Below are 40,446 nucleotides of genomic sequence, written 5' to 3' on the forward strand. Positions count from 1 at the left end.
CCAACCGGTCAGATCCGCGGCAAAATACGAATGGCCGAAAATGGCTGTTAGCGTGTAGTCAGCTGGATTGATCGTGACGGCTTGGCGGTTTGTGACACCGCCGGGGGAAACTAGCAGAGCGTCGGTGGGGGACATGGAGCTGCCCGTGTAGTCAGGGTCGATGGTGTTGAGCCAGTAGGCACCTGCCGCCTGACGCTGGGCCGCAGTGGGGGCGGCACCGCCGGCGATCAGAGTGTTGCCGTATTCACGGGCCCGGCAGGTGTTTTCACGGCCGTCCCATTCTCCCCACGCCTTGGTGCTGAACTGGGTGTCGAGCTTGCAGTTGATGATCGCGACTGCGCCGTCCTGACGCCACGGACGCATGAAGGTGGTGGAGCCGGTGTTCACATCATAGGGATAGCCGTTAGTCGCCAAAGCGCGCGGGAAGCGGGAGTTGAGAAACACCTCGCCGTGAGGTTGGGCCGAAGGCGTGCTGGGCGCGCAGATGGGGCCTCCGGTGTTGCGGATTTCCACGATGTCGCACTGGTCGAAGACGGCGAGCGCGTCCCCATAAATGAAGTCCACGCTGCCCCAGATCTCGCATTTGTTGAAATAGGCGATGCCGCTGATGGTGTAGAGCGTGTCCTGGCCGCCCTTCATGAGGATGTTGTCGAACACCAGGCGCTTGCCGGTGGAGGCGACCGTATTGATCGGTCCGGCGAACACCGGCGCGGCGGGGGCGAAGGCTCCGGCCAGGTTGGGCTGTGCGACGTAAACGCCGTTGTCCACCGTCAGGTCGCAGACGTTCACATCGTTGCTGTCGATGCGCAGGCCGCCCAAGCCGCGCGCTCCATCGCCATAAACTTCCGCAGGGTAGAGGTGGATGAGTTGGACATCGTTGCGGCTGGCTCCAGTGCCGGCGATGGTGATGAAATTCCGCCCTGATCCCAGATAGACAACGTCCCGATAGATACCGGGTTTCACGTGGATATTGCGCCGCAGGGTGTTGTTCTGCGGGACCCAGTCGGCGGCGCCTTGGACGGTGGCGAAATCACCGGTGCCATCCATGCCGACGGTGATTTCGGTAGGCCCGGTGGACGTGGTGGGCGTCGCGGGGGCGGCCGATTTGGTGGAGAACCGCCACGCGGTGGTGCTGGTGATCGCGGGAACCGCGGCATTGCTGGAGTCCACGAACAGGCCGGCATCCATCGTGACGTAGTAGGTTTTCCCGTAGGAAAGACGCTGTGTGACGCCGAGCGTGACCCATGCCTCGTTGCCGTAGATTGCGATGGGCAGGTAATAGATCTGTTTGCCCTGCACCGTCTGTTTCATGGAGTTGATGATAGTGCCACCGAACAGGGTGTAGCCGACGAACTGGGAGCGGTCGATGGTGGCGACGACGGCATTGTTCGAAGCATCATGGATTCGCAGCGCGCCGGAGAGACCGAGCTTGGGGGTGGACGGGAAGGTGAGGCGGAGCTGTTGGTCGATTGCGATGTTCGTGGGGTTGTTCCCCGGAGCGAATGTGATCGGCTGGGTGCTGGCCACGCCGAAATAAATGACCGAGCTGGTGATCGATCCCACGGAGTTGGTCGCGGTGATTTGATAGAATCCCGAGTTCGCTACCGAGCCGGTGAGCGGCAAAGTCGGGGTATTTCCACCGGAGACATTCGTCCATGTCAGGCCGTCCGAACTCTTCTGCCACTGATAGACAGGGACCGGGAAACTCGCGCCGAAGACCGTTGAGAGGGACTGGAGCTGCCCGACGGCCACGGTCGCACTCACCGGCTGCGTGGTGATGGTCGGCACCTTGTTGACGGCAAGCGCCGCGCTGTTGCTGGTGGCCGTGTTCACCGTATTGCCGACCACGACCAGATAGGAACCCGCGTCGGCGAGCTGGGCATTGGCGATGGACAGGCTGGCGGTGTTCGCGCCGGAGATCACCGAGCCGTTTACTGAGGCGCCGTTGGTTAACACGGTGGTGCCTTTTTTCCAAACATAGGTGAGCGGTGCGCTGCCGTTGGCGACCACGTTGAAAACCGCCGTGCCGTTGGCAAGCACCGTGGTGTCCTGGGGATGGCTGGAGACCGAGGGGGCCTGCGGTGTGCTCGTCACCGTGAGGGCGGACGCATTGCTGTTGGTGGAGCCGCCGACATTCGTGACCATGAGGCGGTAGGCACCGGCATCGGCGTTCTGAAGGTTTTGGATCGTCAGCGTGTTAGTGGTGGCGCCCGCATAGGTGGAGCCGTTGCCGGTCGGACCGTTGGAGATGTTGACGTTATTTTTCTGCCAGCGATAGGTCAGCGTGCCGGGACCGGTGGCGCTGGCGGTGACGATATAGTCGCTGCCGAGCGTGGCACTGGGCGTCGGCGGCGGTTGGGCGGCAATGACGGGGACCGGGTAGGTGGTGAGCTGGAAACCGTTCAGGAAATTGCCCACTTGGAACTTGAAAGTGCCGGCGGCTCCGACGGTGCATCCGTCCACGAAAACGTAGGAAACGCCGTTGCCGCCGTTGATGATGTCACGTGCCAGAGCGTTGTCGGCCGTGGAACCGGTGGCTCCGCCATTGGTGGCGTCCACCGCGAGCGTGCCGGTCTGGTTGGAGACATCACCATGGCCGAAAAACCAGAACTGATAGGCACCCGCGCCGAGTCCGCTGACGGTGACGTTGTAAGTGCCGCTGAAGGTGTAGTCCCTCATTAGCAGGGCCGGGTTCGGAGTCGTGTTGCCGGTGGTGGAGTAGCGGCTGATGAAGCTCGTCCCATTGCTGCTGGCGATGTTAACCGAGACACCCGCAAGCGTGTTTCCCAGCGAATCCTTCACGTTGCCGGCAGGGATCGTCACGCTGGTCAGGTTCGAACCGATGGTCAGGGCGTTCCAGGTGGTTCCGGTGTCACCCGGCACGATGCCGAGTCCCGTGTAGTTTTCGGCGGCGCTGCTGTTGATATCCACGTTGATCGTGCCGCCGTGAAGGGCTGCGGCACTGGCTAAAGCACAGATGAGCGCCAAGGCGGATGAACGCAGGAGGGACTGCGCGGGGGCAGAAATGTTTCGTTTCATGATATGGAAAATCCCGGGCACGTGTCGGCCCCAATGGGGGAAATCGATTGATCCGCGGGTTGTGGGTTCGGAGCCCGGGTTTTGGCGGATCACAACCCTATCCCGGAATGTCGGGTCTGACACTCCGTGGATATGCATTTCGAGTTGAAAAATCAGCGGCCCGGAAACAGGCGCGCGTAATTGTTAGCGAATGCCGTTCTCCTCAAGCCGTGGCAGGAAACGGCCGATCCATTGCCCGCTGCATCGATGGTGAAGGCCCCGTGGCCGCCCGTCCGGAGAACCCACAGATGATGGGGGAGATTCACTGCCGGATAGGCGGCGTCGATGGATTTGGCGAACGACGATGACGCCGTGGTGTCGTCTTCCGCGGTGCCGATGAATGCGGGCGGCTGAAGTCCGGTCTATCAGCCAGGCTGCCCGCTCACGGGGTGCCAGGATTCCAACCGTCGGTTCCCCCGAGAATGTTTTTCGCGGTATAAGCAGGAACGTCTCCGTCACTGAGCTGATGGGCCCACGGGACGCGCGCCTCGGGCCGGGCACCCGGGCCTGTGGACCGATATTCTGAGTAGCGGGCGGACTTCTCGTTTTCCGGGTTACCCCAGTTATGCCAGCCTTCGGGAACGATCCTGTCCTGCATGTCGCAGCGGATGAAAGCCACCGCGGCATCGGGACGCCACGGGCGACCGAGGAAAACGCCGCGTTTAACCTCAGGTGCGGTCGTGATCTTGCAGTCGAGAAAGACGAATCCGTAAGGCGTGGAGGCCGGGGTGCTGGCAGCGGTGATGTATCCGTCGGCCCGGCAGTGGATGTGGCAGCGATCGAAGACAGCGGTGCCTGCGGAGTAGATGAAATCCACGTGGCCGGTGATCTCACAGTCGCGGAAGTAATGGCGGGCGATTCTCCCGTTAGGCGCGTCGGGACGCAGCGTGTCCTGCCAACCGATGAAGCGGCAGCCGTAATAGGCGGTGCGGTCGCCGGTGATGAAGCAGGCCAGTGCCTGCACGCGGCCCTCAAGGGTGGTGGTGTTCTCGAAGGTGAGATTACGCGCGGTGAAATCGGATGCGGTGATGAGAATGGTCGAGCTGTTTTCGGCGGAAAGCAGTTTTCCCGAATTCGCTGGATCGGGTGTTTTCACGTTGGTGGCCATGGAAATGACGGTGTTCGGCGCCTCGCCTGGCTCACCGAGCAGTTGAATGAATGGCTTGTTAGATGGAATGACAACATGCTCCTTGTAAACGCCGGACTTCACCAGAATACGGTGTGGCTTGGCAACCGTGGCATCCGTTGGGGCGGCATCGATGGCCGCTTGGATCGTGGTTTGTGTGCCGGAACCATCGAAGGCGACGACGGCGTCATAGGTTTTCTCACCAGCCACCGGGCTGGCGTTGCGGGGCTCGGAAAGGATCAGTGGAGAGAGATCCGGAACCGCCTTGCGCAGTTCCTCCGCCACGATGCGTCCGAAAAGGACATAGCCGTTTTCGTTGAGGTGGGTGCCGTCGTATTCTCCTTTTTCCTTGGTTGGGCTGAAAGCGAGACATCCCTCGCGTCCCAGCTTTTCGCAAAGCTCCTTGCTGCGGTCGTGGAGTTCAATCAATGGCACTTTCTTTTCCTTGGCGATCTCACGGACGACTTCCGCACGGACGTTGAGGCTGGAGTCGATCTTGTGGGGATCGTTCTTGTCCTTGAACTGGCGGCGGACCAGCGAAGTGACGAGAACGGGTGTGGCTTTCGCGGCACGGACATCGTCCACATACTGGTTCATGTAGCTCCGGTATTCTTCCATCGTGGTCGAGCGTCCCGGTTTTCCGGGTTCGTCATTATGACCGAACTGGATCAGATAGTAGTCGCCCTTCAGTGCGAGTGCCTTTTCCCAAGAGCCTTCTTTGATAAAACTCATGGAACTGCGGCCGCCGCGGGAGGTGTTGGTAAGTTTTACGCCGTCGGCGAGGAATTGCCTGAAGCCGAGGCCCCAGCCGGCATTGTCGGTGACGGTGGAGTCGCCCACGAGGACGATGTGGGGTTTTGCCGGAGTATCAGCATTTGAAGCAGACAGGAAGGCGAGGGATAGGAGGATGGCGAAAACTCGGATCATCGGATTTGTTTACGTGAAAATTCGGACAGAGGAAGCAAGAAGGTGGTCCCCGAAATGGGGGACCGCCGGTTTGTTAGTGAAATAATCGGGGACTCGTCATTGCCCGTTGGCTCGGAGGCGGACGAAGACCTTCGGCAATCCGGAGGGAAGTGTGTAGGAAATCGTGGCGGCCGGATCAGCTGCGGGCTGCGTAACCACGGTGCTCCATGGGTCGGAAATTCCGAGGTCATTGGATTTCTGGATGGTCCACGAAACATCACCGTTGGCAATGGCTTCCGTACCCTTGGTGAACGTGATCAAGTTACCATTGTAGGTTCCGGCGGGTGTGCTCGACACCTTGGGATCCTTGCCGAGGGCGTATTCCATCAGGTTGGTGAGGCCGTCATTGTCAAAGTCTCCAGAGGCTGGCTGCCCGGAAATGCCGTTGGCGGTGGCCCAGATGCTGTAGCCTCCCGATCCGGCGACGGCGAGCGAAAGCATTCCCGTCGCTTCGCTGAAGGTCCATGTTTTGCTGCCGTCCACCATCGTCCATACGTTCGATGTTTCGCTGAAATTCGCACCGCTGCCTCCGCCGATCGGAAGAATCTCGATGCCATTGATTTTCGCGTTATCGACGAGAGTCACGAACTGGATCGTGATCGTGCCGCCGGGAGTCGCGGTGACCGGGATCTCCTGAACCACCGCCTTGTTGATGCTGCCCGCCGCCGCGACGATGTCGTAATTGGGGAGCACTGTCGTGCCATTGATCAGCACGTTGAACACACGCTGCCCGACATTTCCCCAATAGACTTCGGCGAAATGCAGACGCACCGTGTAGGTGGCGCCGGCACCGAGTCCGGGGAAGGTGTAGGTGCTGTTGCCGTAGCGTTCGGTCTGGTAAACCCCGGTCGGCGCGGGATTCGTGACGCTGCTCAGGTCGATCGTGTTAGATGAATTGAAGTCGGAGCCTCCGGAAACAAAGCCATTGTCCTCTCCGAAGCCGCCGAAAGTTCCGGCTCCGGCATTTATCGTGTATGCGGTGGGGGGCACGTAGGCTGAGTTCACGAGCTGGAAGTTTGAACCGAAGGTCTCGTTGAGGTTTGTCACGTCAACGAGTGGCCACGAATTGCTGTTAGTGATATTGGCTCCGCTGAGATCGAGGATCAGCCTGCCGTCCAGCGTCGTCGTGCCGGATTGCGCGGTGGTCGCGGTAATCTTGTTGCTCACTCCGTTAGCACCGGGCTTGAGTTTCAACGAGCCGCCGGAGGCGAGGGTGAATGACTCGCTTGGCTGGAGGATGGTGGTGTCGCCCGTGTAGGTGTTGCTGCCACTGAACTGCACGGTGCGCCCGGTGGTGCCTTCGATACCGACTGCGGTCACATTGCCCCCGTCCTTGATCGTTCCGTTCCAAGTGTAGCCGTCGCCCAGCCCCAGCGCGTTCATGCGCAATGTCGTGGTGCCGCCGGCGAGGCCGTGATTGGTCACCACCCCGTTTCCTCGAATGACGCCGAGCTGCTCGCTGGCTCCGAGGTCGAGCGTGCCATTGATCAGGACATTGGCACTGGAGTGAAAGACATCGCCGCTTTCCGCTAACAGGGCGGCGCCCGCGGCGATATTCCCAGTGTATCCGGCCACTTGGCCGCCGGTATTGGGATTGAAAACTTGCATCGTGCCGGCATTCACGTTGAGCGCCCACGAGGTGGACTGGGTGCCGTTGAGAACGAGCTTTCCGGTTCCGGTTTTGGTGAGCGGTTTATTGAAACTGGCGGTCGTGCCGAGGGATCCACCGAGTACGACATCGCCTGCGGAAGTATCCACCGTAAAGCCAGCGGTGGCCCGGATGGGGACGTTGACCGTCTGGGTCGCCGCGGACTGGTTGAGGATCGTCTTGTTGTCGTAGTAGATTTCGTTTCCTCCGAGCGTGAAGGCACCAGCGCTGGCGTCGAACTTGAAGCTTTTAATCGTGACCGCTCCGGGGACCGAGTTCACCGTGTCCCAAGCGGTGGCGAGATTGTTGGTATTGCCAAGCCGCGTGCTGCCGGTGAATAACAGATCATCGCCGGAAAGAACTTCGACATTCCAGTTTGCAGCAGTGGACCAATTTGCGTCCGAGCCAGCACCGCTCCATATCGTGACGGGAGGCCGGCCGGCCGGCACCTGGAACCGCAGCACGCCGGTGGCTTCGGTGAAGGTCCAAGTATTATTCGACCCGTCGGTGTAAGTCCACACGCCGGTCGCGGTTTTTGAAAAGGGTGCCGCCACGCTGAAGGTGGCACTGTAAGTCTCGTTGAGCTTGGCAGCATCCACAAGCGTCCACTGGTTGTTATGAATCATCTCGGCGCCGCTCAGGTCGATATTGAAAATACCGTTGAAGGTGGTTGTGGCGGTGGTCTGCGCGGTGGTTGCGGTGATCCTTGTGCTCACTCCGTTAGCACCGATCTTGAATGCCAGCGAGCCGGTATTCGCAAGGATCAGCGAGTCCGTGGTGGAGGTGAAGGTGGTGTTGCCGGTGTAGGTATTGGCTCCGGCGAAGGTGACCGTGCGGCTCTTGTTTCCTTCTATCTGAACGGCGGTGGGTTCCGTCCCGTACTGGATCGTGCCGGACCAAGTGCGGGTGGTGCCGGTATCGATGCCGTTGTTGGAACCGTAGCGGGCCATCCTGAGCAGGGTGACGCCAACGCCATCTCCGTGGTTGGTCACGATGCCGGTGCCGTAGATGACGCCGAGTTGTTCCTCAGCCGCGCCGAGGTCCAGAAGGCCGTTGATCTGAACGCTGGATCCGCCGTGGAGGACATCACTGTTTTCGGTGGCCAGAGTGGCACCGGCGGCAATGCTCGCGCTGAAGCCCAGCACCTGGCCGGCGTTGTTGCCGTTGTAAACCTGCATCGTGCCGGCGTTCACGTTGAGCGCCCACGAGGTGTTCTGGGTGCCGTTAAAAATCAGTTTCCCGGCACCGTTCTTGTTGATGGCTTTGTTGAATCCGGTGGTCGTATTGATAGAGCCCGTCAAATAGACGTCCCTATCGACGGCGGAGGTATTTACCGTGAATCCGTTGTTGGCCTCGATCTTGGCCTCGATGGACTGCAGGATATCGGAGTTGTTCGTGACGGTTTTGCCGGAAAGGTTGAGGTTGTTTCCTGAAAGGCTGAACTGATCGGCTCCGGAGGCGAACGTGATGCTGTTGACCAGAAAGGTTCCGGCGGTGGCGGTATCCAGATTGTTAGCAGCCGATGTTCCCACGAATCCTGCGAAAACAAGGTCGTTCCCGGAGACCGGCGCGGAGTCGCCAGCCCAGTTCGCGGCTGTGCTCCAGTTGGCATCGGCACCGCCGCCGTCCCAGGTTGACGTGGCGGCGGTTGCTGCCGTGGAGAGTGCCAGAGATCCGAATAAGAGGAGACGGATGAGAGAGGAGGGACTGGAAACGAGATTGCAGCCGCAAAAACTGACGGATCTCAAGCAATGGGATTTCAATACCTTGGGTTTCATGGGATTTTTGTTAGGTTTCCGAGTTGGAGCCGGCAATGCCACAGGGCGAAGGAGCTCCAACAACGGAAATATGAATCCAATCAACTGCGGTGGGTTTGGGATACAGGTCGATTCTGCAAACCTGCTTGAAATTTAGGAACAGGGGGAAAATCGCCGGTAACTAACAATTTATCATGGGTCTTATCGGGGGCCGGGATCGGACTACGGCCCTTTCGGTCAGCACGCCGTGCGGACATTCACCCGATGACGCATGCTCATTATTCAATGCCGCTTGCAGAAAGGATGGGTTTACGTCGCCGGGGTGGTGGCTTACTTTTTCGCTATATCCTTAGGGATGCGCGGAGAAACCCCGCTTTGAAGATGGTGGCGCTTTCCCGATATGGGGATTTCTCCAGCCGGTTTCAGTAAATTGAAAACCCAATGTCATTTTTCCGAGAATCCCCGTTTGTTTTGGCGCTCCTCCTTGGCCTGCCGGCCGTTCAGGCAGGCGAGTTGAAGGTGGACATCAATCGCGATACCAAGAATCTCGACAGTGTCACCGAAGTCGGCTTTGTGAAATGGAGCGCGGACACCACCGGCGGCGCGACTTCAGGCACGGCCGCCGCGACCAAGTCGTTCACCACCCTGACCGGGGAAAGCGTCAGCGTTTCCTTCTCACAAACCGCTACATCCGCGGCGAATGGGGGCACGGGGTTGTTGACGAACTGGTATCAGACGGGAGCGCAGGGAACTGCCCGGCTCGTTTCCGACGGGTTCACCGTCGCCCCCGCGAACCTCGCGACGGGCGGTGAGATCCAGATGTCCGTCACCGGACTCAGTGTGGGACATCACACGATTCTAACGTATCACAATCACTGGGACGCCCTGACCGCCGGATCGCTTGGACCGATGGACGTTCGTGTCAACGGCACGCTGGTCATCGACAATCTCCAGCCGACCATCCGTGCGGCGACGAACCCGCTCACTCCGATCTCTTATGTGGAGTTCGATGTCGCCGGGCCAGCCACCGTCACGACGCTGCTCTTCACCGCCGAGATCAGCACCGCGCCTGCCGTCACGATCAAAAACGTCGTGATCAACGGATTTGAAATCGACACACCCAACTCCACCCGCATCGCCAATACGCCGGTTCCTAACGACGGCGACGAACATGTGAATGCTGACACCGGCAACGTCACGCTGTCCTGGAGTCCGGCCACCGCGGGCAGCGCGGTTTCCCATAACATCTATTTCGGAACCGACACGAATGCGGTGAAAAACGCCACGACCGCATCGGCCGAGTTCAAGGGCAATCAAACGGCCTCGAACTATCAGGTGGCCGGCATTAGCAGCATGCTCACCTATTATTGGCGGGTGGATGAGATCGATTCCGTCGGAAACGCGACCAAGGGCACTGTCTGGTATTTCCGGCCGCGGCACATCGCGTTTCCCGGAGCCGAGGGCTACGGACGTTTCGCCCGCGGCGGACGCGGCGGGGTAGTGGTGGAAGTCACCAATCTCAACGACGGCGGCCCCGGCAGCCTGCGCGACGCGCTTTCGGGAAATTACGGCCCGCGGACCGTGGTGTTTGGTGTTTCCGGGCTGATCACCTTGGAGTCCGCACTAACGATTTCATCGCCCTACATCACTCTGGCAGGGCAGACCGCTCCGGGGAAGGGGATCTGTGTTAGGAAATACGCGCTCGGCATGAGCGGAGCGAACGACAACATCATCCGCCATGTGCGCTCGCGTCCTGGAAACATCGCCGGAGTCACTCTCAACGGATCCGGTATGGCGGGCTGCAACCACACTATCATGGACCATTGCTCCATCAGTTGGGGCATCGACGAGGAAATGAGCACCCGCACCTCGAAGAACGTCACGCTCCAGCGGGTTTTGATTTCCGAAGCGCTCAACATCGCCGGACATCAGAATTACCCCGCGGGAACGGAGCACGGCTATGCGGCCACCATCGGCGGCGACGTGGGCAGCTTCCACCACAATTTGTTAGCCCATAACGAGGGTCGCAACTGGAGCATGGGAGGTGGCCTGGACGCCGCCGGATATTTCTCCGGCCGTCTCGATATCTTCAACAACGTCGTCTATAACTGGGGTCATCGCACGACCGACGGCGGTGCGCATGAGGTGAATTTCGTGAACAACTACTACAAACCCGGCGCGGCTTCGGATCAATTCTACGGGCTGATCGCGGACTACGGGAATTTTCCCGGCACCCAACAGTATTACGTTTCCGGCAACGTGATGCCCGGCCATTTCGACGAATCCACCCAGACGCTCGCCCGCACCGCCAGAGGCGAGAATGGCGGCAGTCCGCCGACGACCTACAGTCCATGGGTGTCGACACCGTTCTTTCCATCCTACGCGACTGTCCAATCCGCCGGCGATGCCTACAAGATCGTTCTATCCGATGTCGGATGCAGCCAGCCGATGATTGATGACCACGATATCCGCGTGATCACGGAAACAAAAAACGGCACCTACACCTACACGGGGACAGGACCATACGGTGGATCGCCGGGTCTGCCGAACTCGCAGAATGATGTCGGCGGATGGGAAAACTATTTTCAGGAAACACGCCCCGCGAACTGGGATACCGATCACGACGGCATGCCGGACTGGTGGGAAAGCATCCAGGGATTCAATCCGAATTCCACGGCCGGAAATTTCACCGAAAGCAACAGCGACGCCGACGGCGATGGCTACACCGCGCTTGAAAACTATCTCAACTGGATGGCCGAGCCCCATGGCTACACGGCACCGGGAAATCCGCTGCGCGTCGATCTCGCACCGTTTGCCAAAGGATTCACGGGTGCAGTCTTCTCGCTTTCCGCGCCGCTCAACGGAACCGTCGCCCTAACCGCCGACGCGCACACGGTGCTGTTCACGCCGTCCAATGCCTTCAGCGGCGTCGCCGGGTTCTCCTTCACGATCAGCGCCGGAGGCACCACAGTCACCCGCCAGGTGGGTATCGCCGTTTCCTCTCATCCGCTTTTGGCGGAACGCCGCTGGCTCGGTGGAAATATCTGGGACACCACCTCCGGCAACTGGCTCAACGGCAGCGTTGTTGGTGCCTATCAGAATGGCAACGCCGTGATCTTCGATGATGCGGGAGTTGTCAATCCGGTCATTCAGATCACGGGCGTTCTCAATCCCTCAAGCATCACCGTTAAAGGAAGCACGCCCTATGTCTTCACCGGCGGTGGATCTCTCACCGTAAGCGGAAATATCACCAATTCCGGAACCACGCGTTTCTCCGGAACGCTTCCCATCAGTCTTGCGGGAACATGGACCAACCAGGGCACGCTGGATTTTCTAACGTATCTGGGAAATCCTCCTCCCGGAATTGTGAATGTTTCCGGAGGCACAATCATTTATCCAACGGATCTCCGCATCCTACAGTCGCAGAAATCCGGCATCTCCTTCCAGGCGCTTTTCCATCTTTACAACGGCCATACCTATCAGCTCCAGAAGTCGGCGAGCTTGGGAAGCGGGACTTGGCAGAATGTCGTAGGCCAGTCCAAAACCGGTGACGGATCCGACTGGACCTTTAGCGATTCCAGCGCGGGGTCTTCCAAATCGTTCTATCGAATCAGCGCCTCCACACCATGAGAAGGATCGTCCGCCTGATGGGTTTGCTTCTGGCTTCGTCCGCCATGCTCGGTGCTGAGGAGGTGATGAAGGACATCGAATACGGAAATGCCGGAGGAGAAAGCCTGTGCCTCGATGCCCGGGTGCCGCCGGGTGAAGGACCTTTTCCCATCGCGATCATCATCCACGGCGGAGGCTGGGGAAGCGGGGACAAGACTCAGGACATCGACGCTCTGTTCGAGCCCCTGACGAAAGCGGGATTCGCATGGTTTTCCATCAACTACCGTCTCGCTCCGAAACATCCGTGGCCCGCTTGCTTTGATGATACGCGGATGGCGATCGGCTGGGTGAAAGCGCATGCCCGCCAATACAAGGGCGATCCCCAACGGATCGCGCTGATCGGATACTCGGCCGGAGGGCAGCTTGCCCTGCTTGCAGCCATCCGCGCGGATGATTCCACACGCGTTCAGGCCGTCGTGGGAGTCGCCCCGGCGGCGGATCTTGTCGCCGACTCGCGGCGTCGCGGCGTGGTTAGCAAGTCGCTGCAAAACCTGTTAATCTTGCCGGAGAAGCTGGATGAGGCCGCTTTCGCGAAAATTGCCGCGATTTCCCCGGCGGAAGAGGTGAAGCCGGGATTGCCGCCATTCCTGTTGTTGCAGGGAACGGCTGATCAGTCGGTTCGTCATGAGGACACCCTTGCGTTTGCAGGAAAACTTCAGAAGGCGAAGGTGCCATGCGAATTCGTATCGTTGGAAGGCGCTCCTCACCGGATTTCGGATTGGCCGAAATTCAGCCCAGACTACCCCGCAAAGATCGTTGTGTGGCTGACTAAGGTGTTAGGAAATGGCTAGCTGCGAATCGGGAAAGTTGCTTCCCAAATTTCAACATCGTTTGCAGAAGGCTTGATTTACGGCGTCCTTCGTCTCTCAGAGACTCGTGGAAGGTCGGTCAGGATGTAATTATGACATCCGGATTCCCAAACCCCACAAAACCCGAATGAAAACCCGTCGTCTTATCCTTTCCGTGTGCGGTCGTTTCGCCTTGGTTTCACTTTCCTCCTGCCTGTTTCTCGGCTTGCAAAAAGCCGGTGCGTCCGACCTTTACTGGGACCTCAATGCGGCGGCGTCCAATAGCGGAACATCAGCCACCGGAACCTGGAACACGTCCAATGTGTTCTGGAATGCGGACAACACCGGCGGAGCGGGCGGGTCCACCACAGCCACGACGGCGGCTGCGGACAATTTGTTTTTTTCATCAGGAACCGGATATACCAGCACCAGCTCCGTTATTTCAGTTTCGGGAACCCGGAGCGCCAACTCGCTCACCTTCGAAGAAGGCACGATCACGATGCGGAGCACCGGCACCATCGCATTCGGCACGGGAACCAGCGAGATCAACGTCGCTTCGAGCCGCACCGCCAACATCAACTCGCTCGTCTCGGGATCCAACGGTCTGATCAAGACAGGCGCGGGAGTGTTGTTTCTCGGCACGACCTTGAATGACGGTACTTCCGGAGGAATCTATAATTCGGGTCTGACAGGAGACATCGTCATCAAAGCGGGAACTCTGGTGGCAGGGTCATTCGCCACCAACCAAAACGCGACCAATGGCCAGCTCATCTCTTTGGGAGACACCGACATCGGCGCTTCGGCTGCCGCCACTTTCTCGATCAACCGCAACCAAAACTATAACAGCGCGATCACCGTCAACTCAGGCTCCTCGGGAGTGAAGCGCCTCTCCGGTGGTTCGGGCCTGTCGGTCGTTCAAACACCGACCATTACCGGAGCCATCACGCTGAACGACCATCTAACGATCGGTAACGGTAGCGGCGGCAGTGTCGGGGGCGTGAATCTCAGCGGGGCCATCACCGGCAGCAAGACGATCACCATCGATGGAGCGACGGCCTACACCGACGCCGCCACCATCGGAACCATCGCCATCCTGCGGGGGGCGAGCGACTCCTCGTTCACCGGAAACGTGACGGTAAATCGCGGCATCGTGAAAATCGGCAGCACCGGCGCGATCGGCACCGGCACCGCGGTTGTCAGCACCGCGGCGGGATCGGCGCTTGATTTGAGCAATGGAGCGAACAGTTTCTCCATCTCCGTCGCAGGCTTGAACAACGGCTCCACGACCGGCGGCACCGTGACCAATCTATCAAGCGGCACCACGACCGCCGTTCTCTCGGTCGCCGGGAGCGGGACCTACTCCTACGGTGGTGTCATCGCGGACGGAGCGACTGCCAAGGTGGGGCTCACCGTCAATCTAACCGGATCAGGTAGCCAGACCCTCACCAATACCAACTCCTACACCGGAGCCACCACGGTCTCGGCCGGCACTTTATTCCTCAATGGCAGCCTCGCGGCGGGGACTGCCACCTCGGTGGGTGGCACGGCGACGGTAGCCGGCACTGGAACCTTCAACGGAGTCGTTACGGTGGATGGGACCGCAGCTCCCGGCAACAACGTGGCCGGTACGCTTAATTTTGCCAACGACCTGGCGCTCAATGGCAACTATGCCTGGGAAATCGGAGCTAACAGCACTGTGTCCGGCTTCGACAAGCTTGCGATTGCGGGGGCGGGGAACGTAACTCTCGGCGGTTCATCCACCCTGAGCATCGCCACTCTGGCAGGGGTCGATTTTCTTGATTCATTCTGGACTGCGTCCCAGAGCTGGAAGGTGATCGACAACAACGGCAGCGGGGCGGTCACCGGAACCTTTGCCGCGCTGTCGGGCATCACATCGAACAGCTACGGCGCGTTCTCGCTGGGCTACGGTTCCGGCTCCGGAAGTGATGTCACGCTCAATTGGATTCCGGCCGCCGTACCCGAACCCTCCGCTGCGGCACTGGCTGTCTTGGGCGGGCTCGCGCTCGTACGCCGGCGTCGCGATTGAGTAAAATCCCGATTGGATCGATCCACGCATCGCGATCAAAGAGTCATGTCCTTTCTTTCCAAACCGCCTTTCGGGACATGAGTTGCTTTTCCATTCAAACAGCCATCCGGCGGACCGGCGTCGCGTTCGTTTGCCTTGCGGCATCGGCTGTCCATGCTCAAACGCTTGCTTTCCCGAATGCGGAGGGCTTCGGCCGTTTCGCCAGCGGCGGGCGGGGCGGCGAAGTGTATGTGGTCACCAATCTCAACAATTCGGGCGCCGGTTCGCTGCGGGAAGGGGTAACCAACCGCGCTGCCGGTGTGCCGCGCACGATCGTCTTCGCTGTTTCGGGCACGATCTATCTGAACTCCACCCTGCGCATTACCCAGGGAAATCTAACCATCGCCGGTCAGTCGGCGCCGGGCGACGGCATCTGCCTTGCCTGGTATCCGATCGATCCCAGCAATTCGTCCAACGTCATCATCCGCTTCATCCGCTCGCGGCTCGGTGATACTTCGGGCAATGAAAACGATGCCTTCTCATGCCGCTATGCCAGCAACGTGATCGTGGACCATTGCAGTTTCTCCTGGTCGGTCGATGAAACCGCCAGCTCCTACGACAACACCAACTTCACCATGCAATGGTGCATGGTGACGGAAAGCCTGCGCGACTCCGTGCACAGCAAGGGACCACACGGCTACGGCGCGATCTGGGGCGGGCTTGGCGCGACGTTTCATCACAATCTCATCGCCCACCACGACAGCCGGAATCCTCGATTCAACGGCTCCCAGACCCACGGCACCGACGGCGAAATCGTCGATATGCGGAACAACGTGATCTATAACTGGCGCAGCAATTCGACCTACGGCGGCCAGCCCGCGGACGACGGCACTCCGGCGCACCAGAACATGATCAACAACTATTACAAGAGCGGCCCCGCCACGCCCAGTACCAATGCTGTCCGCTACCGCATCCTGGAGCCGACCGCGAACCCGCTTTCGACCGGAGGACAATACAGCCTTTTCCATATCTCGGGAAACCTCACCAGCGCCAGCGCCACCGTCAGCTCCGACAACTGGAACGGTGGCGTGCAGGTCATCAGCGCGTCGCTCTATCCCACGATCAGGGCGGCCGCTCCGGTTCTAACATCAATCCCTGTCACCCAGACCGCGCTCGATGCCTATCCACTCGTGCTCGCGCATGGCGGTTGCCGCCTGCCTGTGCGTGACAGCGTGGACACACGCGTCATTTCCGAGGTGCAGGGCGGAAATTTCACCTACCGTGGCAGCAAGGGAAACTATCCCGGCATCATCGATTCCCAGGCCGACGTCGGTGGATGGCCGACACTCGCTTCCACACCTGCACCTGCCGACGGCGACTCCGACGGTATGCCGGATTCATGGGAAACCGCCCACAGCCTGAATCCCGCCGCTGCGGCTGATAGAAATACCGTGGATGCCGCAGGCTACACGAATCTGGAACTTTACCTCAACGAACTGGCCGCATCGGCCTTTCCCATTCCGCAGATCGGCACCCAGCCCCAATCGCAGACGGTGACCGCGGGTGCGGGATTCGGACTGACGGTGGTTGCCAGCGGGACGGCACCGCTTGCCTATCAGTGGTATCTCGGAAACAGCGCCATCGCGGGTGCTACAGCCGCCAATTACTCGGTGGGTGCATCGACTGCAGCTCATACCGGCGAATACACGGTGGTCGTGACCAATGGCTATGGTTCGGTACGTTCCGCAGTGGCCAGCATCGTGATCGATTCGCAACCGCCGGTCATCACCAGCGGGCCCGTTTCTCTGGCAGTAGAAACCGGGCAGGCGGTTGCGTTCTCCGTTACCGCTTCCGGCACGCTGCCGATTTTCTATCAGTGGTATCGTGGTGAAAGGCCGGTCGCGGGTGCGACCGATCCCATTCTCGCTCTCGGTGCCGCCACGCCAGCCGCCGCCGGTCCCTATCACGTCGTGGTGAGCAGTCCCCACGGGTCCGCGACATCGGCCACCGGCACGCTCACCGTGACCTCGGTCGGGAAAACGGATGTGTTTTCCTCCACCTTCGGCACCGACACGATCCATGCGGCTTCTCCGATCGTGAGTCCCACTTCGACGAACTGGTATGTCATGTCGTCCAAAGATGCCAGGACTTCGAACATCGCCGGTTCGCGTCTCGACCTCACCATGCCCACCACCACCTCCGGCATCGTCGATACCGCCGCGCTCTTTTCCGCGGCTCCGCTCATTCTAGCAGATGTTGGCGAAATGCTGCGCCTGCGTGTCTTGCTTTCCACCACCAATGTCCGCACGCTCGGCCTCGGACTCTATCATTCGGGCGGTTCGCCGCCCTACACCGGGCTGATCAACAGCCAGCTCATCGGTGGTTCCAGCGCCCTCGCGACTGGCGGAACCCAGGGCTGGAGCGGCTACCGTTTCCACCTCGATGCTGGGGCCGCGGGTCCGGCCATCGCTCTCGAAAGGCGTTCGACCCAACCCGGTACCACCAACGCATCACAATCCGTCATCGCCCCCGGCACCAGCTCGTCCGCGCCTACGGTTCAGTCCGTCGGCAGCGGTGCTGTCCCGGGTTTTTCGTGGGCGGACAATGCCACCTACGCCTTGGTATTCACATTGAAACGCGGCGTATCCGATGCTTTTGAAATCACCGCCACACTTCATGCCGGCAGTGACCCTTCGGCCCCCGCGATCGGCACCGCCACCGCGACCACGACCGGTGCGGCGGTGGCGGGTGGCCTCGATGCAATGGCCATCGGCTATCGCAACCGCGATTCCAGCTCGGTTTCCCATGTCCGTGTCTCGCAGGTGACCGTCGAACGGATAGAGAATGTCACCACCGTGTCGAATTCCTACGAAGCCTTTCTTCTCACGCACGGACTCGATCCCGCCACGACCGGCTTTCCGACCGCCGACCCGGATCGCGATGGCGTGGCGAATGCGTTGGAATTCATCCTCGGTGGAAATCCCAATATTCCTAACACCTCCATCCTGCCGACTCTCTCCTTCGCAGCGGGATGGCATTTCCGTTTCCTGCGGCATGACGATACCACTTCAACTTTCATTCCAGCCGTCGAGAGCTCGACCGATCTCGTCACTTGGAATTCGCTGGTGGATGGAGTTGATGGAGTTATGGTCATCGCAACTCCTTTTGACGCCACTCATGAACAGATCGACGTTCATTTGCCGGATGCGCCCGAATCCCATCGGTTCCTGCGCCTCTCGGCAAAACCGAAGCCAACTCCGTGAGGCGGTTCATCGCGCCCCATGAAATTTCATCGGAAATGGATCTCCGTCCTGTGCGCCGTGATCACGGTTTTTTCTGTGAACGCTGCCGAGCCTGTCAAACCACGTGTGATCGTTTCCAGCGACATCGGCGGCACGGATCCGGACGATTTCCAGTCGATGGTGCATTTGCTTCTATGCGCCGACAGCCTCGATCTTGAAGGGATCATCTCGTCGCCATTTGGTCCGGGCCGGAAGGAGGACATTTTGCAGGTGATCAGCTGTTATGAGCGCGATGATGGAAAACTGAAGATCCGTTCCGATCATTACCCGACGCCCGACCATCTGCGGTCGATCACGAAACAGGGCGAAACCGAAACAGCTCCGTACGCCGGTGTGCGGAAGCCGACGGAAGGCTCGGAGTGGATTGTTGCGTGCGCCAGAAAGAAGGATCCCCGCCCGCTGCATGTGTTGGTCTGGGGCGGTATCGAGGATCTGGCGCAGGCCTTGCACGACGCGCCGGACATTCTGCCGAAACTCCGGGTCTATTACATCGGCGGTCCTAACAAAAAATGGTGTCCCGATGCGTATCTTTACATCGCGGAACATCACCCGGAGTTGTGGATCATCGAGGCGAACTCAACCTATCGCGGCTGGTTTGTCGGCGGCAACCAGACGGGTGAGTGGAGCAACGGCGGCTTCGTCACCGCCCATGTGACGGGAAACGGTGCGCTTGGGGAATTCTTCGCCACCAAACTCGGTGGCACCATCAAGATGGGGGATTCTCCATCGGTGGCCTGGCTACTCAAAGGCGATCCGACTGATCCATCCCAACCCGGCTGGGGCGGGCGATTCGTGAAGGCATGGGATCGCTCTTCGATTCAATTCGACCGTCTAACCACCGAAGGGGATTCGATGGAGCAGTTCGGCATCCTCGAACTGGTGCTGCCGCTTGGTGCCGGTGCGCCGGAAAAATGCGAGGTGCAACTGGAAGTCGAAAACCAATCGCTCGTCGGCCACGTGCCCGGAGACGGTACGATCCGCTTCCGGTTTTGTCCGAAGGATGCGAAGATCTATCATTTCACGATCCATGGCAACGTGCCCTCACTGGATGGCAAGACCGGCGCGATCACCGCGGCTGCTCCGTCTGTGAGGCCGCCTTCGGCGAAGTTTCCAAACTGGTGGACCGACGATCCTGATCCGCAATTTGCCGAAGGCGTCCATCAGGGCGCGAAGACGGTGAGCCGGTGGCGTGAGGATTTCCTCGGTGACTTCGCCATGCGAATGCGCGGAATTCGATAGACCTTTTATGAAATTGAGAACCCCATCATTTCCGCGGAGCCTTTTGAGTGGCTTCCGGGTCGCCACTTTGGTGCTGGCGTTCGCGTCGTTCGCCACCGGAGCGGAGACATCCGCTCCCATCGACCGCCAGGCGCTCGTCACCCGGCACAATCCGGGCAACCGCAAAGCCGATGTGGATGGAACTCTAACGGTCGGAAATGGCGGTTTTGCCTTTGGTGCCGACATCACCGGCCTGCAAACCTTCGCGGAGCAATATCATCGCCTGGGGGTGCCGGTGGAGACGCAATCGCGCTGGTGTTGGGTGACCGATCCGAATCCTCAAAAATTCACGCTGGCCGATGCGAGCCGCGATTTTACCAACGCCGAAGGGCGGGTGATTGCTTATCCGACGAATCAATCTTCTCCAGCCGGCGATTGGCTGCGCAGGAATCCGCGCAGCCATCCGCTCGGGCAGATTCTGTTGGACTACACCAAGGCCGATGGTTCGGCATTGATGCCGGAAGATATCCAAAAGCCGGAACAAAAATTGGATTTGTGGCGCGGCATTCTTACGAGCCAATACGAGATCGAAGGCAAGTCCGTGAAGGTGACTACTGTCTGCGACCCGAATGCGGATGTGGTGGCCGTGCGAATCGAATCGGAAGCGGTTGGCACCGGGAAATTGAAGGTGAAACTGGCGTTTCCGCGCGGCCATGATCCGGCGACGAAGAACACTCCGGCGTTGGATTGGTCACAACCGGAGACTCACGAGACCCGCATCGCCGGGCAGAGCGGGAGAGCTGCCAGGCTGGAGCGAAATGTCTCGGGAACCCGCTATGGCGTTGGCGTGGCGTGGTCGCATGAAGCCGGATTCCGGCAGGCCGGGCTGCATCAGTTTGAATTGACGGGCGCATCCGGCAACACGCTGGAATTCACTGTTGGATTCTATCAGGAAAAGGCAGGATCAACGGATCTCCCCGGTTTTCAATCCGTCGTCGATGCCAGCACGAAGCATTGGGAGAAATTCTGGCGTGAGGGCGCGGCGGTGGATTTCTCCGGCAGCACAGACCCGCGCGCCGACCGGATCGAAAACCGCGTCATTCTCTCGCGCTATCTCATGGCGGTGCAAATGGCAGGCGACACGCCGCCGCAGGAATCCGGACTCACGTGCAACACCTGGTATGGCAAGCATCACTCGGAAATGATCTGGTGGCACACCGCGCACTTCGCGTTGTGGGGCAATGACGAGCTGTTGGCGAAAAATCTATCATGGTTCCAGAAGCAACTCCCGGCAGCGCGGGAGCTGGCGAAGGAGCGCGGATGGCGTGGAGCGCGATGGGCGAAGATGACCGGACCGGACATGCGTGAAAGCCCCGGAGGTAATCCGCTCATCATGTGGAACCAACCGCATATGGTCCATCTGGCGGAACTGTTATATCGCAACCACCCGAACCGGGAGACGCTGGACCGCTACCGCGATCTGGTGTTGGAGACGGCGGAGTGTCTCGCTTCGATGGTTCATTTCGACGAGGCGAAGGGAGTTTACGATCTGGGGCCTCCGTTGTGGATCGCGCAGGAGATTTATGATCAGGCCACGAGTCGGAATCCGTCTTTCGAGCTGGCCTATTGGCAATGGGCGCTGGAGACGGCGCAGAAATGGCGTGAACGTCTGGGCATGCCGCGTGACGAAAAATGGGATCACATCATCGGCCATCTCGCGCCGGTGCCGCAGAAGGACGGCAAGTATGTCGCGCTCGGATCTTATCCCGACACGTGGGACAACATCGACAGCCGCCATGATCATCCGACGATGCTCGCACCGATGGGAATGTTGCCCGGCACCGGTGTCGAGCGTGCCACGATGGAGCGCACGCTGGATGCCGTGCTGGCGAATTGGGATTGGGAAACCAAAATCTGGGGTTGGGACTATCCAATGATCGCGATGACGGCGGCGCGTCTGGACCGCCCCGAGACCGCCGTTGAAATCCTTTTGCGCGAAGGTCCTAACAATCGATATTTGCCGAGCGGCCATTGTCCGCAGCGGAGTGACGAAGCGCTGACGGCTACCGCCCAGCCCGGAGCGCGCAAGCGGGAGATCGCCGTTTATCTACCTGCGAATGGCGCGTTTCTTTCCGCCGTGGCGATGATGGTGGCGGGTTGGGATGGCCGGACCGGTGATGCGCCGGGGTTTCCCAAGGATGGGAAATGGAAGATACGGGCGGAAGGATTGAAGCCTCTGCCTTGAAGATTTTCTGGAAGGGGAGATCCCCGGGGAAACCCTATCAAGGTGCGGCGATCTCCGAATCGCCGGAGTCCATGGAAAGCCAATGAGCTGAGGCGAGGCGCTTGTCATTGTCCCCTCATGGGCTGGGGCGATTCGGAGATCTCCCTTCCTTGGTGTGAGCGGCTGGCTATGGTAAAACGCCCCGGACACGCAGGAATTGACGGGGCACTTGACTGATAGAAACAGTCGAGCGGGCGACCACTTGCTCGATGCCATTCCCTTGGGCCACGGCGGAGACTTCAACGGCGGATGAGGAAGGGGAAAAGGCAGGTGTCTCGGAAACCTGCACCGAGACCACGACTCCGCCCCGCGCCTGGCGGCGGGGGTAGCGGATGGCCGGATAGATCTGGCCGCCCGAGGCCACGGTCGTCGCGATGACGCCGCTTGATCCCGCGGCGTCGGGTTCGGTGCCGAGGATGAATTCCATTAGATTTCCGATGCCATCGCGGTCCGGGTCGGTGGTGGCTTCGCTGGTGGATGGAGCGATGTTGTTGGCGACCAGCCAGTCGAAGAACGGGGCTTTGGCGACGCCGTCGTCATCGACGGTGAATTGGAGGCTGGTGGCGGTTAGGGTGAAATGGCCCGTGGCATAGCCGAGGCCGGTGAAGGTGAAGTTTCCAGCGGTGAAGTTGCTGACGGAGGCGAAGGTTGCCAGCGTTTGGGGCGTGCCAACGGCGAGCGCGCCAACGGGACTGAAATCGATGGCGAACGTGCCGGTGCCGCTTTTCGTGAGGGCTCCCCCAATTGCCAGGAGTTCGTTTGCCGCGCCGAGATCGAAGCTCAACCGGCCACCGGCATTCCAAGTCAGGGAAGCGAAGGTTAGAGTGCCGTTGGGAGAAATGACGCCACCGGAAGCAAGGCTTACCGGTTTCTGGCTTCCGCCATTCCCGGCAAGCGTGCCACCGGAATTCACGGTCACGGTCCCGCCGGTGGCGAGCGTGCCGGAAAGATCGATGGTGCCTGCATTGATCGCGAGATTGCCGGTGAAGGTGTTGTCGTCTGAGAGGAACAGCGTTCCACCGCCGGTCTTGGAAAATCCGCCTGAGCCCGAGAGCACGCCGGCAAGGCTGATGTCGCGGGTGGTGCCTGATAGATCACTGGCACGGATTGCCAGATTGCCGGTTGTTCCGGTGAGTGCGAGGGGATGGGTGGTGCTCCAATTGGCGAGCGCGCCGAGCGCGCCGCTGTTGAGCGTGATGGAGGAAGCAAGGCCGCTGGTTCCGTTTTTCACGATACCTCCCGCGCCGAGATTGAGGGAACCGTTCGTGACGGTGACGGTGGCGGAGCCGGCGGTGACGGTGGCGTCGTAGCCGAGGGTGAGCTTGGCGAGATTGGCCGTGCCGCCGGTGATGAGTAGCTTCGAGACGTTGTTGGTGTTGGCGTTGTTGCGGGACATGACCAGGCCGTTTGCCGCTCCGTTGACGGCGAGCTCTCCTGCTGATAGGTAGATCACGCCGCCGCGGCCGGCGGTTTTCTGATAGCCGTTGTGCAGCGTGCCGGTGACGGTGAGCTTGCCGCCGGAAATCGTCATGCCACCCCAGGAATCGCTGGTGCCGAGGCCGATGTTGGCAAAGGTGGTGTCGCCACCGCTGATGAGGACACCGGTGCCGGTGGTCTGTGCTTCGGAGTCTCCGCTGCGTGGGAAATTCATGTCCGCCCCGGTGACGGTGCCGCCGGTCACTTTGAAGAAGCTGTTACGGGTATTGGACGGAAGGATGTTTTGAAAACCGGCGGTGCCGCCGCTGACGATCACTCCGGTGCCGGTGCCCGAGGTCCACGAAACATTGCCTCCGGTCGTGAACCCGCCGCCGGCAACGCGGAGTTGTTGCGAGGTGGAGATGGTAACGGATGACGGAGCGAGTGTGCCGCCGGTGCCGATCTGGACGATGCCTTTGGAAATGACGAGCGGTCCGGTTAGAGCGGGGTTCGGCCGGTTGAGTTCGAGATTGCCGACCCCGGTTTTGGTGAAGCCTTTGGTTCCTGTCAGGGCAACAGCCAGGTGTTGCGGGTAATCGGCGTCGGCCGGGACGTCGGTGGTGTCGCCTGCCGCGGTGGTGAGGGCGTCCACCTCGATGACGGGGGTGGACGAACTGTCCAAGGTGATGGATCTAGCAGGCACTCCGCCATCGGAAACGGTCCAGCTTGCGGGAGAGTCATAGTCGGTATCGCCGAAAACAAGCCGCCCGACGGTGCGCGGCGAGTCGATGATGAGCGAGGTGTCTTCCACCGGATCGCAGAGGCTGAAATCCGCCGTGGTGCCCGTGCCGCCGGCGATCACGGCGGCATTCCAATTTCCGGAATCGCTCCAGAGGCCGCCAGTGTCGGTCGATCCCCAGACGCCGCTTCCTGCGAGACGGATGGTGTAGGATTGGCCGGAGGTGTAGCCCCCGGAAATGGCGTTTCCCGCCAGATCGGTGATGCCCGTGCCGCTGGCGTCGAGGTCTAACCGCAGCGTGCCATCACCCGAGGTGCCGGTGGCGGTGACCTCGTAAACGGTCGTGCTCACCGCGGCCAGCGAGGAGAGGGTGCCGGCGGTGCCGGGTTTCGTCAGTGCCAAATCGGCGAGGTCCACGCCGACGACCGGCTCGGCGAAGGTGACGCGGTAAACGACGGTGCCGCCATTGGTGGAGTAGGTCGCGGGATTGAGGCGCTTGATCGATGCGACGGTGGGCGCTGTGGTATCGACCGTGACTGCAAACGCCGCCGACGCCGGACTGGCGGTTCCGCCGGTCGATGCGGTGGCGGTGAACAGGTGATCGCCGGCGGGCAGGGTGGTGCCGGTGTAGCTGAATGAAAACGCGCCGCCGGAAGTCGCGGTGGCGGTGCCGACCACGCCGACCCCGGCGCGGGTGACGGAGACGGTGGAACCGGCGGGCGCGGTGCCTGATAGAGAAAGCGTGGTGTCGCTGGTCAGACGATCGGAAGTGGAGACGCCGGAGTCGGTCGAAATGGTGGTGAAGGCAGGCGGGGTGATCGCGGTGTTCACCAGATAGGCGGTCGAGGCCACGCCGGTATTTCCCGCGAGATCGGTGGCGATGGCGGTGAATGAATACGTTCCCGCCACGAGAGCGGAGCCGGTGTAGATGGCGCTCCAGTTTCCCAAGTCGTCGGCGACGGCGGTACCAACGGAGTTTCCTGATAGTTTGACGGCCAAGGTATCCCCCGGTGTGGCGGTGCCCTGGATGCTGAGGCTCGGAGCTAACGAAATAGCGGTGATGGCTGGTGCCTGGGCTGCGACGGTATCCACCCGCACCACCAAAGATGGCGATGGCGGAGTGAGCATGCCACCGACTGTCGCGATGGCGGTAAACGCGTAGGTCCGATCCGCAAGCGGAGTGGCGGTGTAGTTGTAAGTCCACTGGCCGGAGGCATTCGCCGCCACGCTGCCGAGGCTGCCGGTGTCGGCGCGGCTGATAGAAACGGAGGCCCCGGCAGGAGCGGTGCCGTTGAGAGCCAGATTGGCGTCCGAGGTGATGCCGTCGTTGGCAAACGCGCCGGTATCGGTGCTGATTCCGGTGACGGCTGCTCCGGGAACACCGCCTAACACAATGGCGTTGAGGTAGCGCTCGATGTTCAGATAGCCGTCGGCACCGAGAGTGGTGGCGTCGGCGACGGCAGGGTTGGTGCCGGCGGCCTGTTCCCACCAGTCGGGCATGCCGTCATTGTCGGCGTCGGGAATTTTCAGTCCGGAGGTCACGGTGCCGATGCCGCCCATTTCCGCCTCGTTATAAATGAAAACGCCGCCGGTGCCGTAGGTGCGGGCCTCGGCGACGACATAATCGTCGGTGCGGTCGCGTTTGAGCGAGGCTCCGGCTTTGGTCAACACCCACTCCAGCGCGGCGGGCGCGGTGAGTTCGGTGGTGGGTGCCGGGTAGTTGAAACGGGTGCCTGTGAGCTGAAGGGTGGGAAAGCTGGAATTGGTCACCGCGGTGCCGTCGAGCACGCCATCAAGATCAAGGTCCTGGAGGTTTCCGGAGTGATAGAGCCGGTAGTTGGAGTTTCCACTTTTAAACGGCGAGGTGCCGACACCGCTCTCAGGACCGCCGATGAAGTAGCAACCAACCATGTTGCAGTAGGAGTCACCTGCGGAGTCACCGGCCGGGATGTAACCGCCACCGCCGCCCCAGTTGTAAACGACGTTGTTGATGTAGTCGTTCACGCCCTTGATCTTCGGATTCCGCATCCAGTTGTCGGCGTAGAGGCTGCGGAAAATACTGACACCGCCGCTGGTCTGCATGAGGCCGCCGGCGGAGTGGATGCGGAGGCCTTGGGCGATGAGGCAGTCCTGAAGCGTGATGCGGATGGCGGCGTCACCGCTGATCGAAAACGTTTCGTCGCGGCCCCATGAGGCGGAGACGTGGTCGAAGATCAGATCGGTGCCGTTGGCCAGGCCGACGGCATCCGCGCCGTCGTCGCCATCGATGCCCATGCGGAAGCGCATGTAGCGGCAGATGGTGTTGTTAGCACCCGAGAAGGAAACGCGGTTGCCATAGACGGTGATCCCTCCGCCGGGCGCGGTTTGGCCGGCGATGGTCAGGCCGGAGGAAAACACGACGGGCGTCTTGATCCTGATGATGCCGCCGATGTCGAAGACGACGATGCGGTTAGACGCGCTCACCGCATCGCGCAGCGAGCCGGTGCCGGAGTCGTCCAGGTTGGTGACATGATAGACCGTCGGGCTGGCGGAAGCGCGGGCACCCTTCGCGCCCGCGCCGAAGCCTTCCGCGCCGGGAAAGGCCGGCACGGCGGAAGCACCCGCAGCCGCCATCAGACAGGCCAGCGGGACAAGGTGCCGAGGATGGATCCTCATCGCGATTTTGCTAGAGAGCCACCTGGTTTTCCGGAGGTTTCCTCAAGTGGACGATTCAGGGAGTCTTGATCACTTCCAGACGGAGGAAACGAGCGGGTTGGCTGCTGATCGTGACGTTGTCGGTGTAGGTGGTGCTGCCCACGGATCCGAACGCAGGATAAGTGTGCGCCACGGACCAGGGGGCGTCGAGGGTTGCGCTGGCCAGGATGACGTAACTGAGTGAAGGATCCGCAATGTGAGTGAAGGTGAGCGTGAGAAAGCCTCCCGAATTTCCAACAGTGGGGAGTTTCGCAAGATCGGTCGTGGTGGGATTTCCCTGAAGCGCGTATTCCAACAGATTGCTCATGCTGTCCTTGTCATAGTCAAATGACGGTGCGGCATCGGATCCTGCTAGGCCGAAGGATGCCGTCCAGGTGTCGTATGCGGAGAAGGTGCTGCTCACGAGGGCGATAGCGGGGACGCCACCGAAATTGAACGCGGAGTTGATGGTGTATCCGGAGGGCAGGGTGCCGGTGACGGAGGCGAAGCTGCCGGTGATGCCGCCCGTGGCGCGGACGAGGATATAATAGCCCTGGGTGAGAGCGCCGGTCCCGTTGATCGAGAGAACCGAGGCCGCACCGAGCGCGATGCCGGCCGGTGTCTGGATGCCGGAAACCTGGTCCAGTGAGCCGTCGTAGCTGATAGACAGGGTTCCATCGATGGTTGCGCCGGTCGAGGATTTGAGCAGGACCTGAGGGGCGAGGGTCGCCGGGGCGGCCACGCTGATCGCTCCGGCTTGGCCGCGCAGGCCGAGAAGGCCGGCCGAGACGGTGGTGGAGCCGCTGAAATTGTTGGAAGGCGAGGTGAAAAGCGCCGTTCCCGCGCCGCTCTTGGTGAGACTGCCGCTGCCGGTGGTCGCACCGCTGAAGGTCACGGTGTGGGGAGTATTGACTTCATCAGCCGCCGTGACGGTCGCGGTTCCGGTGAGGGAAACCGGGACGTTCGAACTCGAGTCCGCGCTTGCACCGAGGGTGCCGCCGGAAAGGCGGACGCCGCAAAGCAATGCGGGGTTGGTCGAACCCAGCACGAGGCCGCCGGCTCCGACGTAGAGCGATCCGGCTGATAGATTCAGATAGGAACTTCCGCCAAGTGCGGCCTGGCCGAACTGGATGCGCGATGCCTTGGCGACGGCCGCGGCATTGTGGATGATCATGGTTACCTGACCCGCGGAAGTGCCGCCCAAGAGGAGGCCCGAGGCTGTATTCGTGGAGGTGAATGTGCCGCCATTGATGTCGAGAACCGACCAACGGTCAGGACTGTTGATGCCGAGCGTGATCGCGCCATCGACACTCAGGGATCCGGTATCGATGCGGGTGCAGACCGAGGAGTTTTCGCCATTTCCGATATTGAGAGTTCCCGTGATGGCGACAGCGCCGCCGTTGACGTAGAGTCCGTTGTTGATCTGGCCGGCGGTGGGCTCCGTGGTGCCGAGGTTGAGGCCGCTGCGGCCGAGCCTGATGCTGGCGGCATTCAGATTGCCGCCGGTCGCCACGATGCGGTTCGTGCCCGAGCCGACATTGATTTCTGTGGTGATTCCCCCGTTGAAACTGGCGCTGCCACCCGTTACCTCGAAACCACCCGAGGCGTTTGTGACCAGCGAGGACGCCGAGGAAACAAGCGTGCCGCCGCTAACAAGAAGTTTGGTATTAGCCACAGCTGCCAGGTTGACGGCGGCGGAACTGAAGCTGCCGCCGGTGGCGATTGCCAGGGTACCCGCGGAAATGGTGGCGTTGCCCGTGTAAGTATGGGTGCCTGATAGAGTGAACGTTCCCGTTCCGCTTTTGGCGAAGGTGATTCCGGTCCCGACGGGTGAGCCGGAATAGCTTGTCGAACTGTTATTCCGCCCGACCGAAAGGGATAGCGGGTTGCTTGCGATATCTGTTAGGGGTAGATTGCGGTCACCCGACAAGCCGCCGAGAGTGAGCAGCGAGACTCCCTCGACAATTGTCAGCGGCCCTCCGGCGGAGGTGTAGTTCAAGGTGCTGTTTTGCAGGGCCGAGCCGGACCCGAGGACGAGATTGCCGCTGATGATATTGGTGGTTCCGCTGAAGGTGTTGTCTCCGGTGAGGCTGAGTGTTCCGCTGCCGGCCTGTTCCAGATTTCCCGTGCCGCTGATCAGGTAGCCGAAATCGATGGCATCGGTGCGCTTGAAACGAAGTGTTCCGCCGTTGATGATCGGGCTGGAGACCGAGCCGGTAGCTCCATTGGCGCCGATCTCGAGGACGCCGGCTCCCACGGAGGTCCCGCCGAAATAGAAGTTTTCCCCGGTGAGAACGAGAGTTCCAGGGCCGGATTTGGATAGATCGGAGTCTCCGGTAATTTCCCCGGCCATGGTGAGGCTCGCGGAGGCGTCGATGCTGGCGAGGGCACCGCCATCGGTTAGGGAGACCGGTGAAGAGATGGTGTGATTGCCCGATTTCACCGTCACGGTCGCGGCAAAACCGCTGTCATTGAGAGTGAGCGGTCCGGCTCCGGCGAGGGTGAAAGGCTGGGCGCTGTCGAATGCGAGACCTCCAACCGTGCGCGGGCCGTTGACGGTGACCGTGCGTGGCGCGGTAATCGTTGCTCCTCCTGTGGCGCCGAAAGCGGCGCGGGCTCCGATCGCATCGGGCGCGACGCCGCCGGTCCAATTGCTGCCTGTGGACCAGGTGCCGTTGCTGTCCACATTCCAGAACGTCTGGGCGATCGTGCCCGAGGTGATGAGCAGTTTTACGGTGCCCGAACTGATGGCGAACACGTAATTGTGGCCGCTGACTTTGGTGGCTTCCGAAACCGCGAGGGCGGAGATCCCCGTGCCGGAAATGGCTCCGGTGTAGGTGAACACCGTGAATTCTCCGGTGCCCTCGAACGGAGTGGCGGTTCCGGGATTGTAGAGATTGAAGGTGCCGCCGTTGATGGTCAGGCCGTTCGAAGTGGTGACGGTCATCGCGTCGGCAGTGGCGATATCGGTGATTTCCCAGTTCAGCGTGGAACCTGCGGCCAGCGACAGGGATCCGACTGTTAGGCTGCCGATGGCATTGTTGCCGGGGGCGATGGTGGAACCGCTGGCAGCGGTGACCGCACCCGAGATGATGCCTTGTCCGCCGAGGGTGCCGGTGCTGTTAAGCGCCACTGAGCCAGTACCGGTGGCGGAGCCGCTGGTGTTGTTCACCATCAGACGGCCGCCGTTGATGGTGGTGGCGTTGGTGCCTTTCCGGTCGTTACCTGAAGGATTGTTGAATTCGACCAGCCCCGCGCCGACCACGACATTGCTGGGATTGAACGGGCCGCCGATCACGATGCGGCCGGTGCTGACTCCATCGGTATTCATGCTGACGGTCCCACCGCTGGTATTGTTCCTGACATTGAGCGTCGTGGCGTTCAGGAACTCGAGTTTGCGTCCGGTCTTCACGTTGAACGCTGCGGCGACGCCGCCGGTTGCCCGGTAGAACCCGTTCACGATGGTCAGATCCTGCGTCGCGTTTGCCATGTCGATGCCGCCTCCCGCGGTATAGGTCATCGTCCTCCCGGCAGAGCCGGCATCCAGGGACATCGCGACGGCTACTTCGGGGTTGAGAATTTTCAGGGTCTTCACGCCTTGGTCGGAGGCGTGCACATCGTTCACGCCGTCGCCACCGCTGTTGGCGTTCGTGACCCGGCTATCCCAGGTCCAGAGGTCGGTGGAACCTGTGCCGTTGGGGGAGAAGGAGGTGGCCGGGTTGCCCAAGCTGTCCAGCCAAGACGCGTTGGTGTTGAGATTGTTTTCGTTGTTCGCCTTGATGTAGTCCGTCGCGTGGGCGGGGGAACAAGCCAGCGTGAAAGCGAGGGCGCAAAGGGCGTGACGAAGGGACACCGGACGGGAAGAGATCGATAGATTCACGGATTTCGGGTTTTTAGGGTTTGAGTGAAAGTGGCAACGTGCCACCCACAGGGTTTTGCGATTTTCGCAGAAATACACTTAACCGTATCGATTCCCCTGAGCGCCGGATATATCGATTCCTGCAAACGATATGCAAAAAACTGCACACGGTTCAGTCATGAACTCATGGAGCGCTTGGACTAACAGATTGATCGGGGCGGACCATCTGACCGATACAAAAGGCGCGGAGATGGGGCGCTGCCTTGATGGTTTTCCGAAGGTGATCGGAATTCTAATGCCTAAATTCAGGGGGATCACGCCCCAAGCATCGATCTCAGATTTTGCCTGCGGATTTCTTTTCGTAGGAGGCGAGCAGGTCGTTGAATCTTTCTCCCTGAACGCTCACGTGGCTGCGGAGGGCCTCGGCGGTCGCCAGCTCCTCGCGTTTTTTCAGCGCATCCAGAATGATGATGTGTTCCTTCATCGACTGGCCCATTCGACCATCGGCGCGCAATTGGATCCGGCGGAACGGGCGGAGGCGCTTTTGAAGTTTCTCCGCCTCGGAGGCGAGGAAGCTGTTGCCACTGGCCTTGTAGATCAGGAGGTGGAATTCCTCGTTCTCGTAGTAATAGGCATCCGGGTCCTGTTTCTCGAACGCCGCTTGGCAAGCCTGCACCGCCCGAGTGAGTCCGACCAGTTCTCCGGCGGAAACCCGGCGTGCGGCAAGGCGTCCACAGAGGACTTCCAGCTCCGTCATGACCTCGAACATTTCGATCAACTCGACGACTCCGGGATAGCGGACGTAGGCGCCGCGGCGGGGAATAAGTTGGACCAGGCCCGAGCCGGCGAGCATTTGCAGCGCCTCGCGGAACGGTGTCCGTGAAACGCCGAAGGTCGTGGCGAGGCGGACCTCGTCGAGCCGTTCGCCGTCTTCGAATTTTCCTTCGATGATACTTTGTTCGAGGCTTTCGCGGATTTTATCGGCCGTGCGGCTATGCATGTGGCGATCCTGCCTGCATTTCCGGACAAGTTCCAGAACTCACTTTTTTGTATACAAAATGTTGCGACGGCCCCCAAATCTGCCAGTCTCCGCCTCTTAAACCGATCCTGACCTTGTCCATTGATGAAACCACGCTGCTGTCTTTCTGTCTTCTTGCCGGGCTTTGCGTCGGCAGATTGCCTGGTTCGCTGGCGGTATTTTACATCGTCAGAGCTGTTGGATAACTGATATATTGCCGCATGCAGGAACTTTCACTCATCTCCCGGGCACGGAACCATGCCGGCCGCATCGCGGTGCGGGCCGACGGCAGGGAGCATACGTATGAGGAACTGCTCGAGGCGTCATCCGCCGTGGCCGCATCCCTGCTCGACGGTGCCGCCGATCTCGCAGAGGCCAGGGTCGCTTTTCTCGCACCCGCCGGTTTCTCCTTTTTGGCGATCCAATGGGGCATCTGGCGGGCGGGCGGAATCGCCGTGCCCCTCAGTATTTCCGCGACGCAGCCGGAACTGGAATACGCGCTTCGGGATTCGGAGGCGGCTCTTGCCATCGCCATACCGAAGTATGCGGACCGGGTTTCCTCGAATTCTAACATCCGTCTGATCGTTGATGTGGAAATCGATCCGACGGCGGCTTGTGAGCTTCCGGAAATCGATCCCGCGAGGCGGGCGATGATCCTCTATACCAGCGGGACGACGAGCACGCCGAAAGGCGTCGTCTCCACCCATGCGGCGATCGAATCGCAGATTCGCAGCCTGGTGGAGGCATGGGAATGGAGTGCGGACGACCGCATCCCGCTTTTTCTGCCGATGCATCACGTCCATGGAATTATCAACATCGCCTGCTGCGCGTTGTGGTCCGGTGCTGTGATCGAAGCCTTTCCCAAGTTCGATATGGGGAAAATTTTACAACGGGTAGCTGCTGGGGCATATACGGTTTTCATGGCAGTGCCGACGATCTACGTGAAGCTGATCGAGACGCTTGAATCCGGCGGCTTCGATTCGGAGTCCGTCTGCAGGGAGTTCGCAAACATGCGGCTGATGGTTTCCGGTTCGGCCGCGCTTCCCGCGAGCGTTCATGAGAAATGGTCCGCTCTCACCGGACAGAATTTGTTAGAGCGCTACGGAATGACCGAAACCGCGATGATCATTTCGAATCCCCTCCACGGCGAGCGCCGGGCGGGTGCTGTCGGACAGCCGCTTCCTTCGGTGGAAGTCCGTCTGAAATCGGAAACCGGGGAGATCATCATGGGGGAAGGGGAGTCTGGCGAAATCCAAGTCCGAGGCCCGGTTGTGTTCCGCGAATATTGGGATCGTCCCCAAGCCACGGCGGAATCCTTCGATGAAGGATGGTTCCGCACCGGCGATGTTGCGGTGATGGAACGCGGCTACTATCGGATCATGGGCCGCCTGTCCGTGGACATCATCAAGAGCGGTGGCTACAAACTCTCAGCCTTGGAAATCGAGGCCGCGCTGCTCGATCACCCGTCCATTCGCGAGTGCGCGGTTGTCGGAGTGAAGGACGACACCTGGGGCGAGATGGTCGCCGTGGCCGCTGTCCTGATGGAGGGCTTGGGCGGACTTGAGATCGGAGAGCTCCAGGCATGGTGCAAGGACCGGCTCTCACACTACAAAATGCCGCGGAAGCTCCTTGTGGTGATGAGCCTGCCGCGCAATGCCATGGGCAAGGTGACGAAGAAGGAAGTGGCTGCCACTTTGGAAGCCTGACCCGCGTCCGGATCCCGGCAAAAGGCGGGGAAATACAATGTGGAAATATTGTATACAAAACTGCTTGATAAAATACCTGGCTTGGTCAGTTTGGCAGGCGGCTGCCCCAAGAATCCATTGCAGCCTGCCATTCCTCTCCAATGGGATTGGCAAAACCCATCGATCCACCAACCCAATTCCGCCTCCTATGAAACCCCGTGCCATCCTGTCTCTGACGACCACCATCACCACCATCGTCCTGTTCGCCGGCCTCGCGCCACAAGCTCATGCCGTTGACCTTTATTGGGACGCGGATGCAAATGCCTCAGCCGCCACCGGTGGCACCGGAAACTGGGATGTCGGCGCCGGCGGTGGCTGGCGGACAGGGAGCAGCGTCGGAGCGCTTCAGAGTTACGACAACACGGCTCCCAGCAATGTCACCGCACAGTTCGGCGGAAACTCAGGCACCGTCACCTTGATCGGTACCATCAACACGGGCGGACTCACTTTCACCCAAAGCGGCTACAATCTCACCGCCACCGCCGGGACACTTAACATCAATCCGGTCGGCGGTTCGTTCGTTTATAACACCACTACCGGTGGAACAAACACCATCACCAGCACCGTCACTTCCCCGGGAGGAACCCTGATTGCGAAAACAGGCCCGGGCACGCTCGTGCTTGTCAATGGTGGCGGCGGCGCGGGAACAGTTCCGGCATTGTATACGGTAACCGGCGGCACCTTCAACAGCGGCACACTGACCTTCGACAGCATCCTCTCGATGCCTGCAGGAAATCGGCTTGGAGCCGGAGCCCCAGCCGCCAACCCGGTAACACCGCAGGTCGTACTGGATGCAGGCACCATTCAATTCACCCAAACAGGCACCAATAATTTAGCCAATACCAGAGGGCTCAGGGTGAATGCCGCCGGCGGCGCGATTGTGGATGGAGGCGGCAATAGTTCCATCCCCTCCTACATCGTGAACAACTCAGGTCCTGGAAACGGCCTGTACATGACGAATGGCACAGGCGCGACCCTGTTCCAAGGCGCCATCAGCGGAGCAGGCAACCTGATCTGGACCGGGGCGGCAACTGCCAATACCGCCACATTTCAGGCTGTAAATACTTACACGGGTCTGACCACCGTCACTAGAGGCACTGTGAAACTTGATTTCACCGGTTCCAACACAGGCGCTTCGCGCATGAGTTCATCCGCAGCGTTCGTACTTAACAGCGGCACGCTGTCCGTGCTGGGCACCAACACGGCGGCGCAAACCACCAGCCAGACCATCAACGGCCTAACTATTTCAGGCACGGCATCGGTTGTGGATACTGTTGGAGCTGCCGGACTGAGTTCGTCGCTCGCGTTGGGCACCATTACCCGCACCAACTTGGGAACCCTTAACTTCACGCTGCCCGCAACAGGCAGCATCACCTCCATCACGGCGAACACCAACGGCATCATCGGCGGTTGGGCCACGGTGGGCGGGACGGATTGGGCCTCCAGCGCGGGTAACGGCGTCACCCCGGGCAACATTACCGCCCTCGCCTCCTACCTGACCACGACGGTGGCCGGCGACACTGCCGCCAACTATCTATCCACCAGCAACGTGGATGTCACCAGCACCCAAACTCTATCAGGAGCTGTTACGATCAACTCCGCCCGATTCAATGCCGCTGCCGCAAACACGATCAATCTGACCGGCACCAACATCATCAGCTCGGGCGGTGTGCTGGTCACCACCAACGTCGGAGCGAACGCCTCCGCCATCAACGGCGGCACGCTCGAAGGTGCCTCGGGCACGGAGCTATCAATCATCCAGAACAACACGACCGGGGTTCTGACCATCGGCTCGCTGATCGCGGACAACACCAGTGCCACCCCCCTGATTAAAAATGGTGCGGGCACTCTGGTCCTCAACAACACCAACTCCTACACCGGTGGAACCCAACTCCGGGCTGGAACCCTGAGGGTGGCACAAAACGGCGCGCTTGCAAGCGGCGACCTCGTCTTCGTCAACAGCGCCACTCTCCAAGCCGGAGGGGCGAACGTCGTTGTGCCTAACACGATCACTTTGGGCGCGACCAGCGACGTGTTCGACACCAACGGCAACACGCTGAACCTGAGCGGCGCGATCAACAACACCGGTGCAGTCAACAGTGCGATGAAAGCTGCTGGAAATGGAACCCTGGTTCTCTCCGGTACCCTGAACATTACCGGGAACGCGACCGATACCAACAACCCCGCCCTGATGTTAGCGAACCGCAACGGTGCGAATTTCGACCGCGGCACGGTCACCATCACCGGCACGGGCTCCATTTCACGCATCAGCACTGGATGGGACCACACGGCCAACGTCCTCAATTTTGCATCGACCGGAACGGTCACGATGGCGACTGATTTAGTCTCGGGACAGGGAACCGGTGGTATCCCTGGCGTGGGTGTCGTCAATTTCACCACCGGCACGCTCAATCTTGCCAATATCAACATGGCAAACTGGGACGACTCCTACGGTGGCTTCACCATGACCGGGGGAACCATCAACACCACAAACCTCCGCAACGGCGGTAATGGAAATGGGAACTGCAACAGCTATACCCTGATGACCGGTGGCACGATCAACGTCGCCGAGGTAACGACGCTCAGCCGCAACGGAAACGGCACCAATGTCCTGTATATTCATGGTGCCGACGCGCAGTTCAACGAAGGCAACAACCGTTTCAACCTTGGCTTCAGCACGGATTCGACCGGAGTGATCACCATCGACAGCGGCTTGCTCACGGTGGGCAGCAACCTCTCCTTTGCCGAGGCCAACACGGCCGGAACCACAGCCATCCTGAATCTCAACGGAGGTATTGTAAGGCCTAACACGATCGTCGCGAGTGCCAACGGCAACAGCATTTTAAACTTCAACGGCGGCACCCTGCAGGCTAATATTTCAAACGCCAACTTCATGGGTGGTCTCGCCAACGCCAATATCTTCTCCGGCGGAGCGGTGATCGATTCCAACGGAGCTGCAATCACTATCAGCCAGGTGTTTAAGTCGGCGGCTGGCAATAATGGCGTCACAAGTGTTCCACTTTCCACGGGAGGGGCCGGTTACCTCGGTGCTCCCGTCGTCAAGATCACCGGCGGAGGTGGCACCGGAGCCACGGCAGTAGCCGCCATGAGCGGAGGCGTGGTCACAGGTATCACCGTCACCAGCGCCGGCACCAATTACACCGGCGCGCCGACCGTGACCTTGGTCGGCGGCGGAGCCACGACTGCGGCGACCGTTGGCACCGCCACGTTTGCTGCGAATGCCGCCGATGGAGGTCTAACAAAGAAAGGATTCAGCACATTGACCCTCACCGGGGCCAGCACTTATCTCGGGAATACCACGGTCACCGAGGGAACCCTCGCCACCAACAATCTGGCTGCTAACGGCGTTGCATCCGGCCTTGGTGCCGGAACCACCGTGGTGCTGGATGGCACCACGCTGCAATACACCGGAGCCAGCAATAACAATGGTTTCAACCGCACGATCACCGTCGGAACCAATGGCGGCACACTCGACAATATCGGCACAGTTACTGGCTTTGTCTTCTACGGAGGAAGTTTGTCCGGTTCCAACCCGATCAACTTCATTGACTCAAGTTCCCATACGAGAGAATGGCTGATCACCGGCAACAGCCCCGGCTTTTCAGGTGACGTCTATGTCGGCAGCGGCTTCACGGGGAGTGGGATGCTCCAGTATCGCTCCAATAACCCGTTCCCGTTCGGAACCGGAGTGATCTATGTCAACGGCGGCACTCTCACCGCGGATGATGGAGCCACCGTGCCGAGCACTTTGGGGAACAATTTCGTTCTCTATGCAGGATTCCTGGGAACGCAGCAATCGAACATGACCTACACGGGTGCCATTTCTGTGCAAGGAAGCTCATCCATCGGCCATGCCTACACAGGCACTGTTGGCACCGTCACCCTGAGCGGCGTCATCGACGGCGACTCAGGAGCTACGCTCACCATCGACACGGCATCCTCCGTGACCCTGACCAACACCAATCTCTTTCCCGGTTCGGTCGATGTCTTCAAAGGAAAGCTGCTCGTCGATGGCAGCCTCCCTGCCGGCTCATTCGTGACGATCGAGGCCGGAGGCACCTTGGGAGGGAGCGGTACTGTTAATGGTCCCGTAGCGACCATGGACAGCGCGTCCACTATCGCCCCGGGCACTGGCGGCATTGGCACTCTCACCACGGGGGCGACGAGCCTAACCGGCACGCTCGCTGTCGACGTCAGTGGCACCACCGGCGACAAGCTGGCGGTCCACGGGAACCTGAATCTCGCCGGAGCTGTGCTAACAGTCAATCCGTTGGCACCTCTCACCGGCCCCGTCGTCATTGCCCAATGCACGGGTGGCACGATCTCGGGCACGTTCTCGGTTCCTCCCGGCTATGCGGTGAACTACACCTCCACCACCGCGACGCTTAGCGCCGTAGCCGCTGGCACCTACGCGACTTGGGCGACCGCAAATGGAATCAACGGTCAGCCCGCTTCCGGCGATTTCGACAAGGACGGGCTGAGCAACTTGATGGAATACGCTTTGGGTCTCAATCCCACTTCGTCCAGCGTGCCGGCAGGCACCTTCAGCGGGGGCCTCCTGAGCTTTACCAAAGGCACTGAGGCTAAGTTCAACGGAGACGTGACCTTCGAGATCGAGCAATCCACCGCGCTCTCGGGCTGGGTGGTGGTCGTCCCGGATGCCCCGGCGTCACCCACCATTTCCTACACCTTGCCACCCGGCCAACCCAAAGAGTTCGCCCGTTTGAAAGTGACTCAAAATTAATGGGGCGAACCGGCTGCCGCCTCCGCGTGGTCCGCTGATCGTCTTTCCCGTTTCGCACGGCTGGCAGCACAACGCTGCCAGCCGTGTTCGTTCTAACATTCAGCCTGAATGGGAATGATACGCGGAACGTTGTGACCCGTGAAAAATAAAGAACCGGAGCCCCGGCACCGCTTGTTGCGGTACCGGGCTCTCCGGTTCAGCGGGGGAATCTTTCTTCGGGATTTTTCACCCGGAAGAAGAGCCAAGGTGCGGCGGGCAGGGGATTCGGGAGGATATGGGTGGTTGAACGGACAATCCATGCGGCGTTCTGCAAAAGCACTTGAAATTCCTGTCATGATCTCCGCGACGGAGCGGACTTTCGGTGCGGACCCGCTGCTCAAAGTTCAATAGGGTATGCAAAAAACAGAGGTATGAGTTACCACTGCTGCACAGGTAGTAAGGTTCATGATTCAACTAAATCCGCGCATCGCCCGAAGTCTCTGCACCCTGTTCGCCCTCACCTCGGCTTCAGTGTTCGCCGAGCCGATCACTCCGAGCCGCGTCAACGAACTGCCGCCCGCGGAGCAAGCCGCTTGGAAGACCTATCTCGAAAAATCCCAAACCAGTGCGCTTGCCGAACAGGTGGCATTGCAGGCGGAAGTGACCGCGAACAGCCTGCCCAAAGCTCTCCGCGCGCCGAGTGGCGGCGATTTCAAACTGAAATTCGAAGCCGGTGATCCTTGGTTCGGCGGTGAGGAAGCCAAGGTCCTCGCCGATTCGATCCTCTCCTTTCAAACTCCCACCGGCGGCTGGTCCAAGCATCTGGGCTTCGCCGACGGCACGCGCAAACCGGGCATGCAGTGGACTTCACAAAGCGAACCCGGCGAGCCGTTCCACTACGCGGCGACGTTTGACAACCACTCGACCACCGCGGAGATGGACCTCGTTGCTGGTGTTTGGCTGGCGACCAAGCGTGAAGACTGCAAGCAGGCTTTTGTCAGGGGACTCAATTTCATTCTGGCGGCGCAATACCCTAACGGCGGATGGCCCCAGGTCTATCCGTTGGAAGGCGTCTATCACGACGACATCACTTTCAACGACGACGCGATGACTCTCGTTCTCCGGCAACTTCACGGAATCACTCTCAACCAGCCCTGCTATGCTTTCCTTGACGAACCGCAACGCCAACAGGCGGCAGCCGCTTTGGCGAAGGGGATCGATTGCGTGCTGAAGACCCAGGTCATGCAAAACGGGAGCAAGACCGTGTGGTGCGCGCAGATCGACCCACTCACACTCCAACCATCTTCCGCGCGAAAGATGGAGCCTGCCACCCTGAGCGGTTTGGAAAGCGCCAAGCTCCTCAAGTTTCTAATGGAAATCCCGTCACCCTCGCCCGAGATGGTCACGTGCATCGACGGCGGTTTGAAATGGTTCGGCGAAGCGAAGATCGCCGACCCGCCATCGAGCGAAGTCCGCTGGGCGAGGTTCTATGACCTGAAGACCGGCAAGCCGGTGTTTCCCGGCCGCGACGGCGTCCTGTATGAAACCTTCGAAGCGATGGCCGCGAAAAACAAGCTGGGCTACGATTTTTACACCACTCTGCCGGGGAGCATCGTGAGCAACAGCCAGAAAAAATGGCGCAAGATGTTGGCGAGCCAGGCGGCACGGTAGGGCCGGAAAAATCGCGCGAAACTATCGAGAAGGTTCGGCGGGCGACGGCTGCGGAAACATCGTTCGAATTGCACACGCGGTGCACGGATTCACCGGCTACCATTGACCGTTCCCGTTCTCGTTCCCAATTCACCACCCACCGACATGGCCTCAATCATCAAGCGCAAAGGATCCCCTTACTGGATCGCCACCTTCGACGTCACTCAACCAGACGGGAATGTCCGTCGCTTGAAAAAATCCACCAAGAAAACGAAGAAGGGCGAGGCAATGACCGAAGCCACCCGGCTTGAGGCGTTGGAACTGAAATCAAGCGCCGCCACGGGAGAAGCCGGCTCCCGTGCCTACGCGATTCTTTCGGAAGCTGCGGATGCAACCGCGAAAGGTGAATTATCAGAAGCTAGCGCTCGTCTGTTAATCGCCCGCTTGTGCGAAATTTCAACCGGAGATGCCCTGAAATTCTACACGGTCCGGAGTTGGTCGGATGAATGGCTTGCAATGAAAAAAGTGAATAAGAAATCTACACAGGACCGCTACAAGACCAGCGTGAAACTGTTCCTTGCCTGGCTCGACCATAAAGCCCGTGGAACGCAGGGTGAGCTGGCCCCAGAAGTCCGGCCACTGATGGGCTAAACTAAGCTATGGTGCTGGGATGCGGGAGATTGATAGGAGAGCATGGGTTCTGAATCAAGGATGGAGTGGCGAGGAACACGAAATCGGCA

General features: G+C 60.2%; 16 protein-coding genes (1 of these 16 cut by a window edge). 10 read left to right on the forward strand and 6 right to left on the reverse strand.

Annotated elements, in window-relative coordinates:
- From ABIQ96_RS24950 to ABIQ96_RS24960, 3 genes are all read right to left on the reverse strand, one after another.
- On the reverse strand, nucleotides 1-3,039 hold the 5' portion of the coding sequence (locus ABIQ96_RS24950; RefSeq protein ID WP_348217379.1) for a pectinesterase family protein. 690 nt of this gene lie to the left of the window's left edge; only the first 3,039 of its 3,729 coding nucleotides appear in the window; it begins with the start codon at nucleotides 3,037-3,039; its stop codon lies off the left edge, out of view.
- Between the two features lie 421 nt (nucleotides 3,040-3,460).
- Nucleotides 3,461-5,131, reverse strand: a complete 1,671-nt coding sequence (locus ABIQ96_RS24955) for a pectinesterase family protein (RefSeq protein ID WP_348217380.1) — start codon at nucleotides 5,129-5,131, stop codon at nucleotides 3,461-3,463.
- Between the two features lie 96 nt (nucleotides 5,132-5,227).
- Entirely contained in the window at nucleotides 5,228-8,596 is a 3,369-nt protein-coding gene (locus ABIQ96_RS24960; RefSeq protein ID WP_348217381.1) for a malectin domain-containing carbohydrate-binding protein, read from the reverse strand.
- 420 nt (nucleotides 8,597-9,016) lie between these two features.
- Between ABIQ96_RS24960 and ABIQ96_RS24965 the strand changes: the two genes are divergently transcribed.
- From ABIQ96_RS24965 to ABIQ96_RS24990, 6 genes are all read left to right on the forward strand, one after another.
- Nucleotides 9,017-12,205 carry a T9SS C-terminal target domain-containing protein gene (locus ABIQ96_RS24965; RefSeq protein ID WP_348217382.1) on the forward strand — a complete coding sequence of 1,063 codons (3,189 nt, stop codon included), beginning with the start codon at nucleotides 9,017-9,019 and terminating at the stop codon, nucleotides 12,203-12,205.
- On the forward strand, nucleotides 12,202-13,035 hold the full coding sequence (locus tag ABIQ96_RS24970; RefSeq protein ID WP_348217383.1) for an alpha/beta hydrolase: 834 nt from the start codon (nucleotides 12,202-12,204) through the stop codon (nucleotides 13,033-13,035). Before ABIQ96_RS24965 ends, ABIQ96_RS24970 begins: the two co-directional genes overlap by 4 nt.
- Nucleotides 13,036-13,180: 145 nt before the next feature.
- Nucleotides 13,181-15,079: an autotransporter-associated beta strand repeat-containing protein gene (locus ABIQ96_RS24975; protein ID WP_348217384.1), complete on the forward strand. Its 1,899-nt coding sequence runs from the start codon at nucleotides 13,181-13,183 to the stop codon at nucleotides 15,077-15,079.
- A 77-nt stretch (nucleotides 15,080-15,156) separates the two neighbouring features.
- Nucleotides 15,157-18,321 (forward strand): hypothetical protein, encoded by a 3,165-nt coding sequence (locus tag ABIQ96_RS24980; protein WP_348217385.1) that lies wholly within the window; start codon nucleotides 15,157-15,159, stop codon nucleotides 18,319-18,321.
- Between the two features lie 18 nt (nucleotides 18,322-18,339).
- Nucleotides 18,340-19,599 (forward strand): DUF1593 domain-containing protein, encoded by a 1,260-nt coding sequence (locus ABIQ96_RS24985; protein WP_348217386.1) that lies wholly within the window; start codon nucleotides 18,340-18,342, stop codon nucleotides 19,597-19,599.
- Between the two features lie 43 nt (nucleotides 19,600-19,642).
- Nucleotides 19,643-21,823: a glycoside hydrolase N-terminal domain-containing protein gene (locus ABIQ96_RS24990; protein ID WP_348217387.1), complete on the forward strand. Its 2,181-nt coding sequence runs from the start codon at nucleotides 19,643-19,645 to the stop codon at nucleotides 21,821-21,823.
- Between the two features lie 166 nt (nucleotides 21,824-21,989).
- Here the strand turns inward: ABIQ96_RS24990 and ABIQ96_RS24995 are convergent, their stop codons facing one another.
- The 3 genes from ABIQ96_RS24995 to ABIQ96_RS25005 all read right to left on the reverse strand — a co-directional run bounded on the left by ABIQ96_RS24995 (nucleotide 21,990) and on the right by ABIQ96_RS25005 (nucleotide 31,549).
- Nucleotides 21,990-26,672, reverse strand: a complete 4,683-nt coding sequence (locus ABIQ96_RS24995) for an Ig-like domain-containing protein (protein WP_348217388.1) — start codon at nucleotides 26,670-26,672, stop codon at nucleotides 21,990-21,992.
- 55 nt (nucleotides 26,673-26,727) lie between these two features.
- Nucleotides 26,728-30,570, reverse strand: a complete 3,843-nt coding sequence (locus tag ABIQ96_RS25000; protein WP_348217389.1) for an autotransporter-associated beta strand repeat-containing protein — start codon at nucleotides 30,568-30,570, stop codon at nucleotides 26,728-26,730.
- 313 nt (nucleotides 30,571-30,883) lie between these two features.
- A complete protein-coding gene (locus ABIQ96_RS25005; RefSeq protein ID WP_348217390.1) occupies nucleotides 30,884-31,549 on the reverse strand; it encodes a GntR family transcriptional regulator in 666 nt (221 codons plus the stop codon).
- A gap of 239 nt (nucleotides 31,550-31,788) precedes the next feature.
- Between ABIQ96_RS25005 and ABIQ96_RS25010 the strand changes: the two genes are divergently transcribed.
- From ABIQ96_RS25010 to ABIQ96_RS25025, 4 genes are all read left to right on the forward strand, one after another.
- The gene (locus ABIQ96_RS25010; protein ID WP_348217391.1) at nucleotides 31,789-33,273 is read left to right on the forward strand and encodes an acyl-CoA synthetase; all 1,485 of its coding nucleotides are present in this window, start codon (nucleotides 31,789-31,791) and stop codon (nucleotides 33,271-33,273) included.
- A gap of 187 nt (nucleotides 33,274-33,460) precedes the next feature.
- Nucleotides 33,461-38,077, forward strand: a complete 4,617-nt coding sequence (locus ABIQ96_RS25015) for an autotransporter-associated beta strand repeat-containing protein (RefSeq protein WP_348217392.1) — start codon at nucleotides 33,461-33,463, stop codon at nucleotides 38,075-38,077.
- A gap of 444 nt (nucleotides 38,078-38,521) precedes the next feature.
- Nucleotides 38,522-39,727 carry a pectate lyase gene (pelA, locus tag ABIQ96_RS25020; RefSeq protein WP_348217393.1) on the forward strand — a complete coding sequence of 402 codons (1,206 nt, stop codon included), beginning with the start codon at nucleotides 38,522-38,524 and terminating at the stop codon, nucleotides 39,725-39,727.
- Between the two features lie 144 nt (nucleotides 39,728-39,871).
- Nucleotides 39,872-40,357: a hypothetical protein gene (locus tag ABIQ96_RS25025; RefSeq protein WP_348217394.1), complete on the forward strand. Its 486-nt coding sequence runs from the start codon at nucleotides 39,872-39,874 to the stop codon at nucleotides 40,355-40,357.
- The last annotated feature ends 89 nt before the right edge of the window (nucleotides 40,358-40,446 follow it).

It is taken from the genome of Luteolibacter sp. (assembly GCF_039920825.1).
Lineage (GTDB): Bacteria > Verrucomicrobiota > Verrucomicrobiia > Verrucomicrobiales > Akkermansiaceae > Luteolibacter.

Coding starts and splice junctions, on each gene's coding strand:
- ABIQ96_RS24955 (WP_348217380.1), bottom strand. CDS start 5,131: ATGATCCGAGTTTTCGCCATCCTCCTATCCCTCGCCTTCCTGTCTGCT.
- ABIQ96_RS24960 (WP_348217381.1), bottom strand. CDS start 8,596: ATGAAACCCAAGGTATTGAAATCCCATTGCTTGAGATCCGTCAGTTTT.
- ABIQ96_RS24965 (WP_348217382.1), top strand. CDS start 9,017: ATGTCATTTTTCCGAGAATCCCCGTTTGTTTTGGCGCTCCTCCTTGGC.
- ABIQ96_RS24970 (WP_348217383.1), top strand. CDS start 12,202: ATGAGAAGGATCGTCCGCCTGATGGGTTTGCTTCTGGCTTCGTCCGCC.
- ABIQ96_RS24975 (WP_348217384.1), top strand. CDS start 13,181: ATGAAAACCCGTCGTCTTATCCTTTCCGTGTGCGGTCGTTTCGCCTTG.
- ABIQ96_RS24980 (WP_348217385.1), top strand. CDS start 15,157: ATGAGTTGCTTTTCCATTCAAACAGCCATCCGGCGGACCGGCGTCGCG.
- ABIQ96_RS24985 (WP_348217386.1), top strand. CDS start 18,340: ATGAAATTTCATCGGAAATGGATCTCCGTCCTGTGCGCCGTGATCACG.
- ABIQ96_RS24995 (WP_348217388.1), bottom strand. CDS start 26,672: ATGAGGATCCATCCTCGGCACCTTGTCCCGCTGGCCTGTCTGATGGCG.
- ABIQ96_RS25005 (WP_348217390.1), bottom strand. CDS start 31,549: ATGCATAGCCGCACGGCCGATAAAATCCGCGAAAGCCTCGAACAAAGT.
- ABIQ96_RS25010 (WP_348217391.1), top strand. CDS start 31,789: ATGCAGGAACTTTCACTCATCTCCCGGGCACGGAACCATGCCGGCCGC.
- ABIQ96_RS25015 (WP_348217392.1), top strand. CDS start 33,461: ATGAAACCCCGTGCCATCCTGTCTCTGACGACCACCATCACCACCATC.
- pelA (WP_348217393.1), top strand. CDS start 38,522: ATGATTCAACTAAATCCGCGCATCGCCCGAAGTCTCTGCACCCTGTTC.
- ABIQ96_RS25025 (WP_348217394.1), top strand. CDS start 39,872: ATGGCCTCAATCATCAAGCGCAAAGGATCCCCTTACTGGATCGCCACC.